Genomic DNA, 57,671 nt, shown 5'->3' with positions numbered 1-57,671 from the left:
GACCGGGCCGCTGACCGGACCCGGGCAACCGGCGCATCGGATGTCACCCGCCCACCGGTTGGGAAACCGGTGGGCGGGGTGTCTTGCGGCTACTGCGCGTACGTCTCCAGCTCCGCCACCTGAGGTGTCGCGCTCGCGCTGGTGATCTCGAGCGTGAGCTTCTTCAGCGAGGTCGCGGGGAAGGAGGCGACACCCGCCCCGGTGCCGGAGGTCAGCACCGCGCCGGTGTCACCGTTGATGACTCGCCAGGCCTTGACCCGGCCCGTGGCTCCCGCCGTCTCCCGGATGTTGGCCTTGGAGACCGAGGTGGCCGTGCCCCACTTGACCGAGACCGAGCCGGTCGTGCCGCTCGGCGACCAGTAGGTGGTCATGCTGCCGTCGCGTACGTTGCCGTAGCTGGTGCCGTCCGCCTTGCTGGATCCGTCCGCGCCGGCGCCGAGGCTCAGGTTGGTGCCCGAGGGCTGCGTGGGCGTCGGCGTGGGATCCGTGGGTGTGGGCGTGGGGTCGGTGGGTGTCGGGGTCGGCGTGGGTGTCTGCGTCGAGCAGCTGCCGTCCGACACCTTCATGCCCTTGTTGGCGCCCGCCGTCTCGCCCACGACACCCGGCACGCAGGACGCGGCGTCGAGCTTGTAGGAGTACGGGATCGAGACCGTGGTGTTCGACGTCGGGTTCGGTCCGGCCGGCTTGTAGTCGCTCGCGGCGCCCGACCAGGTCACGTTGTCGAAGGTGTTGCCGCTGACCTGCCAGTACCCGGCGGCGGTCGTGTAGAACGTGCCGAGGACGTCCTTCGAGTTCTTGAAGTAGTTGTTGTCGACCTTGGCCTTGGCGCCCGCGCGGGAGTTGATGCCCGACTCGTTGAGGCTCACGTAGTAGTTGTTGTACATGTGCGCCGTGCCGCCGCGGAGCAGGGGTGCGCGGGAGTCGATGTTCTCGTACAGGTTGTGGTGGAACGTGACGTAGCCGTTGGAGAGTTCGGTCTCGCTGGAGCCGATGAGGCCGCCACGGCCCGAGTTGCGCAGTGTGCTGTACGAGAGGGTGACGTACTGGGTGTTGTCCTTCATGTCGAAGAGGCCGTCGTAGCCCTCCGACTCGCCGCCCGATGCGAGCAGGTTCGTGTGGTCCACCCAGACGTTGCGGACGTCGCTCTCCATGCCGATGGCGTCGCCGCCGTTGGAGGTGGGCGAGCCGGACTTCTTGACGTTCTGGACCGTCACGTTCTGGATGATGATGTTGCTCGACTCGCGGATGTGGATGCCGAGTTGGTCGAAGACCGCGCCGTTTCCGACGCCCACGAGCGTGACGTTGCTGATCTGCTTGAGCTCGATGACACCGTCGGCCGTGTTGCAGCTGTCGCCCGACACCTTGCTGGTGTTGCCGTGGTTGATCGTGCCCTCGACCTCGATGGTGATCGGGGTGCTGTCGCTCGCGCGGTTGCACAGCGCGGCGTGGATCTGGGTCCCGGTGGTGGCCCGCACGGTCGCTCCGCCCGCGCCTCCGGTGGTCCCGCCGTTCTGCGTGGCGTAGCCGGTGGCGGAGCCGGTCACGGCGGCCGAGGCCTCGGTCGTCGACAGCGTCATCGCGGCGGCTCCCGCGAGGGCGAGCGCGCCGATTCCGGCGGTGAGGCGGAGCGCGACGGGTCTGGGTAACTTCATCGTCGTGGTTCCCTTCCGGTGCAGTGCGGTGCAGTGCGATGCGGTGCGATGCGGTGCGTTGCGTTGCAAAACAGCGCAGTGCGGTGCACTGATTCAGGTGCTCTGGGCATGCCGGTGCAACCGGTGTGGCGACCGGCACTGAGAGGGGGAAAGCGCTTTCTGCGCGGGACAATAGAGTGCCGCCGGATCCGGTGGCAAGGCCCCGCGCACCGCTTGTGACTCAACTTCCCCCGACCCGCCTCCACTTGGCGGGCGGGCACGGTCACCCGCTGCCCGCGACCTCCACCCGCACCCCGCGTGCCTCGAACGCCCTGACCTGCTCCGCCGGGGCCGACGCGTCGGTCACCAGGGTCCAGCCCTCCTTCAGCGCCGCCCACGCGTGGAACGGGGCGCGGCCCAACTTGCTGCCGTGGGCGAGAACGTAGACGTGGTCGGCCCGGCGGGCCATGAGCTCCTTGAGGCGGGTCTGGCGCAGATCCGCCTCGCAGATCCCGCGGTCGACGGTGACGCCGTCGGCGCCGAGGAAGACGCGATCAAACGACATCCGTTCCAGGGCGGCCTCAGTGAGCGGGCCCACGAATCCCTGGCTGAGCGGGCGCAGCGTGCCGCCGAGGCATTCGACGTGCACGCCCTCCGCGTCGGCGAGCGCGTGCAGCGCGGTCAGGCCCGTCGTCGCGATGGTCAACTCCTTGATGGCGCGCAGCTCATGGGCGAGCGCGCCGACCGTCGTACCGGCGTCGAGGAGCAGCGTCTCGCCGGGCTCCACCGTGCGCGCCGCCCACTGCGCGATGGCGCGCTTCTCGTCGTACGCCTCCCCGGTGCGCTGCCGCAGCGAGGCCTCGGGGTGCGCGGACAGGGCCATCGCGCCGCCGTACGTACGGGCGAGGCGGCCCTCCGCGGTGAGGCGGGCGAGGTCGCGACGGATGGTGGAGGGGGTGACCTCGAAGAGCTGGGAGAGTTCCTCGACGTTGGCGAGTCCCGTGGTGGTGGCCAGGTCGACGATGCGGTCCCGGCGGGCACGGGAGCCCTGCGCCTGGGAGGTGGGCGGCTGGGAGCTCGGTGACGACATCTGGTCGGTCCTCTACGGTGCGGCGGCGGTCAACGGCGGTGCAGGGGAAGGCGGTTCGAGCCGCAGCGAAGGGCGCTTCGGACCGCCGGGGCGGAAGGCGGTTCGGTCCGCCGGGGCGTCCGGGCCCGTCTTCTACGACGCTGTGGCCATCTCGGCCGCCTGGCGAAGGGCCTCGACCATGCTACCGGCCTCGGCCTTGCCGGTTCCCGCGATGTCGAACGCGGTGCCGTGGTCGACGGAGGTGCGGATCACGGGCAGGCCCACGGTCAGGTTCACGCCGGCCTCGATGCCGAGGACCTTCACGGGGCCGTGTCCCTGGTCGTGGTACATCGCCACGATGAGGTCGTAATCGCCGCGCGAGGCGAGGAAGAAGGCGGTGTCGGCGGGGAGCGGGCCGCGCGCGTCCACGCCCGCGGCCTTCAGCTTCTCCAGGGCCGGTTCGATCTTCTCGGCCTCCTCGCCGTAGCCGAACAGGCCGTTCTCGCCCGCGTGCGGGTTGATGCCGCAGACGCCGATGACGGGATTCGGGGTCCCGGCGCGGACCATCGCCTCGTGGCCGCGGCGCACGGTGCGCTCGACGAGGCCCGGCTCGATGCGGTTGACCGCGTCGATGAGGCCGATGTGTGTGGTCACGTGGATGACCTTGACCTTCTCCGTGGACAGCATCATCGACACCTCTTCGGTGCCGGTGAGGTGTGCCAGGAGTTCGGTGTGTCCGGGGTAGATGTGTCCGGCGGCATGCAGGGCCTCCTTGTTGAGGGGGGCCGTGCAGATGCCCTGGACGTCTCCCGCGAGCGCGAGTTCGGCGGCGCGCTTCACGAACTCGTACGCCGCGTTGCCCGCCACCTCGGAGAGCGTGCCCCAGGGCAGATCGGCGGGGAGCAGGGCGAGGTCGACGACGTTCACGCGGCCGGGCGTGAAGACGGCGTCGCGGGGGTGGTCGACCGCGGCCACCTCGCACTCCAGGTTCAGGATGCGGGCCGCCTCGCGCAGCCGCGCCGCGTCGCCGATGACGACGGGGCGGCAGCGGCCGAGGACCGCCTCGTCGAGCAGCGCGGCGACGACGACCTCGGGGCCGACGCCGGCGCCGTCGCCCATCGTGACGGCGATGAGCGGGAGCTGGGGCAGGTCGGGGCTCATGGGTGACTCCTGGGGAGAAGGTGGGTGGGGTGCGCGGCGGCGGGTTCAGCCCGCTGCCGGGGTGGCTGCCAGGTGCGGGCGCAGGGCCGTCGCGATGCGGAGGAGCGAGTCCTCGGCGCCGTAGCTGCCGGGGCGGGTCACGACGCTGCGGCCGTCGGGGGTGCGGGAGTGGACGGCGCCGTGGTGGATTTCGTCGACCGGCTCCAACTCCCGTACGCCCAGGGCGTCCAGCGTGGCCCGTGCGGTCTCGCCGCCGGTGAGGACGAGGTCGGGGCGGCCGGGCCAGGCGGTGGCGAGCGCGGCGAGGGCGGCGCTGAGCGCGCGTCCGCCGCCGGGATGGATACCCGCCGAGCCGTCGATGGACAGGACGGTGTCCACCGGCGCGGCGTCTGCCCGCACCTCCACCGCACCGGCCATCAACTCCGCTGGTTCGATGGGCAGATGGCGTATGCCTCGTGCCGTGAGGTGCTCGATCTGCCGCACCACCCCCGGTTCCGCCGTCCCCGCCACCACGAGCAGCGGGGCGGCGGCACGCGCGGGCGACGGTACGGGGGCGGGCACGGTGGGCCGCGCGAGCGCCCGGCCGAGCGCGCCCGCCAAGCCTCCGCTGCCGAGCAGCCGGAGGCCGGGACCCACGCGCAGGGTTGCCGCCACGACGGCGTCGAGGTCGGCGTCGGTCTCGGCGTCCGGGGCGGGATGGGCACCGGAGGCCACCACGCTCTTCAGCTCGGCTTCGAGGCGCGGGAGTCCGGAGCGAACGACCTCCAACGGGATCGTCCGCACCGGCAGCCCCGAGAACGCCTCCGCCACCGACCTCGGAGGCGTTGCGCGTTCCGCGCGCCAGCCGCTCGTTTCGTGCAGCGGCACCCCGTCCACGTGCACGACGCCGCCCGCCACGGTGCGCCGGGCGGCGGGCAGTGCGGGCGCGATGACGAGAGCCTCGGCGCCCTCGGCGTACGCCACCGCCTCAGCGGAGACGTTGCCGCGCAGCTGGGAGTCGATCTTCTTGTAGAGCAGTCCATACGCACCGGACCTCCCGGAGCCCGGAGCGCCGGGGCCTTCGGATCCCAGGACCGAGCGCACGGCATCTGCCGCATCGGCAGGCGGCAGATGCCGCGTGTTCAGGTCCACGACGAGGTCGTGCGCACCGGCCGCCGCACCGCCGGTCGGCGCGGTGAGGCACAGGCGCACCGGGCCGCCCAGCGCACGGGCGACCTCGGCCGCGCCGGACAGGTCGTCCGCGAGCGCGAGCACTGCGAGGAGCGGGGGCGACGAAGCCACAGAATCGAACCTCCTTGGGAACGCCCGGTGTTGGGCGGCCCGCCCGGATCATGGCACAGGTTGCGCGATCTGCGCGAGACCTCTTGCGCAGATCACGCAGCCGTGCGAGCGTTCCGATGTCCGCGCCGCCGCCCCTGCGGGCAACCGCGCCACCGCCGCCCCCGTGGGCATCGGACCGCCGCCCCTGTGGGCAATCGGGCCGCCCCAGAGGGGCGGTACGGGTGGGCACAGGGGCGGCCCCCGGCGCGGGCAGCACCCCGCTCCGACCCCCACCCCGGCACCGCCCACCCGCACCGCACCGCGCCACACGCTCCCCCGGAAGGACCCCCACCGTGACCCCCGGCATCCAACTCCCGCACACCCCCGCCCCGTTGTCCCGCCTCGTCCTCGGCACCATGACCTTCGGCGACACCGCGGACCGCGCGACGGCCGCCGCGATGCTGGACGCCGCCCTCGACGCGGGCATCACGGGCGTGGACACCGCCAACGGCTACGCGGGCGGCGAGAGCGAGCGCATCCTCGCCGAACTGCTGCCGGGACGCCGCGACAAGGTGGTGCTCGCGACGAAGGCCGGCATCCCGCACCCCGACCAGGGCGAGCACGCGCCGCTGTCCGCCGAGGGCCTGCGCGCCGCGCTCGACGGCAGCCTCCGGCGCCTCGGCACGGATCACGTGGACCTCTTCTACCTGCACCAGCCGGACCGTGCGACGCCGCTCACCGAAACCCTCGCGACCGTCGCCGAGTTCGTGAAGGACGGCAAGGTGCGCGCGCTCGGTGTCTCCAACTACGCAGCCTGGCAGATCGCCGAGCTGAACCGCGTGGCCGACGAGGTGAGCGCCCCGCGCCCGGTCGTCGCGCAGCAGCTGCACAACCTGCTCGCGCGCCGCATCGAGGAGGAGTACGTCGAGTTCGCCGCGGAGACCGGGCTGCACACCATGGTCTACAACCCGCTCGGCGGCGGCCTGCTCACCGGTCGGCACACCTTCGAACAGGCCCCGGAGGGCGGCCGGTTCGGCGACTCGAAGGTCGCGGCGATGTACCGGGAGCGGTACTGGAACGAGGACCTGTTCCGCGCGGTCGGCGACCTGACCCGGATCGCGTCCGACGCGGGCCTCCCGCTCACCGACCTCTCCCTGCGCTGGCTGCTCTCCCGCCCCTCCACCGATGCCCTGCTGCTCGGCGGCTCCAAGGTCGACCACCTCAAGGCCAATATCGCGGCGGCGGCTCAAGGCCCGCTTTCGGAGGACGTGTTGACCGCCTGCGACGAGGTCGGCGCCCGGCTGCGCGGCCCGATGCCCGCGTACAACCGCTGACCCGCGCCCCCTTCTCACCTCCCCCCCCCGCCCTTTCCCTTCGTACCTCTCTTACTGGAGACACCCATGGCCCCCGGTCGCACCTCCGCCGAGTTCACCGCCGCCCTGCGAGGCCGCGAACAGCTCATCGGCTACTGGTCGTTGCTCGACTCCCCCGTCGCCGCCGAGCGACTCGCCCGCATCGGCTACGACTACCTGGCCTTCGACGCCCAGCACGGCCTCTTCGGCTACCAGGGCATGCTGAACAACCTCCTCGCCACCGACACCAAGGGCTCCACTGCCGTCGGCATGGTGCGCGTCGAGGCCAACGACCTCACGTACATCGGCAAGGCCCTCGACGCGGGCGCGACCGCCGTCATCGTGCCGCTGATCGACACCGCGCAGGACGCCGCCGACGCCGTGGCCGCCGTGCGCTATCCGCCGCTCGGCCGCCGCAGCTACGGACCGATGCGCGCCCAGCTCCGCGTCGGCCCGAACCCGGCCGACACCCACGACGCCACCGCCGTCCTCGCGATGATCGAGACGGCGGACGGGCTCGCCAACGTAGAAGAGATCTGCTCGACTCCCGGACTCGACGGCATCTACGTCGGCCCCTCCGACCTGCGCCTCGCCATCGGCGGCGCGACGTCCTCCGACCCGTCCGTGCAGGACGAGTTCGAGCAGGCCCTGATCCGCGTACGGAAGGCGGCGGAGGACGCGGGCATCGCCGCCGGCATCCACAACGCCGACGGCGCGAGCGCGGCCCGCCGCCTCGCGGAGGGCTTCACGTTCGCCACGGTGGCCGCCGACGTCGTGCACCTCCAGCAGATCGCCACGTCCCACCTGGACGCGGCCCGCGGCGGCGCGCACTGATGCCGACGACGCTCATCACCACACCCACCTTCGCCCGGCACTCGCCCCGCCCCTGGGACATCCTGGAGTCGGCGGGCGCGGGTCCGCTGCGCCCGCGCGAGGACGCGGCGCTGCCGAACGCCGAGCTGCTGAAGTACGCCGCCGAGGTGGACGCCCTGATCGTCGGCATGGACCCGATCACCGCCGAAGTCATGGACGTTGCCCCACAGTTGAAGGTGATCGCCAAGCACGGCGTGGGGGTCGACACCATCGACCTGGACGCCGCCCGCGAGCGCGGCATCCCCGTGGTGTGCGCGCCCGGCAGCAACTCCCGTGCCGTCGCCGAGTACACCTTCGGCCTGCTGCTGTCCGCGGCACGCTCGCTCACCGCCTCCCACGTCGCGGTGTCACAGGGCGGCTGGCCGAAGCTGTTCGGCCCCGAGCTGCACGGCAGGACGCTGGGCATCGTCGGCTTCGGCCGGATCGGTCGGCTGCTCGCCGGATACGCGCGGGCCTTCGGCATGTCGGTCCTGGCCCACGACCCGTACGTACCGGACGACACCATCCGCTCACTCGACGTCGAACCGGCGGGCCTGGACGCCCTGTTGGCGCGCGCCGACGCCATCAGCCTGCACACCCCGCCGGACCCGTCCGGCGCCCCGCTCCTCGACCGGTCCCGACTGGAGTCCATGAAGCGCGGCGCCCTCCTGGTCAACGCCGCGCGCGGCGGCCTGATCGACGAGACGGCACTCGCCGAACTGCTGGGCACCGACCACCTCGGCGCGGCCGCCCTCGACGCGTTCACCACGGAACCGCTGCCCGCCGACCACCCCTTGCGCGCGGCGCCCCGCACCCTCCTGACCTCGCACATGGCGGCCTGCACCCCCGAGGCGAACCAGACGATGGGCGCGATGGTCGCGGAGGACGTGGTGCGCGTCCTCGCCGGCGAGCCGGCGCACCACCAGGCCACCTGAAGCACCCGATCTACCGAGCCCAGCGAGACACCAAGCCCCACCCACGCCACCTCCCACACCCCCACACCTCCCTGTCCGGATTCCGGCGAAGACGCCGGAAGACCCCCGAGGACCTGACACATGTCCACCACCACGACCGGCGCCGTCCCCCCGGCGCCCGCGCAGGCCGACCCGTACGCCCTGCGCGCCGAAGACGCCCGCCCGGCCCCCGAGACCTTCCGCGGCAGGCTGCGACGGCTCGGTCCCGGGCTCATCCTCTCCGCGGCCGTCGTCGGCTCCGGTGAGCTGATCACCACCACCTCGCTCGGCGCCAAGGCCGGCTTCGCGCTGCTCTGGCTCGTGATCATCTCCACCGCGGTCAAGGTGTGGGTGCAGATGGAGCTGGCCCGCTGGACCATCCTCACCGGCCGCCCCGCGCTCGACGGATTCCGTGACATCGGCCCCCGGATCGGCCGCCTGAGCTGGATCAACTGGCTCTGGATCGGCATGGACTTCGCCAAGATGTTCCAGCGCGGCGGCATCATCGGCGGCACGGCCGCGGCCTGTTCGATCCTGCTGCCGATCCACGGCGGCTCGCTCAGCGTCACGTCGCTCACCATCTGGGCGGTCATCGTCACGGCCGCCGCCGTTCTCATCCTCCAGACCGGCAAGTACCACGTCGTCGAGCGGGTCGAGGTCATCGGCATCACGCTCAAGACGGTCATCACCGTCGGCCTCGCCCTGGCCCTCCCCCTCACCGCGTTCGGCTACGGCTCGGCCGACCTCGCCGAGGGCCTGAGCTTCCAGATCCCGGCGGGCACGGTGGGCATCGCCCTCGCCATGTTCGGCATCACCGGTGTCGGCGCCGACGAGATGACGACGTACACGTACTGGTGTCTCGAGAAGGGCTACGCCCGCTGGACGGGCCCCGACGACGGCACGGAGGAGCGGGCGCGACGGGCCGAGGGATGGCTCAAGGTCATGCGCCTCGACGTGGGTGTCTCCTGGCTCATCTGCACCCTGTGCACCCTGTCCTTCTACACGATCGGCGCCTCCGTACTGCACCCGCAGGGCCTGGTCCCCGAGGGCAACGACATGATCACCACGCTCTCGCACATGTACACCGACGTGCTCGGACCGTGGGCGCAGTACCTCTTCCTGGCCGGCGCGATCGCCGTGCTCTTCTCCGTGACGGTCGCGTCGTCGGCGAGCGTGCCACGCCTGTGGGCCAACACCCTCGGCCTGCTCGGTGTCATCGACTGGCACGACCTGCGCTCCCGCACACGCACCATCCGGGTCCTGACATGGTGTCTGCCCCCGGTGTGGATGTGCTTCTTCCTGTGGGTGCAGTCCCCCGTCCTGATGGTCCAGATCGGTGGCATCGGCGGTGGCATCTTCCTGCTCGCCGTCGTGATCGCGGTGTGGCGCCTGCGCTACACCGGCGTCCCGCCCCGCTTCCGCGCCAACCCCTGGCTGACCACCGCCCTCGTGATCAGCAGCGCGGCGATCGCCTGCCTCGGGGTGTACGGGGTCCTGGACACGCTGGGCCTGACACCCGGCGCCTGAACCCCGCCCCGCTTCCGATGAGCCCCTCCCCCGAGAGGTCGACGATGCCCTCACCACCTCACCCGCACCCCTCCCGCCGCACCCTGCTGCGTACCCTCGCGGCCGGTAGCACCGGCCTGGCCCTCGGACCGCTCACCGCCTGCGCGGGCCCGACGGGCGCGCCGGGGCCGCGGACACTCTCGCTCGGCCTGAACCGCTCCCTGGTCAGCCTGGACAACAAGCTCAACCAGTTCGACGCCGCCGTCACCGTGCAGCGCGGTGTGCGGCAGGCGCTCACCACGATCCGCCCGGACCTGTCGGTCGCCCAGGTCCTCGCCGACCGCTTCGAGATGACGTCACCGACGACCTGGACGGTGCGGCTACGCGACGGCATCCACTACTCCGACAAACGCCCCGTACGCGTCGAGGACGTGGCGACCGCACTGCGCCTGTACGGGAAGGTCGACGGCTCGTTCGTCCGCGGCCTCTTCCCTGAACTCCCCACGGTGGAAAGGGTCGACGAGCGTACTTTCCTCCTCCACACACGCCGCCCGGTGCCCGTGCTCGACCGCCTGATGGCGAACATCCTCATCACCCCGTCCGCGGACAACCGCGCCGAGGAGCTGCGGTCCGGCGTGGGCACGGGACCGTACCGGGTGGTCGCCGCGAACAGCGGCACCGGTGAGTACACGCTCGCCCGCAACCCGAACTACTGGGGCACCCCGCCGCACGTCGACCGGGTGCAAGTCCGTTTCGTGCCCGAGGAGTCCAGCCGGGTCGTCGGGATCCGCAGCGGCGAACTCGACGTCGTCGACACCCTCACCCCGGACTCCGCCGACCAGCTCGACGGGCTTCCCGGGGTGCGCCTGGACCGCGTCCCCGGTGTGCGGATCTGCCAGCTGTTCTACAACTTCCGCAAGCCCAGGACGCATCCGCTGTCCGACGCCCGCGTCCGCAAGGCCCTCACCCACGCCGTCGACGGGGACGCGCTCATCAAGGACGTGCTCACCAGGTCCGCGGTGGAGGCCCAGGGTGTGCTGCCGCTGGCCCTCGAAGGGGCCGTGCGCACCGGGTCGTACCGCCACGATCCGGCAGCCGCCCGCGAGCAGTTGCGGGCTCTCGGCGCCGACGGGATGCGGCTCACCATCATCTGGGAGAGCGGCGAGTTCGCGGGCGACGCCTCCGTGATGGAGGCGCTGGTGGAGATGTTGCGGGACGCGGGCGTCCGCGCGCAGCTCAAGCAGTTCCAGCCGGGCGGCGACATCCTCGCCTGGCGGCAGGGCCGCGGCGGCGACTGGGACGTCATCGGCAACGGCTTCCCCGGCACCACGGGCCAGGCCCTCACCAGCCTCCAGGCCATGTACGCGGGCACCGCCGAGGACGACAAGACGGGTGACGCCTTCATGGGCTACGTGAAGCCGCACATCGAACGCCGACTGTCGGACGCCGCCGAGGAGACGGACGCGAAGACGCGCACCCGCAAGCTGAACGCGGCGCAGCGGGCGGTCTGGGACACCTGGCCGTGCCTGTGGTCCTTCGTGCCGAAGACGGTGCAGGCGCGCCGCGACCGGGTCACCGACCTCGAACTGGCGCCGCTCAACTGCTACGACCTGTCGACCGTACGGCTGGAGGGCTGACCCATGGCCACGGCCACGTACCTCGCTCGGCGTCTCGGCCAGAGCGTCCTGACCGTCTTCCTCACGCTTACCGTCGTGTTCCTGCTGATCCGGATGGCGCCGGGCGACCCGGCGTCCGCATACGCGGGGCCGACCGCCTCGACATCCGAACTCGCCCGTATCCGCGCCCAGTTCGGCCTCGACAGACCGCTGTTCGAGCAGTACGGCATCTACCTACGAGACCTGGTCAGCGGAAACTTCGGCACCAGCTACTCGTTCCACGCCCCCGCCTTCGACGTGGTCATGGACCGCCTGCCGTACACCCTCACGCTCGCGGTGTCGGCGATCGCCGTGACCGTCGTCGTGGCGGTACCGCTCGGCGTGTGGATGGCCCATCACGCGGACAGCGCACGCGAGTTGGGCGCCAACATCTTCACGATCGCCGGCCAGTCCATGCCCGACTTCTGGACCGGCGTCATGCTCCTCACCGTCTTCGCGGTCCTGTTCCCCGTCCTGCCGGCCTCGGGCTTCACCTCCTGGGGCGGCCTCGTCCTGCCGACGATCACGGTCGCGGTCCTCCAACTCGCCCTGGTCTCCCGGCTCGTACGCCGCGAAATGTCTGCCGCGCTCGCCTCCTCGTACGTGACCGTGGCCCGCTCGCGCGGGGTCAGCGAGCGCGCCCTGACCTGGCGCTACGCCCTCGCCAACTCGGCGGTGCCGCTGATCACCGCCGTCGGCACCCGGTTCGCGGCGCTGCTCAACGGTGTCGTGGTCGTCGAGGTCGTCTTCGGCTGGCCGGGCGTCGGCTCGCTCGTCGTCCGCGCCCTCGACACCCGCGACTACCCGCTGATCCAGGCAACGGTCCTGGTCACGGCCGCACTCGCGCTGCTGGTCCAACTCGTCGTCGACCTCTGCTACCCGCTGCTCGATCCGCGGGTACGACTCGGAAAGGCGGCCTGAGCCATGTCCGCCACGCTCTCCCCCGCACCCAGCGCCGTCACCACCCGCGACCTCAGGCGGGCCACGGCGACCCGCCAGCGGCGCAGCGCCCGCTTCAAACTCTGGGTGGGCGCGGTGTGCGCGGCCCTGGTCGTGCTGCCCGTCGCACTCGCCCGCGTACTCCCCTTGCCGGACGCCAACGCGCAGAACCTGGCGGCCCGCAGGCTCCCGCCGCTCACCGAGGGCCACCTGTTCGGCACGGACCAGCTGGGCCGCGACCTGCTCGCCCGGATCCTGCTGGGCGGCCAGGTGTCACTGACGGTCGGTGTGCTGGCCGTGATCGTGTCCGGCCTGATCGGCATCGCAGCGGGTTCGGCCGCGGGCTACTTCGGCGGCTGGGTCGACACGGTCGTCTCCCGCCTCCTGGAAGCCCAACTCGCCCTGCCCCTCCTGATGATGCTTCTGTTGGTCGTCGCCCTGTTCGGCCCGTCGATCCCCGTCATCACGGCGGTGATCGCGGTGGCGCAGTGGCCGGAGGTGGCACGCCTGACCCGGTCCCTCGTCCTCGTGGAACGCGAGAAACCGTACGTGGCCGCCGCCCGCCTCCTCGGCCTGCGCGGCTGGTCGGTCCTCGGCCGCCACGTGATCCCGAACATCGTGCGCCCCGCGGCCCTGGTGATCCTGCTGCTCCTGGCCCAGGCCGTCCTCCTGGAGAGCTCGCTCAGCTTCCTCGGCGCCGGCCCCCAACGCCCGTTCGCGACATGGGGCCGCATCATCTCCGACGGCCAGGCCTACCTCACCACGTCGTGGTGGCTGGTGACACTGCCCGGTCTGGTCATCGCGCTGCTGGTGGTCGGCGTCAACCTCGTCGGCGACGGCCTGCGCGACCGCGTCCCGGCACTCAAGTCGACGAAGGGGGCCCAGACATGACATCCACTCAGCAACCGCTCCTGGATGTGACGAACCTCCAGATCGAACTGGTCACGAGCCGCGGCATCGTACGCGCCGTGGACGGCGTGAGCTTCACGGTCCACGAGGGCGAGACGGTCACGCTCATCGGCGAGTCCGGCTCCGGCAAGTCGACGACAGCGATGGGCGTGCTGCGCCTCCTCCCCGAGGGCCTCGCCGTCCTCTCCGGCAGCGCGCGGATCGCCGGAGAGGACGTGATCGCCGACCCCACCGCCGCCCGCCGCGCCCGCGGCCGTACGGTGTCGCTCATCCCGCAGGACCCGATGACCGCGCTCAGCCCGGTGCACACCATCGGCCGCCAACTCGGCGACGCCCTCCGCCTGCGCCACCCCGGCATCAGCCGCGCAGAGATACGCGACCGGGGCACGGCCCTGATGGAACGGGTCCGCATCACCCACCCCGCACGCCGTTGGAAGGCCTACCCGCAGGAATTCTCCGGCGGCATGCTGCAACGCGTCCTGATCGCCATCGCCCTCGCCGCCGAACCCCGCCTCCTGGTGGCGGACGAACCGACATCGGCCCTCGACGCCACGGTCCAGGCCGAGGTCCTCGACCTCCTCATGGCCCTCCAGGAGACGGATGGCATCGGCTTGTTGATGATCACCCACGACCTGGGCGTGGCCCGCCTGATCTCGGACCGCATCCACGTCATGCGCGACGGCCGCTTCGTCGAGTCCGGCGAGGCAGAACAAATCGTCGACTCCCCGACGGAGGACTACACCCGCTCCCTACTGGCGGCGGTCCCACGGCTCGGCGCATTTATAAGCCCCTGCGGCGATTGAGCAGCGGGGTCCGGGGCAGAGCCCCGAGTCCGCAACCCCGGCAAGGAGCCAGCCCATGACCACTCCCGTTCCTCTCCTCCACGTAGAGGACCTCGTCGTCACCTACCCCACCCCCGGCGGAGCCACAACCGCGGTCGACCGAGTCAACTTCACGATCCCGCGCGGCAGCGCCCTCGCCCTGGTAGGCGAATCCGGCAGCGGCAAATCCACCATCGCCCACGCGGTGGTCCGCCTCCTGAAACCCACCTCAGGCCGCATCATCTTCGACGGCACCGACCTCGCCACCCTCCCCGAACGCCGCCTCCGCCCCCTGCGCCGCCGCTTCCAGATGATCTTCCAGGACCCGTACGGCTCGCTGGACCCCCACCTCACCGCCCAGGACATCGTGGCGGAACCCCTCCGCCTCTCCGGCCCCCTCTCCGGCACCCGCGACAGAGCGGCCCGCACACGCCGCGCGGCCGAACTCCTGGACCGCGTGGGCCTGCCCACCTCAGCCCGCGACCGCCGCCCCTCCGAATTCTCCGGCGGCCAGCGCCAACGCATCGGCATCGCCCGCGCCCTCGCCTCCTCGCCCGACCTGCTGGTGTGCGACGAGGCGACCTCCGCGCTCGACGTCTCCGTCCAGGCCCGCGTCCTGGAGCTGCTGCGCGAACTCCAGGCCGAGACCGGCATCACGTACCTCGTCATCGCCCACAACCTGGGCCTCGTACGGGAGATCAGCACCGACGTGGTGGTGCTGCGCTCGGGCCGGGTCGTCGAACAGGGCCGCACCGCCGACGTGTTGGCCTCGCCCACGGAGCCGTACACCCGCGACCTGCGCCGCGCCGCCCTCGACCCGGCGGCGATCCGCGGCCGCAAGCCCCGCGAGCTGCTGCACGCGCGCGGCCGGGCCCACACCCCGGCGTGACACACCACCCCACTGGAGACACACCATGCCGCCCATGACACCCACGACGCCGACCACCGGGACACCCACCCTGCCCGGCCACACCCGCACCGACCGCGCCCTGCCCACGCCCACCGTGCAGAGCCACGCCGCCAACCTGACCGTGCTGCCGGACGGCGAGCTCGGCTGTGTGTGGTTCGGCGGCACGCAGGAAGGCATGGCCGACATCTGCGTCTGGTTCTCCCGGCTCCCGGCGGGGGGCGCCGAGTGGTCCGAGCCGCAGCGTCTCTCCGACGACCCCGACCGCTCGGAGCAGAACCCGATCCTGACCGTCCTGCCGAACGGCGAGTGGTGGCTGCTGCACACCGCCCAGCAGGGCGGCCGCCAGGACACCGCGCAGGTGCGCCTGCGCACCAGCCGTGACCGAGGCGGGAGTTGGGAGGCACCGCGCACACTCTTCAGCGCGGAGTCCGGCGGAATATTCGTACGGCAGCCTCCCGTGGTGCTGCCGACCGGCCGGATCCTGCTCCCGGTGTTCCGCTGCACGACCCCCGAGGGGGTGGCGTGGACCGGCGAGCACGACACCAGCGCGGTGGTGGTGTCCGACGACGGCGGCACGACGTGGCGCGAGCACACCGTCCCGGCGTCGACCGGCCTGGTGCACATGAACGTCCACGCCCTGCCGGACGGCTCCCTGCTCGCCCTCTACCGCAGCCGGCGCGCCGACCACGTCCACCGCTCGGTCTCGTACGACGAGGGCCTGACCTGGACGGAACCCGAGCCACTCGACCTGCCCAACAACAACTCCTCCGTCCAGTACGTGCCACTGGCGGACGGCCGCCTCGCGCTCGTCTACAACCACAGCAGCGCGGCCGACGCCACCGACCGTCGTGTCTCCCTGTACGACGAGATCGACGAGTCGGGCGCCCTGACCGAAGCCAAGGCACCAGAGGCACCGGCCGCCGGTTCCGCCTTCTGGGGCGCCCCCCGCGCCCCGCTGAGCCTCGCCCTCTCCTCCGACGCCGGCCGCACCTGGCAGCGCGCCGCGGACCTGGTCACGGGCGACGGCCACTGCATGACCAACAACTCCCGCGACGGCCTGAACCGCGAGCTGTCCTACCCGTCCGTGGCCCAGTCCGCCGACGGCGCGCTGCACATCGCGTACACCCACCACCGCAAGGGGATCCGCCACATCCAGCTCACACCGCACGCCTGACCGCCGGGGGCACCGCCCCTGCCACTGCACCCACACCCCGCCGGTGTGATCGGCATCACCCTGTACTCCGCGTTGACGTCAGGTCATCATATGACCTGCGTTCGACGGCCCCACGGGCCTCGACCCACGGCCCTCGGCCCACGGCGAGAGACAGGGACAGACATCCATGCACGACCAGGATCACCCGGCCCCGACCGCCCCCACGACCCGCGTCGGCGTCGTCGGACTCGGGGCCATGGGGCTCGGCATGGCGCGCAGCCTGCGCGCCGCCGGGTTCCACGTGGCGGTCCACGACCTGCGCGCCGACGTGGCCGCCGACTTCGCCCGCGAGGGCGGCGCCGCGTACGACACGGCCGGTGACCTGGCGGCCGACGTCGACGTCCTCGTCGGTGTCGTGGTCAACTCGGCGCAGGTCGAGTCGGTCCTCTTCGGCGACGGCGGCGCGGCCCACCGACTGCGCCCCGGCTCCGTCTACGTCATGTGCTCCACCGTCGACCCGACCTTCTCCGCCCAACTGGAGGCCAGGCTCGGCGAGTTGGGCGTCCACTTCCTCGACGCCCCCATCTCCGGCGGCGCCGCCCGCGCCGCGACCGGCGAGCTGACGATGATGACCTCCGGCTCCCCGGAGGCGTACGCGCTCGCCGATCCCGTGCTCGACGCGATGAGCGCCACGGTCTACCGGCTCGGTGACACCGCGGGCCTCGGCTCCAAGGTCAAGATCGTGAATCAGCTGCTCGCGGGCGTGCACATCGCCGCCGCCGCGGAGGCCATGGCCCTCGGCATCAAGGCGGGCGTGCCGGCCGAGTCGCTGTACGAGGTGATCACCCACAGCGCGGGCAACTCGTGGATGTTCGAGAACCGCATGGCCCACGTGCTGGCCGGTGACTACACACCGCTCTCCGCCGTCGACATCTTCGTCAAGGACCTCGGCCTCGTCCTCGACTCCGCGCGGCCGGAGAAGTTCCCGCTGCCGCTGTCCGCGACCGCCCACCAGATGTTCCTTCAGGCCTCCGCGTCCGGCCTCGGCGGCGAGGACGACAGCGCGGTCATCAAGATCTTCCCGGGCATCGAACTGCCAGAACCGGGCATCGAACTGCCCCACACCCAGGACCAGGAGGCCTGACGTGCCCATCCGCCTCGGCTGCATCGCCGACGATTTCACCGGCGCCACCGACCTCGCCAACAACCTCGTGCGCGCGGGCATGCGCGTCGTCCAGCTGATCGACGTACCGGCGGCGGCCACCGAGCCCCCGGCGGACGCCGACGCCGTCGTCATCGCGCTCAAGTCGCGGACCGTCCCGGCGGCCGAGGCCGTCGACTCGTCGCTGCGCGCCCTGGAGTGGCTGCGCTCCGCGGGCGCCGAGCAGATCTACTTCAAGTACTGCTCCACCTTCGACTCGACGCCGGCCGGCAACATCGGCCCGGTCACCGAGGCCCTGATGGACGCGCTCGGCACCGACTTCACCGTCGCGACGCCCGCCTTCCCCGACAACGGTCGCACCATCTTCAAGGGACACCTCTTCGTCGGTGACGTGCTGCTCAGCGAGAGCGGCATGCGCCACCACCCGCTCACCCCGATGACCGACTCCAACCTGGTGTCCGTGCTTGCCGCGCAGACCGAGCGCCCGGTCGGACTCATCGACCACAAGGCCGTCGCGGCGGGCCCCGAGGCCATCACGGCGCGCATCGAGGAACTGCGCAAGGACGGCATCGGCGCCGCGATCGTCGACGCCGTGTCGAACGACGACCTCGTACGCCTGGGGGCGGCGGTCGCCGGCCTGCCGCTGGTCACCGCCGGTTCGGGCCTCGCCATCGGGCTGCCCGCCAACTGGGGCATCGAGCCGTCCCCGGAGGCCGCCGAACTCCCCGCCGCCTCCGGCCACTCGGCCGTCATCGCGGGGTCGGTGTCCGCCGCCACGAACGGTCAGGTGCGCGCGTTCCTGAACACCGGGCGGCCGGCCTTCAGCGTGGATCCGCTGCGGATCGCGGCGGGCGAGGACGTGGCTGCCGAGGCGCTCGCCTTCGCCGACACCCACCTGTCGTCCGAAGGGCCGATCCTCATCTACTCGACCGAGTCCCCCGACGCCGTACGCGATGTGCAGGGGCGGCTCGGGGCCGCCGAGGCCGGGGAGTTGGTGGAGCGGACGCTCGCGCGCGTCGCCCAGGGGCTCGTCGAACGCGGTGTCCGGCAGCTCGTCGTCGCGGGCGGCGAGACCTCCGGCGCCGTCGTCCAGGCCCTCGGCCTGACCGCCCTGCGCATCGGCCCGCAGATCGATCCCGGTGTGCCGTGGTGTGCGGCACACCTCGCCGACGGTGACACCCTCCACATCACCCTCAAGTCGGGCAACTTCGGCGGCCCGGACTTCTTCACCGCATCCTTCTCCCGCCTGAACGAGGTCACGGCATGACCCCCGACACCGCACGCGCCGAGATCGTCCGCGTCGGCACCAGCCTCTTCTCCCGCGGCTACGTCCACGCCAGCGCCGGCAACATCAGCGCCAAGCTCGACGACGGCGAAGGCGAGGGCGCGGGCCACCTCATCACCCCGACCGACGCGGCCCTCGGCTTCCTCTCCCCCGACCGGCTCGCCCACGTCGACGCCGACGGCAGGCAGATCGCAGGCGACCGCGCCAGCAAGACCCTCACCCTGCACCGCCGGATCTACGAGGCCGACCCCACGGCCCGCTTCGTGATCCACACCCACTCGACCCACCTGGTCGCGCTCACCCTCGCCGGTGTGTGGCACCAGGACGATGTGCTGCCGCCCATCACCCCGTACTACGTGATGAAGGTGGGACACGTCCCACACATCCCGTACCACCGGCCCGGCGACCCGCGCGTCGCCGATCTGGTGACCGAGCGGATCAACTCCCGTGCCGCGCACGGCACTCCGATCCGCGCGGTCCTGCTCGACCGCCTCGGCCCCGTCGTCTGGGGCCCGGACGCCGCCTCCGCGCTCGCCGTCCTCGAAGAACTCGAGGAGACGGCCCGCCTCTGGCTGACGACCGACCGCAAGCCCGCACCGCTCCCCGACGAGGCCATCGCCGAGCTGAGAGACACGTTCGGCGCGGCCTGGTAACACCCGCTCGCCCCTCCCCTCCCCCACCTGAGCCGCACAAGGAAGTGCCCCTCATGTCCACGACCGTCCCCACGGCCGACACACCTGAACTCGCGCGTGAGAACGCCGTGTTCCGCAAGGTGATCCGCCGCATCGTCCCCTTCCTGATCCTCTGCTACGTGGTCTCCTACCTGGACCGCGTGAACGTGGGCTTCGCCAAGCTGCAGATGTCCTCGGACCTCGGCTTCAGCGAGGCGGCCTACGGTCTCGGAGCCGGCCTGTTCTTCATCGGCTACTTCTTCTTCGAGGTCCCCTCGAACCTGCTGATGCAGAAGGTCGGCGCCCGCACCTGGATCGCCCGCATCATGATCAGCTGGGGTCTGGTGTCCGCGGCGTTCGCCTTCGTCAACAGCGAGGCGACGTTCTACGTACTCCGCTTCCTGCTCGGCGCCGCCGAGGCCGGCTTCTACCCCGGCGTGATCCTCTACTGCACGTACTGGTTCCCGTCCCAGCGCCGGGCCCGTGTCATCGCGATGTTCATGTCGGCGATCCCCGTCGCGGGCATCTTCGGCAACCCGCTCTCCGGCTGGATCATGGACGTCTTCGACGACAAGGCCGGCTGGAGCGGCTGGCAGTGGCTGTTCGTCGTCGAGGCGATCCCCGCCCTCGTGATCGGCGTGGTCTGCCTGTTCTGGCTCGACAACAGCGTGCGTGACGCCAAGTGGCTGAGCGACGACGAGAAGTCGGTCATCGAGCGGGCCCTCGCCGCCGACGCCACCCACCATACCGTGCACGGCCGCGCCCTCGACGCCTTCCGCAACGGCAAGGTGTGGCTGATGTGCCTCATCTACTTCTGCTTCGTGATGGGTCAGTACGCGCTGACGTTCTGGATGCCGACGTTCGTGGAGTCGACCGGCGTCGAGGGCGGCCTCGCGATCGGCGCCCTGAGCGCGGTTCCGTACCTGGCCGCGCTGATCGCCATGAACCTCTTCGGGTTCTCCGCCGACAAGCGCCGCGAGCGCCGCTGGCACCTGGTGATCCCGTCCCTGATGGGCGCCGTCGGCTTCTCGATGGCGGCGAGCTTCACGGGTTCGACCCCGCTGGCCCTCATCTCCCTGTCGATCGCGGCGGCCGGCGTCCTGACCTGCGCCCCGCTGTTCTGGTCGCTGCCGACCGCGTTCCTCGGTGGCACGGCGGCCGCGGCGGGCCTCGCGGCGATCAACTCGGTCGGCAACCTCGCCGGCTTCGTCAGCCCGTACATGATCGGCGCGCTGAAGGACGCGACCGGTTCCACGGCGATCCCGATGTACGTTCTGGCGCTGTCGCTCGTCATCGGTGCGGCGGCCGTCCTGACGACGAAGAAGAGCGTCGTCAACCGCTGACGCACCCACCTCTCTCGATAGGAGTCACCATGCCGAGGTTCGCGGCGAACCTTTCCATGCTGTATCCCGAGTACGACTTCCTGGACCGCTTCGCCGCGGCCTCGGCGGACGGCTTCGAGGCCGTCGAGTACCTCTTCCCGTACGCGTACGGGACCGGGGAGCTCCGCGCCCGCCTCGACGAACACGGCCTGAGCCAGGTCCTGTTCAACGCCCCGCCCGGCGACTGGGACTGCGGCGAACGCGGCATCGCGGCGCTGCCCGGCCGCGAGTCGGAGGTTCGCGAGGGCATCGACAAGGCCCTGCACTACGCGGCCGCGCTCGGCAGCCCGCGCGTGCACATGATGGCGGGCCTCGTGCCCGAAGGTGTCTCGCGCGCCGAGTGCCGGGACACGTACCTGAGCAACCTGGCGTACGCGGCCGAACAGGCGGCGCCGGCGGGGGTCGACATCCTGATCGAGCCGATCAACACCCGTGACATGCCGGGCTACTTCCTGAACCACCAGGCGGACGCCCACGCGGTCGTACGGGAGATCGGCGCGGCCAACCTCAAGGTCCAACTCGACCTGTACCACTGCCAGATCGTCGAGGGCGACCTCACCGCCACCCTCCGCCGCGACCTGCCGACGGGCCGCGTGGGCCATCTGCAGATCGCGGGCGTCCCCGACCGCCACGAGCCCGATGCGGGCGAGCTGAACCTCCGTCACCTCATGTCCTGTGTGGACGAGTTGGGCTTCGACGGCTGGATCGGCTGCGAGTACGTCCCCAAGGCCGGCACGAGCGAGGGGCTCGGCTGGCTGAAGAACATCCAAGGAGAGCAGCACGCATGAGGATCGTCATCACGGGCGGTTTCGGCTTCCTGGGTCGCCAGGTCGCCGAGGCCCTGCTGGAGCGGCGCACGTTCGACGGCCTGCCCATCGACCGCCTCACCCTCGCGGACAAGTTCGTCCCGGACGAGTCGCCGCTCAAGGCGGACCCGCTGGTGGACGTGGTGCGGGGCGACCTCACGGACCGGCTCGCGGAGTTGTTCGCTGAGCCTGTCGACGTGGTCATCCACCTCGCGGCGGCGGTGTCGGCGGAGTGCGAGGCGGACTTCGACCTCGGCATGACCGCCAACCTGGACACGACCCGCGCCCTCCTCCAGGCGGCCCGCGCCCAGTCGGAGGCGGGCGGCCCGACCGTACGCCTCGTCCTGGCCAGCAGCGTGGCGGTCTACGGCTCGGACGCGGCGCTCCCCCTCCCACCCGTGGTCAGTGAGTCGACGCTGCCGACGCCGCAGTCCAGCTATGGCGTGCAGAAGCGGATCTGCGAGCAGCTGGTCGCCGAGTACACGCGCCGCGGATACGTGGACGGCCGCGTGACGCGCCTGATGACAGTGTCGGTACGCCCCGGCAAGCCGAACGCGGCGGCCTCCGGCTTCCTGTCCGGCGTGGTCCGCGAACCCCTCGCGGGCCTCCCGGCGACGTGCCCGGTGAGCCCGGACACCCAGGTGGCGCTGGCCTCCCCGCGCCGCACGGTGGAGGGCATCCTGCGCGTGGCGCAAGCCGAACGCGGCGCACAGGAAGGCCAGTTGACCGGCAACATCCCGGTGAACCTCCCCGCCCTCACGGTCACGGTCTCCGACATCCTCCACACGCTCCGCGAGGTGGCAGGCGACACGGTCGCCGACCTGGTGACGGTGTCACCGGACTCCTCCATCGAGTCGATCGTCGGCTCCTGGCCGGCCTCCTTCGACAACACCCGCGCGGCAGCGCTGGGCCTCTCCCCCGACCCGGACTTCGCCTCGGTGATCCGCCAGTACGTCGCCGACCACCCGGACGCGGTCACGGCCGAGGTGTCCGCGGCCACGTCGATAGACTGACGCCATGTTCAACAAGGTGGACGGGCCCGTGCGGCTCGCCGATCGCGTCGCCGCGATGCTCACCGAGGAGATCGAATCGGGGCGGCTCACGGCGGGCGACAAGCTGCCGACCGAGGTGGAGCTCGTCAAGCAGCTCGGCGTCAGCCGCACGGTGATCCGCGAGGCGGTCTCACGCCTTCGCAACGCGGGACTGGTGGAACCCCGCCAGGGCAGGGGCGTCTTCGTGCTGCCCCGCCGCACCCGTCCCCTGGACCTGGAGGGCGACACCGAGTCACCGGGCACGCTGGCGAAGGTCCTCCAGATCGTCGAGGTCCGCCGCGCGATGGAGGCCGAGGCCGCCCATCTCGCGGCGACCCGCGCGAAGCCCGCCGACATCGTGCGGATGCGCGCGGCGCTGGCCGCGATCGACACGGCGGTCGCAGCGGGCGGCGACGGCACGGACGAGGACCTCGCCTTCCACCGCTCCATCGCCGAATCGACGGGCAACCCGATCCTGGTCTCGACGGTCCACTACCTCGGCGAGGTCTCCCGCGGCGGCATCCGCGTCACCCGCGCCAACGAGGCCCGCCGCGACGACTTCTTCGAGGCGGTCCGCCACGAACACCAGGCGATCCTCACGGCCATCGAATCCGCCGACCCCAAGGCCGCCCGCGCGGCGGCCCGCCGCCACATGAAACACGCCGCCACCCGCCTCCAGAAGGCGGACCCGGAATTCTGGGACGAGGCGGAGGCCCTGGACGTGGACGTCGACCTCGACCTGGACGCGGGGGCCTGAGCCGAGCACGTAGGCGCCGTTCCGCCGGTTTCGCGTAGGGCCGGTCAGGCCCCCTCGTCCCACGCTCCGCCCAGCGCCAGCAGCTCCGTGCTGTGTTCCACCTGGGAGATCCACTCCGGGGGCCAGGCCGCGATCCCGTGGTGGGCACCCGCGAAGGCACCCGTGAGCGCGGCGATCGAGTCGGAGTCGCCGGATGTGCACGCGGCGCGGCGGACCGCCGTGACCGGGTCGTCGGGGAAGAGCAGGAAGCACAGCAGGCCGGTGGCCAGGGCCTCTTCGGCGATCCAGCCCGCGCCCGTGGCCAGGCACGGATCGGCCTCCGGGTCGACACCGCCGGGCGCGGTGGCAGCGGCCAGGCGTTCGAGGACGCTGATGCATTCCTGCCAGCCCCCGTCGACGTAGGCCGCCCCCTGGGGTGCGAGGTCACCGAGCCACTGGCCCCAGCCGGGCGGCGGTGTGAGGACCGAGGCGCGGGCGTACGAGAGCAGCAGCTCGGGCAGGAGGGCGGGCGCCGTGCCGTGGGCGAGGAGCCGGATCGCGTACGCGGTCAGGTCGCTGGCGGCGAGGGCGGTGGGGTGGCCGTGGGTGAGGGCGCTCTGCAACTGGGCGAGCAGAGCGCGGTGGTGGGGCGCCGGGCCGGGGACCAGTGCGACGGGTGCGACGCGCATGTTGGCGCCGCAGCCCTTGGAGCCGGCGATCGTCGCCTGTGCCCACGGGGTGCCCTTGCGCAGGGCGCGGCACGCCGTCATACAGGTGTTGCCGGGCGCGATGCCCGGGTGGTCGAGCCAGGCGGCGAAGCGCTCGATGAGCGCGCTGGTCACCGGCTCGGGCCGACTCAGCCCACCGGCCTCCTGAACGTCACGCAGGGCACGCGCCACCGCGAGCGTCATCTCGGTGTCATCCGTGACGAGCGCGACGCCGTCGTGCCGCACGGGAAACCGCATCCCGCGCCACGGCCCGTACTCGGCCTCGATGCGCTCGACGGCGAGGAACTCGGTGGGCTGCCCCATGGCGTCACCGAGGGCGGAACCGATGAGGGCGCCGGTGGCGGGGCGTTTGTTGGTGAGGCGCATGGTGGTGCTTGGTCTCTTTCGTTGTGTTTTCGTCGCTTGGATCAGCCGAAGACGCCCATGGAGATGTCGGACACGGGGATCATGACGCTGGGCCGAAAGCCTCGGTTGATCGACAACCACTGTGCCGTGGGCTCCTGGCCGAGTAGCTGCTCCACCGTGCCCGTGCCGGTGCGCGGCCAGTCGCTGGGAACGTACTGGTCGCTCGTCGCGACCTCGAGGACCCCACGGTGCCGGGCATTCTTGTAGTCAACGACGCGAGGGCGGTCGCCGTCCGGGAGCGGGCAGCGCACCTCGGACCGGCGCAGCACCTTCAGGAAGTCGGCCGCGGTGAGGCGGCCGGCCTTGAGGAGCATGAACTTGTTCTCAAGGTCGTTCTCCGGGTACCGGAATCCCATGCCGGCCGGTGAGGGCTGCCACTGGGGGTTGGCCTCGAACTCGGTGAGGGAGCCGTCGGGGAGGATCTGCCACCTCCCGACAAGTCCCTCAACCGGGATCTTGCTCTTGTCGTAGAGCGGGAACGCCTGGTCGACCACGAACCACGTCCGCTCGCCGGCGTCCGGCTTGGCAAGTTCGGCGGTCTTCCGCATCTCGTCGGTGACGTCCACGGTGAAGCCCTGGCCGCGGCGGAAGACCGGGAAGTGGTGCGAGAAGAGAGTACGTCGGTTCACGGGCACGCCGCCCGGCGTGGCGAGCTGCTGCCGCAGGACGTCCTTACTCTCGGCCTCCCCTTCGCTGCCGGGAATGACGCGTCCCGGGTACGGCCACGCGCCGAGACCGGCCTCTTGGGCGTGCACGAGGTATTCGGTGGGGGAGAGACCGCGGGAGTAGGCGTCTCTTCTGCGCAAGATCCAATAGGTCTTCGAGTTGGAGGCCGGATCTCCCTGCTCCCTGATGGACATGACCCCTGCGGCACCTTCCGCGTCCGAGGCCCACAGGCAGCCGATAACACCCAATGGGTTGCCCAGGAGTACGTACTTCACGGGGCCGGAGCACAGCGTCTCATAGTCCGGCGGGCTGTACACGAGGGTGGGATGCAGGTCCTCGGACAATGGGCCGCCGGCCACCCTGTGCCCGTTTCCTGGATCCGGATTCCTGTTCACTTCAAAATCTCCCCATAGATATGGTGCTGCCCGCCCTTCTCCACGACCGACGTGACGTGGAACTCCTTCCCACGGCCGAGAAGCAGCTCTCGTTCGCCCGCGTTCTGCGAGATTCCGTCGACCCAGATTCCCTCTGTACCTTCGGGGGCACGGAGGTGAAGGATCGCGGGCTTGTTACCAAAAGCCGCGGGGCCCAGCGAAGCGGACATGTAGCCCTTTTCGTCGATAACTTTACCTGTCAGCTCCTCGACGTTGTCCACCTTGAACTCCTCGAGCCAATGGTCAACGCCCGTACCACGGTGGACGACCAGATCTTCGGGCAGAGCGGACCTGGACATCGCCGAGTCCATGTCGTTGATCCAGCTGCTGACCTGCTCGGTCCCCATGGCCTTCCCTCGGAGGAACTGGTTGATGGGCACATAGCTGTTGCCCGAGTAATCGACCAGGGCGTCCCGCTCATGGGCGGGCAACGAGTCGACGAACCCTCCCCAATTCGACTTGCCGTATGCGATTCCCTGGGCCTCGTCGAAGTCACGTGCCCCATCGAGGACTCGATCGGGTCTCCCGTGGGATGCGTCACCGGCGGTGGTTCCGTCGGGGGAACCCGTGTGGGGTGTGTCCGGTGCCGTTGTGTCGGGGCCCGCCGTGTCCGTTTCGCCCCAGTTGGGGCGTTCGCTAGCGTCGGCGGCTTGATGGTCCGCGGGTGACCCGAGGTCGTCCGCCGGGCCGGCGGAGGGCGGCGGCTCCTTGGTCCAGCCGTCCGGCAGGCCCGACGGGTTGGAGGCGGTGGGGGTGGGAGTGGCTTCGGATGGGGCGGCTTCCCACGGGTCGGTCGTGTGCTTGGCGCCCGACTCACCGGCCGATTCGGCGAAGTCCTCCGCCGCATGCCGCCCCGCGCCCCGAGCCGCCGCCTCCGTGGCCTCCTCGGCTCCGTCGCGCGCCACCGCGGTCAAGCCACGCCGCGCCGCCGACGCCCCTGTCGCCGCGCCGCCCGTGGCGACGTCGGTCGCGGCATCGAAGAGGAACGTACCCGTCGCCTCCACCGGGTCCTTGGACCAGCCGGAGCCGGCCAGGCCCTTCACCAGGTCGACGGGGTGGTTGGTGCTCTTGACCAGCCCCGCGGTCAGCCCGCTCACGTTGGAGAGGTACTGCATCGGGTGCGTCAGGTTGTACGGCGTGATCGGCTGCACCGTGTTGATCAACCGTACGGTGTCCGAGCCGCCCTTGATGAAGCCGCCCAGCAGGTGCTCGGTGCTGACGATGCCGGACTTCGTGTAGTCCCCGACCGCAGACAGGAGTTGGGTCCCCACTCCCGGTGCGTCGGGGGCGCCCTTGGACGCCTCGACGACCTTGGCCTTCGCGGTGGCGGCCGCCGAAGTGCGCTGGCTCCGCGCCTCGTTGAGGATCTCGCGGGCCTCCTGCCGCCCCGACTCCCCTGGGTCGTGGAAGGCTCCGGGGTCCTTGGGCGCGGGCCCCTGTTCGGCGCCGAACGACCCGGCCACCTTGTAGTCCCACACCGCCTGCTGCTCGCGCTCGTACGCGGCCCGCGCGTGCTCGGAGCGCTGCTCGGCGGCGCGCCAGGTCCGGACGGCCACGGCCGCCTGCCCCCGCGCCCACTCGACGGTGTCGGCGTACGCGTGCAGTGCGGTCGCGGCGTCGTGGCAGGCGTCGGCCGCGGTCAGCCACCGCTTGGGGTGCGCGTCGAACTTCTCGCGGAACGCGTCGCCCGCCGCGCCGCTCCACTCCCCGGTGGCGATCTTCCGCAGCGCCTGCCCGGTCGACTCGAAGGCCTTCGCGAACTCGGCCAGGTGGTCGGCGGCCTCGCGCAGATCGCCGGGCGAACCGTGGACGAGCTCGCCCGGCTCGACCGTCTCGTCGAGTTCGCGCTCGGACACGTCCATGCCCAGCTTGTCGCCGGCCCATTCGAGGCCGTCCTTCGTGCCCTCGACGACCGTGTCCTTCACGGCCCCGACCTTGTCGGAGACCCAGTCGGTGACGCCCATCAGCCGTCACCGCCGCGGCCCGCACCGTAGGCGGATTCGAGCAGGTCGATGCTCGCGCCCCTGACGCCGCTGGTGGCGGAGTCCTTCATGGCGCTCGACCACTGCCGACGCATGTCGTCGGTGGCCGAATGGAGCGCGTCCGGCGACGCGTCGGGCCGGACGGTCTCCTGGATGCCGTCCCCGATCTCGCCCCACGACATCTTGCTCGCCTGCTCGCCGGTGACCGTCGGGGCCCCGTACTGCGCCATGACGGCGTCCTTGACGATGCCCTCCCCGTACTCCTCCATGTCGTGGTACGTGCCGGCGGACAGATCCAGCTTGTCGGCGACGTCATTGCCCTCTTGTACGAGTTCGCGCACGCCCCAGGCCCACCGCTCGCCGAAGGTCGTCAGCGCGGCGGCCAGGCCCGCGTCCCCGACCTGCAGCTTGCTCAGCGAGATGTCCTCGAAGCCGCGCCCCACGGCGCCGTCCCCGACCGCGTGCAGCCCGCCGAGCGACTGCAGCTCGTCGATGACCTGGTTGATGCCCTTGGCCGCCTGCTTGAGCAGGTCGGGGTCGACCCCGTAACCGCCGCCGCTCATGCCATCGCCCCCTGCGCGAGGGTGTCGACGGCGATCGCGTCCGGGACGATGCCGGACGTGGGCGGCAGCAGCATCGGATACGCGCCGACCACGTCGACCGCGATGCCCGCCGGCTCCCTCACCTCGCGTACGAAGTCGGGCAGGACGTCGTCCAGAAGCCGGAAGCCGAGCACGGTCACGAAGCTGATCCGGCCGTGCTGCGCGGCGAGATCCGCGTCGTCGTGCGCGCCCTTGGCGTGCACGAACCGCTCCAACTCGCCCTGCGAGGTGAAGGCGTACAGCCACCGTGTGCCTTGCACCGAGCCGTTCCACAGCGAGCGCGGCCCAGCCATCGGCACGATGACCGCCGCCTCACGGAACGCCGCGAGCAGCGCGTCCCGATCCCCACGCTCCGCGTAGAAGTCCCGTATCTCGGCCGCCAATTCGGCCCGCCCGACGTCACCCGCGGCCATCTGGGCATGGCTGGGCCCCGGTTGCGCGTGCATCATGCGTTGCTTCCTCCCCGTGCGCGGCGCGATGATCATGCAATCACAAACGTGCGTGCACGCCACAACGACGGTTCGAAAAGCAAAAAGTCCTGGTCGAGATTGCTCTCGACCAGGACTCTCAGCGGAGCCGTAGCTCACTGAACGTGTCCGAGGGGGGACTTGAACCCCCACGCCCGATAAAGGGCACTAGCACCTCAAGCTAGCGCGTCTGCCATTCCGCCACCCGGACAAGGTGTACGCCGCTCGGGGGCTGGCCCCGTGGCGACGAAGAGAACCTTATCAAGGTTGCGGAGTGGCTTTCACCAGCACCTATGCGGTGCTGCGGGCTCCGCGGTGCTGCCCGACGTTCCTACGGCGCCGTCATCCGCTCCTCCACCTCCGGATGCTTCTTCAGCCACGCCGTGACCGCCTCCGCCTGGTGGCCCTGGCCGTGCTTGTTGATCTCGATCTCCAGGGTGCCGAGCTCGTCCTCGGTCATCTTGAAGTTCTTGAACCACTTCGTGAGCTGCGGGTACTGCTTGATGAACGCCTTGCTGGTGACCGTGCGGATGGTGTCGCCCTTGCCGAAGAGGCCCTTGGGGTCCTTCAGCTTGGTCAGGTCGTACTTGCTGTACGCCCAGTGCGGCGTCCACAGAAGCACCGCGATCGGCTCCTTCTTGGCGTACGCGCGCTTCAGCTCGGCCAGCATCGCCGGCGTCGAGCCGTTGACGACCTTGTACTCCTTGTCGAGGCCGTAGCCCGGCACGACATCCTTCGTGAGGATGTCCATCGTGCCGGTGCCGCCCTCGATACCGACGATCTTGCCGTTGAACTCCTTGGCCCTGCCCTTGAGGTCCTCGAGCGACTTGATGCCCTTCACGTACGACGGAACGGCGATCTCGAGCGAGGTGGGCCCGTACCAGGAGCCGAGGGTCGCGACCTTGTTCTTGTACTTGTCCCAGTAGCTCTTCTGCGTATACGGCAGCCAGGCGTCGAAGTTGACGTCGAGGTCACCGGTGGAGAGACCCGTGTAGACCGGGCCGACGTCCATCTGCTTCAGGTTGAGCTTGTAGCCGCGGTTCTCCAGAACGTGCTTCCAGAGGAAGGTGACCGCGATGTCCTCGTCCCACGGGAACCAGGCGACGTTCACCGGGCGCTTGGCCTCGGCCGGGGTCGACTGCTTCTTCACCGGGGCGAGCTTGTCGACGAAGCCGGGGTCCTGCTGCTTCAGCCACGCCTTGACGGCGTCCTGCTGCTTGCCCTTGCCCGACTTGTTGATTTCGGCCTCGAGGCTGGTGAGCTGCTTGTCGGTCAGCTTGAACGACTTGAGCCACTTGTCGACCTCGGGGAAGTCCTTGCCGAAGCCCTTGCGCCCGATGGAGTGGATGCCGTCACCCCTGCCCCAAGTGCCCTTCGGGTCCTTGAGCTTGGTGAGCTTGTAGTCGTTGTACGCCCAGTGCGGCGACCACAGCGGCACCACGATCGGCTTCTTCTTGGCGTACGCGCGCTTCAACTCGGCCAGCATCGCCGGCGTCGAGCTGTCGACGACCTTGTACTCCTTGTCGAGGCCGTACTCCTTGAGAACCTTGCTCTTGAGCAGCGCCGACTCACCGGCGCTGGCCTCGATGCCGGTGATCTTGCCACCGAACTTGTCCGCCTGGCCCTTCAAGTCCTCCATGGACTTGATGTCCTTCATGTACGAAGGCACCGCCAGCTCCAGAGAGGTCGGGCCGTACCAGGAACCCAGGTCCTCGAGCTCCTTGCCGTACTTCTTCCAGTACTCGGCGTGCGTGACCGGCAGCCACGAGTCGGTCTGGAAGTCGACCGAGCCCTCGGCGAGCGAGGTGTAGAGCGGGCCGGCGTCGAGCTGCTTCATCTCCACCTTGAAGCCGCGCTGCTCCAGGACCTCCTTCCACAGGAACCCGGAGGCGACGGCGTCGTCCCACGGCACGTAGCCGAGGGTGATCTTCTTGCCCTGGCCGACGTCGGTGGACGCGGCGGTCGGGGAGGTGGCGGCGTTGTTCTGGCCGAACATGCCCATGCCGCCGGCGACCAGCGCGAGGACGACGACACCGACCACGGCGACTGCCGGACGGGGGCGGTACGACCAGATCTTCAGGCCCTGCGTGGCCCGCAGCTTGTTGAGCGCGCGGCGGCCGAGCGGGGACACCTGCTGGCCGAGCGAGCTGGTCATGCGGTCCAGGTAGATCGCCAGGATGACGATGGAGATGCCGGACTCGGCGCCCAGGCCGACGTTCAGCTGGCCGATGGCCTCGTTGACCGCGCCACCGAGACCGCCGGTGCCGACCATGCCCGCGATCGCGGCCATCGACAGGCCCAGCATGATGACCTGGTTGACGCCCGCCATGATCGTCGGGAGAGCCAGTGGAAGCTGGACGCGGAACAAGGTGTTGCGTGGTGTCGTGCCGAACGCGTCGGCGGCCTCGACCAGCTCCTTGTCGACCTGCCGGATGCCCAGCTCGGTCATGCGCACGCCCGGCGGCACCGCGAAGATCAGCGTCGCGACGATACCGGCCGGAGCGCCCGAGCCGAAGAACAGGATCGCCGGGATCAGATAGACCATCGCCGGCAGCGTCTGCATCAGGTCGAGGACCGGACGGAACAGGTTGCTGACCCGGCTGGAACGCGCCGCCCAGATGCCCAGCGGCACACCGATGATGAGCGCGATGAGTGTTGACACGAGGACGAGCGACAGGGTCTCCATCGCCTTGTCCCACAGCTCCAGGTTCTGGATGAACCAGAACCCGATGAATGTCAGTACACCGCCGAGTGTGCCGCGCAGCCAGAAGGCGATGACGGCGAAGATGCCCGCGAGCAGGAGCGGCTCGGGGGCCTGGAGGAGTTCGGTCAGGCCGTTGTAGACACCGTTGAAGATGCTCTCGAAGAAGCCGAACAGCCAGTCCAGGTGGACGAGCATCCACTGGACGACGTCATTGACCCAGTCACCAAAGGGAATCCTAGGCACCGGCGATCACCTTCTCCGCCGGCTCGTCCTCGATGAGGTCGGCGGCCGCTGCGCCTGATTCCACGGTCTTCGTCGGCTCGCCGAGCACGGCAAGCAGCCGCTCGCGCGGGACCACACCGACAAGGTCACCCGCGTCGTTCACGACGGCCACGGGTATCCCGCTCGTCGAGCACGGTGTGAAGAGCTCGGCGATCGGTGTGTCCTCGTGGACCCTCGCCGGGGCGTCGGCCATCGCGTAGCCCTCCGCCGGCTCGGCCATGATCGCCCGCGCGCTCAGCACACGGGAGCGGTCGACGTCCTGCGTGAAGGAGGCCACGTAATCGTTGGCCGGCGTGACGAGAATGTCCTCGGCCGAACCGATCTGGACGATACGACCGTCACGCATCACCGCGATGTTGTCGCCCAGGCGCATGGCCTCGTTGAGGTCGTGCGTGATGAAGACGATCGTCTTCTTCAGCGTCTTCTGCAGCTCAAGCAGCTGGTCCTGCATGTCGCGCCGGATCAGCGGGTCGAGCGCACTGAAGGACTCGTCCATCAGCAGCAGGTCGGCGTCGGTCGCGAGCGCGCGGGCCAGACCCACACGCTGCTGCATACCGCCGGACAGCTCGTCGGGGAAGGACTTCTCCCACCCCTCAAGACCGGCCAGACGCAGCGCCTCGACCGCCCGCTCCTCACGCTCCGCACGCGGAACGCCCTGCACCTCCAGGCCGTAGCCCGCGTTCTCCATCACGGAACGGTGCGGGAACAGCGCGAAGTGCTGGAACACCATGCTGATCTTGTGCGAGCGGACCTCGCGCAGCTCCTTGGGAGCCAGCGCCGGCAGGTCCTCACCGTCGAACCTCACATGCCCCGACGTCGGCTCCAGGAGACCGTTGAGCATCCGCAGCAGTGTCGACTTGCCCGATCCGGACAGGCCCATGACCACGAAGATCTCACCGGACTCGACCGTGAACGACGCGTCGATCACGGCGGCGGTGGTTCCTTCGGCGCGCAGCTCTTCACGGTCTGCACCGCTGCTGAGCTTCTGCACAGCCTCATCGGGTCGTCTGCCGAACACTTTGTACAGGTGCTCGGCCACCAGTCTCGGGGGCACACGGACCTCTATTCTTCTTTGACCTGTGAAAGGTTGAAAAGCCATACACATGGCTCCAGAGCCCGCCTGCCCCCGCCGGACCAGCGCAAACACAAAAAAGTGCCGGTCGAGAAGAATCTCGACCGGCACTCCGTGAGTGTCCGAGGGGGGACTTGAACCCCCACGCCCGATAAAGGGCACTAGCACCTCAAGCTAGCGCGTCTGCCATTCCGCCACCCGGACAAGGTGAGCGTCGCGTGACGGGGCGTTCCCCGCGGCGACACCTCAACAATACCAAGGTTTCGGAGTGGCTTTCACCTGCGTATTGGTGCACTCCCGAACACGGAGGGTTACTTCTTGATGCCGATGCCCTTCGGGTTCAGGTGGGCGATGTGACCGCTCTCCGTACCGGCCGACGGGTCGATCACGCAGTCGATGAGCGCGGGGCCGCCGGAGGCGATCGCCTCGGTGAGGGCGGCCGTGACCTCGGCGGGCGTGGTGGCCCGGTAGCCCTTGCCGCCGAAGGACTCGATCATCTGGTCGTGCCGGGCCGCGCTCATCAGCGTCGTGGGCGCGGGGGCGTCGCCGATCACCTCGTCGCCCCGGTAGACACCGCCGTTGTTCATGATCACGGTGACGACCGGCAGGTTGTAGCGGCAGATCGTCTCCAGCTCCATGCCGCTGAAGCCGAAGGCGCTGTCGCCCTCGATGGCGACGACGGGCGCCCCGCCGCTCTCGACCGCGGCCGCGATCGCGTAGCCCATGCCGATACCCATGACGCCCCAGGTTCCGGAGTCGAGGCGGCGGCGCGGGTGGTGCATGTCGATGACGTTGCGGGCGATGTCGAGGGTGTTGGCGCCCTCGTTCACGATGTACGTCTCCGGGTGCTGGTGGACGACGTCGCGGACCGCCTTGAGCGCGCCCATGAACTGCATGGGGTGCGGGTCGGCCTCCAGGCGCTTGGCCATCTTGGCGACGTTCTGCTCCGAGCGGGCCGCGAGCTCCTCGCGCCAGGCGGTCGGCGCCGCGATCTGGCCGGGCTTGGTGCGGTCGGCGAGCTGGTCGAGGACGGACTCGATGTCGCCGACCAGGGGCGCCGCGATGGGCTGGTTGGAGTCCATCTCCCTCGCCTCGATGTCGACCTGGATGAACTTCGCGTCCGGGTTCCAGCCGCGCTCACCGTGGTTGAGCAGCCAGTTCAGGCGGGCGCCGACCAGCATGACGACGTCGGCCTTCTTCAGGGCGAGGGAGCGGGCCGTCGCCGCCGACTGCGGGTGGTCGTCGCGCAGCAGGCCCTTCGCCATCGACATCGGTACGTACGGGATGCCCGTCGACTCGACGAGGTGCCGGATCTTGTCGTCCGCCTGCGCGTAGGCGGCGCCCTTGCCGAGGACGATCAGGGGGCGCTCCGCGTTCTCCAGGAGGTCGATCGCGCGGTCCACGGCCTCGGGGGCGGGCAGCTGGCGCGGCGCCGGGTCGACCAGGCGGGAGAGGGTCCGCTCCCCCTCCCCCTTGTCCATGACCGCGCCGAGGACCGCCGCCGGGATGTCGAGGTAGACGCCGCCGGGGCGGCCGGAGACCGCGGTGCGCAGGGCGCGGGCGATGCCGCGGCCGATGTCCTCGACGCGGCTGACACGGTAGGCGGCCTTCACGAAGGGCTGGGCCGCGGCGAGCTGGTCCATCTCCTCGTAGTCGCCCTGCTTGAGGTCGACGAGGTGGCGCTCGCTGGAGCCGGAGATCTGCACCATCGGGAAGCAGTTGGTGGTGGCGTTGGCGAGGGCGACCAGGCCGTTGAGGAATCCGGGGGCCGAGACGGTCAGACAGATGCCGGGCTTTTGGGTGAGGTAGCCGGCGATCGCGGCGGCGTGACCGGCGTTGGACTCGTGGCGGAAGCCGATGTAGCGGATGCCCTCGGCCTGCGCGAGGCGGGCCAGGTCCGTCACCGGGATGCCCACCAGGCCGTAGATGGTGTCGACGTCGTTCTTCTTCAGGGCGTCGACGACGAGGTGGTAGCCGTCGGTGAGCTCGGCCGGCGCGTCGGCTCCTGCCGCGGCCTCGGCGGTCTGTTCAGCGGTCGAGTCAGCGGTCATGATCCGGGTTCCTCCTTGGACGGGTCCCTGCCGGTGCGCCTCATGCGCGTACGGCCGGTGCGGCTCCTGTTCTCACCTTCGACAGGCTGCGGCGCCCCGTCCAAGACCCATCGGCTTCCAGGCGATAAATGGCGTCTATCGAGAGTCAAGCGTGCGTCAAATCCCCTGCTGGGTGCGGCCGTTCGGACTTCATAAGCAGCTGCTATCGGGTGTTCGTGAGTGCGTATTGGACGTGCGCGGCCGCTGACCGCACGCTCGCTGAGGATGGGAGGTGGAAGGCATGGCCACGTCGGCCCTGACCGTCACGGGGCTCGCCGATCTCCTCGACCGGCAGGCTCGTGCGCGGCCCCACGCTCCCGCGCTCCTCGCCACCGGCCGGTACGGTGACGAGCGGGTTCCCCTGTCGTACGAGGCGTTGGACGCGCTCGCGGAGCAGGAGGCTGGGCGGTTCGCTGCCGCGGGTCTGGGGGCGGGTGATGTGCTCGGGATCGTCGCGGGGAACACCGTCGAGTTCGTAGGCGCGCTGCTCGGGGCGGCTCGCGCGGGGGTGGTCGTCGCTCCCTTGGATCCGGGGTTGTCGGATGCCGAACTGCGTTTGCGAGTCGGCGATTTGGGGGCGAGCGCCGTGCTCGGCGGCGACGGGGTCATCGGCGTTGATGCCGGCGCCCGGCGTCGTGCAGGGAAGGAGGACGCGCTCGTCCTGTTCACCGCCGGAGCCACGGGTCGCGCCCGCATGGTGCCGCTCACGCACGCCAATGTCGCGGCGTCCGTCAACAACATCTGTGCCACCTACGCATTGGGGCCCGACGACGCGACCGTCGCGGTCATGCCGTTCTTCCACGGGCACGGGCTCTTCGCCTCGCTCCTGTCCACGCTGGCCAGCGGAGGGTGTGTGCTGCTGCCGGCAGTCGGGCGGTTCTCGGCCGAGACGTTCTGGGCGGATCTGCGGGCGGCGGGGGCGAGTTGGTTCACGGCGGTGCCGACGATCCACGAGGCGCTGCTCGATCGCTCGTCGGAGGCCGCCGACGTTGGCGCGCCCCCGCCGCTGCGGTTCGTTCGCAGTTGTGGCGCGCCGCTCAACGCCGCGTCCCAGCGGGCCCTTGAGCGGATGTTCGGCGCGCCGCTGCTGTCCGCGTACGGGATGACCGAGGCCGCGCACCAGATCGCCAGCGAGCCACTGCCGGAGCGCGGGCCGCTCAAGCACGGCACGGTGGGGCGGGCGACCGGGGTGCGGCTGCGGATCGTCGACCAGGACGGGAGGGTGTGTCCGGCCGGGGTGCGGGGTGAGGTGTGGGTGTCCGGCCCGACCGTGACGGGTGAGGGATGGTTGCGCACGGGGGATCTGGGGTCGCTCGACGAGGACGGGTACCTGTCGTTGACCGGGCGGATCAAGAGCCTCATCGTGCGGGGTGGGCGGAAGATCTCGCCCGAGTACGTGGAGGATGTGCTGGCCGGGTGTCCGTCGGTGGCGGAGGCGGCGGTGTTCGCGGTGGGTGCGGAGCGGATCGGGGCCGCGGTGGTGGTGCGTGGGGAAGAGTGTGTGGGCGCGGAGGACGTGTTGCGGTACTCGCGGGAGCGGTTGGCCGCGGCGGCGGTGCCGGACCGGATCGTTTTCGTGTCCGCCCTGCCGCGGACGGCGCAGGGTGGGTTGGATCGGTTGGCCGTGCGGGAGCGGTACGGGTGAGTGGACGTCTCTGGGCGCTGCCCGGGGCCCCGCGGGCCTGGTCCCTAAGCGGGGCTCAATTTGCCGGGACCCTCTGGTCGAAGACCTGGTCCAGGTTCAGCGCCGTCGCCGCGCTCACGAACGCCCGTGCCGCCACCGAACCCGGGGTTCCCGCGTGGATGGCCACCGAGACCTGGGCGCCCGCCTCCGGGTCGATCAGTGGCAGCGCTCGCGTGCGGCCGTCCACCGGCATTGCGCGCAGCCACGTGTGGGGAACGACGCTGGCCCAATCGCCGCCGCCCACATGTGCGTACAAGGAGGCGATGGAGTCGGTCTCGACCTGGGGAGTGACTTCCAGGCCCTTGTTCGCGAAGACCTTGTCGATGATCTGGCGGATGCGCATGTCGGGGGTCAGCAGTGCCAGCGGGAGTTGCGCCGCGTCCGCCCAAGTGAGGCTGTTCGTACGGGATTTGAACTGGTCGTCCGAGACCAGGAGCATGTAGCGCTCCTGGTAGAGGGGGACCACTTGCAGGCCCTCCTGGTCGTCCGGGTCGAAGTGGGCGATGGCCACGTCGAGTTCGAAGTCGCGGAGTTGGCGGTGGAGTTCCTTCGTGGAGAGGCGCGAGCGGACCTGGACCTTCGCCAAGGGGTGTGCCGAGCAGAAGGCGCCCACCGGGAGGGCCAGCGTGGTGGATGCCGTGGGGTCGGTGCCGAGGCGGAGTGTGCCCGTGATGCCGGACTGGACGGCCGCGACCTCCGCCTTGAACGCGTCCTGCTCCGCGAGGATGCGTTTCGCCCACACCACCAGGCGCTCGCCCTCCGGGGTGAGGCCCTGGTAGTTGTGGCCGCGGTTGATCAGCGTGACGTTCAGTTCGCGTTCCAGCTTGGCTATCGCCGCGGAGAGCGCGGGCTGGGAGACGTAGCAGGACTCGGCGGCGCGGGCGAAGTGCCGCTCGCGCGCCACCGCCACGAAGTACTCCAACTGCCGGAACAGCATGTACGTCTCCTCTGCCACGTGATCTTCATCCGTAGCGTGCTACGGCAGCACGGTGCGTGCCAATAGGTCGGTCGCCGCGTGGATCGCACGCAGCGTGGGTGCCTCGGCCCCGGTGATGTCGGCCATTTCCACCACCGCTGTCACGATGGCGTCCAACTCCAGTTGCTTGCCTGCTTCCAGGTCCTGGAGCATGGATGTCTTGTGGGCTCCTACGCCCTCTGCGCCGCGCAGGCGTTTCTCGATGGAGATCTCGGGTGTTGAGCCGACGCGGGCGGCGATGTCGAGGATCTCCTCCATGACGCGGGCGACCATGGTGCGCGTCAGCGGGTGGCGGCACATGTCGGTCATGGTGGCCCGGGTCAGCGCGCTGATCGGGTTGAAGGCCGCGTTGCCCATGAGCTTGATCCAGATGTCGTCGCGCAGGTTCTGCTCGACGGGGCACTTGAGGCCGCCCGCGACCATGGCCTCGCTCAGCTCCGTGCACCGCCGCGACACATCGCCACTCGGCTCCCCGATGGAGAAGCGGGTGCCTTCCAAGTGCCGTATGACGCCCGGGGATTCGATGACCGTGGCCGGGTAGACCACGCAGCCGATCGCGCGCTCGGGCGGCAGCACCTTGCTCGTCGCACCGCCCGGGTCGACCGCCTCGATGCGCCGGCCCTCGTAGGGGCCGGTCAGCTTGTGGAAGTACCACCACGGGACGCCGTTCTGCCCGGCCACCAGCGCGGTGTGCTCGCCGAGCAGCGGCGCGACGAGCGACCCGCACGACGGGTACGAGTGGGCCTTGAGGCCGAGGAACACATAGTCCACGGGCCCGATCTCGTTCGGGTCGTCGGTGGCGTGCGGGTGGGCGGTGAAGTCGCCGCGCGGGCTGAGCACGCGGACGCCTTCGGCCTGGATGGCGCGCAGATGGTCCCTGCGGGCGACGAGGTGCACGTCCGCGCCGCCGCGGTGCAGGGCCGCGCCGACGTATGCGCCGATGGCTCCGGCGCCGACAACTGCGATCTTCATCGTGGTGCCTCCTGGGTTCGAGGGTGTGGAGGTACGTGCACATGTGCCGTCGGCTGCCGCACCCACGCGCCGCACAGCACGGGGGTGCCCGATGACATCACGTACGGAGATGCAGGAATGGGCGCGGCCGCCGCGCGTGCCCTGTCGCGCGGCGGCCGCTGGGAAGGTGGCCCGGGGAGGGCCTCAGCGCATGAGCTTCACGGCCGCGACGACGAGCGGGTCGAAGCCGTCCGCTCCGTCGTCCACGAGTGCGTAGAGCCGCTGCCGCATCCTCGGGTCCCAGAACTTCGTGACGTGTCCGGCGATCGCCTCGGCCGCCGCCGCGTCCGACAGATGGCCCTGGTTCGCGGCGATGTCGTTCGCCATCCGACGCTCGGCCGGGACGGTGCCCGCCATGTCAGTCCACCACCGTGACGAGTTCGTCCGCCGCCTCGCGGGCGGCCCGGGCCTTCGGCGCGAGGCCGACCTGCACGGCCGTGACCTTGTACTCCGGGCAGTTGGTCGCCCAGTCGGAGTTCTCGGTCGTCACCACGTTCGCGCCCGTCACCGGGTGGTGGAACGTGGTGTAGACGACACCAGGTGGCATCCGGTCGGAGATCTGCGCGTGCAGCGTCGTCGCACCGACGCGGCTGGACATCGTGACGAGGTCGCCGTCGGTGATGCCGCGCTCCTCCGCGTCGTGCGGGTGCACCTCCAGGATGTCCTCGGGGTGCCAGGCGACGTTGCCGGTGCGGCGGGTCTGCGCGCCGACGTTGTACTGACTGAGGATGCGACCCGTGGTGAGGACCAGCGGGAAGCGCCGCGTGCTGCGTTCGTTGGTCGGCACGTAGGAGGTGACCGCGAACTTGCCCTTGCCGCGGGTGAAGGAGTCCACGTGCATGGTCGGTGTGCCCTCGGGGGCCTGCTCGTTGCACGGCCACTGGATGCTGCCGAGCTTGTCGATGAGGTCGAAGGAGACACCCGCGAACGTCGGGGTGACCGACGCGATCTCGTCCATGATCTGCGACGGGTGGTCGTAGTCCATGGCGTAGCCCATGGCGGTGGCGATCTCGCACACGATCTGCCACTCGTGCTTCCCGGACTTCGGCGGCATCACCGACCGCACCCGGTTGACGCGCCGCTCGGCGTTGGTGAACGTGCCGTCCTTCTCCAGGAAGGAGGCGCCGGGCAGGAAGACATGGGCGAACTTCGCCGTCTCGTTGAGGAACAGGTCCTGGACCACGACGAGTTCCATGGCTGCGAGGGCCGCCGTGACGTGCTGGAGGTTCGGGTCCGACTGGGCGATGTCCTCGCCGTGCACGAACAGGCCGCGGAAGTCGCCTTCGATCGCCGCGTCGAACATGTTGGGGATGCGCAGGCCGGGATCCGGGAGCAGGTCCCGGCCCCACAGGTTCTCGAAGACACCACGCACCGCGTCGTCGGAGATGTGCCGGTAGCCGGGCAGTTCGTGCGGGAAGGAGCCCATGTCGCAGGAGCCCTGTACGTTGTTCTGCCCGCGCAGCGGGTTGACGCCGACGCCGTCGCGGCCGATGTTGCCGCAGGCCATCGCCAGGTTGGCCATTCCCATGACCATCGTCGAGCCCTGGCTGTGCTCGGTGACACCGAGGCCGTAGTAGATGGCGCCGTTGCCGGCGGAGGCGTAGAGGCGGGCCGCCGCGCGCAGGTCGGCGGCCGGGACGCCGCTGATCTCCTCCGTCGCCTCGGGGCTGTTCTCCGGGCGGGCCACGAACGCGGCCCACTCCTCGTACCCCTCGCAGCGTTCCGCGACGAAGTTCTCGTCGACGAGGCCCTCCGTGACGACGACGTGCGCCATCGCGTTGACGACGGCGACGTTCGTGCTGGGTCGGAGCTGGAGGTGGTGCTGCGCCTCGATGTGCGGGGAGCGCACCAGGTCGATGCGGCGCGGGTCGACGACGATCAGCTTGGCGCCCTCGCGCAGGCGGCGCTTCATCCGGGAGGCGAACACCGGGTGTCCGTCGGTGGGGTTGGCGCCGATGACCATGATGACGTCGGCCTCGGCGACGGACCGGAAGTCCTGGGTGCCGGCCGATTCGCCGAACGTCTGCTTGAGCCCGTAGCCGGTCGGCGAGTGGCAGACGCGGGCGCAGGTGTCGATGTTGTTGTTGCCGAAGGCGGCGCGGACCATCTTCTGGACGACATACACCTCTTCGTTGGTGCAGCGGGAAGAGGAGATGGCGCCGATGGAGCCGGAGCCGTACCGGCCCTGGATCTCCTGGAAGCGGCGGGCCACCGTGCCGATCGCCTCGTCCCACTCGACCTCGCGCCACGGGTCGGTGATGCGCTCGCGGACCATGGGCTTGAGCTTGCGGTCGGGGTGGGTGGCGTAGCCGAAGGCGAAGCGGCCCTTGACGCAGGAGTGGCCCTCGTTGGCGCCGCCGTCCTTGTGGGGGACCATGCGGACGAGTTCGTCGCCGCGCAGCTCGGCCTTGAACGAGCAGCCGACACCGCAGTACGCGCATGTGGTGACGACGGACCGCGTCGGCATGCCGAGGTCAACTACCGACTTCTCCTGGAGAGTTGACGTCGGGCAGGCCTGGACGCAGGAGCCGCAGGACACGCACTCGGAGTCCATGAACAACTCGCCCGCGCCCGCAGACACCTTCGACTCGAAGCCGCGCCCCTCGATGGTCAGCGCGAACGTGCCCTGTGTCTCGTCGCAGGCGCGCACACACCGCGAGCAGGCGATGCACTTGGACGGGTCGAAGTCGAAGTACGGGTTGGAGGTGTCCTTCTCGGCGTCGAGGTGATTGGCACCCTCGTAGCCGTAGCGGACCTGGCGCAGGCCCACCACGCCTGCCATGTCCTGGAGTTCGCAGTCCCCGTTGGCGGGGCAGGTGAGGCAGTCGAGGGGGTGGTCGGAGATGTAGAGCTCCATGACGCCCTGGCGGAGCTTCTCCACCTTCGGGGTCTGCGTCTTCACCGACATGCCGTCCGTGCACGGTGTCGTACAGGACGCGGGGGTGCCGCGCCGGCCGTCGATCTCGACGACGCACAGCCGGCAGGAGCCGAAGGCCTCCAGGCTGTCGGTGGCGCACAATTTCGGTACCTCGATGCCGGCCTCGGCGGCCGCCCGCATGACGGACGTGCCCTCGGGGACCATCACCTGTTGTCCGTCGATCTCCACCGAGACCGTGGCCGCTCCGGGGCGTTCCGGAGTGCCGAAGTCGGGTTCCTTCAGAAGCGTCATGCCTGGCCCTCCGTTCGAGCGTTGCCCCGCTGTACGGGGTGGATCTCCAGGAGCCGACGGTCGCCGCGGGCGACGAAGTCGTCGGCGAAGTGCGCGAGGGCGCTGCGTACGGGCATCGGCGTAAGACCGCCCATGGCACACAGTGAACCATCGGTCATCAGCTCGCACAGGTCCTCGAGCAGCGCGAGATTCTCGTCCTGCTGCTCACCGGCCACGATCCGGTCGATGACCTCGACGCCGCGCACCGAACCGACCCTGCAGGGCGTGCACTTGCCGCAGGACTCCTCGGCGCAGAACTCCATCGCGAAGCGGGCCTGCGCCGCCATGTCGACGGTGTCGTCGAAGACGACCACGCCGCCGTGCCCGAGCATCGCCCCGGCCTCCGCGAGCGCCTCGTAGTCCATCGGCACGTCGAACTGCGCCTCCGGCAGATACGCGCCGAGCGGCCCGCCCACCTGCACGGCGCGCGCGGGCCGGCCGCTCAGTGTGCCGCCGCCGTAGTCCTCGATGAGCTCGCGCAGGGTGATGCCGAAGGCGGTCTCGACGATGCCGCCGCGCTTGATGTTGCCGGCGAGCTGGAAGACCTGGGTGCCGCGGGAGCGGCCGACGCCGAGGTCCTGGTAGGCCTTGGCGCCGTCGGCGAGGACGACGGGGACGGTGGTGAGGGTGAGGACGTTGTTCACCACGGTCGGCCTGCCGAACAGGCCCTCGATCGCGGGGATCGGGGGTTTCGCGCGGACCATGCCGCGCTTGCCCTCCAGGCTCTCCAGCATGGAGGTCTCCTCGCCGCAGATGTACGCGCCGGCGCCGACCCGGATGTGCAGGTCGAAGTCGAGCGAGGAGCCGAGGATGCCCGCGCCGAGCCAGCCGCGCCCGCGCGCGATGTCGATCGCGGTGTTCATGGTGGCGATGGCGTCGGGGTATTCGGAGCGGATGTATATGTAGCCCTCGCGCGCGCCGACGGCGTGGGCGGCGATCGTCATGCCCTCGATGAGCAGGAAGGGGTCGCCCTCCATGACCATGCGGTCGGCGAAGGTGCCGCTGTCGCCCTCGTCGGCGTTGCAGCAGATGAACTTGATGTCGTCGGCGCAGTCGAGCACCGTCTTCCACTTGATGCCCGCCGGGAAGCCTGCGCCGCCGCGACCGCGAAGCCCGGAGTCGGTGACCTCGGTGATGACGTCGGCGGGCTCCATCTCCAGGGCCGCGCGCAGTCCTTGCAGTCCGCCGTTTGCCTCGTAGTCCTCGGGCGAGAGCGGGTCGGTGATGCCGACGCGGGCGAAGGTGACGCGGTTCTGCCGTGCCAGCCAAGGGAGTTGGTCGACCGGGCCGAGTCGCAGCGGGTGCTCTGCACCGTCGAGCATTCCGGCGGCGAGGAGGTCGGGGACGTCTTCGGGGGTGACCGGGCCGTATCCGATGCGGCCCTCGGGGGTCGCGACCTCGACGAGGGGTTCGAGCCAGAGCAGTCCGCGCGAGCCGTTGCGGATGACATCGACGCCGAACCCGCCCTCGATAGCGGCGAGTTGGAATTGATGCGCCACCTCGTCGGCGCCGACGGAGCGGGCCGCCGCGTCGCGCGGGACGTACACAGGATTCATGTTCTCCGAAGTCACTTTTCACACCGTCCCGTTGAGGATCGCGCCGAGCCGGGCCGGGGTCACACGCCCGTGCAGCCGGCCGTTCGCCTCCACCGAGGGGCCGAGCGCGCAGTTGCCGAGACAGAAGACCTGCTCGACGGTGACACCGCCGTCGGCGCTCGTTTCGCCGAGCGTCAAGCCCGACTCCCGTACGTGGCCCAGCAGGCGGTCGGCGCCCAGGGCCTGGCAGGCTTCGGCGCGGCAGATGCGGACGGTGGAGCGACCCGCCGGCTCGCGGCGGAAGTCGTGGTAGAAGGTCACCACTCCGTGGATGTCGGCCCGCGAGAGGTTGAACTCGTCGGCGAGGACGGGGATCGCCTCCTGCGGTACGCACCCCAACTCGGCCTGCACGGCGTGGAGTACGGGCAGCAGTGCGCCGCGCTCGCCACGGTGCGCGGCCGCCGCCCTTCTGACCACGCCCTCGACCGACACGTCCGTCCCGCTGGTCGTCATGATCGATCCGCCTTCCGTCATGCGGGTCTCCGGCGCGGGTGCAGGAGACCCCAGCACTACCCCATACAGACTTCTGTATACAGAAGCCCGGTGTAAAGAAGCGGGACGAGATCGAGCGGAGTCGATCGGCCGACTTCCGTACACCGGGCGGTCGTTCACGAGGCCGCGAGCGCGGGCTCCTGGTCCGATTGGTCCGTCACGGCGGCCAGTCCGGTCAGCCACGGCAGCACCACATCGCGCACCAGCCGGTCGCCCTCCCCGTCCGCCCCGAGCAGGGCCGAGGCGGGTACGCGCACCGGGTCGGCGCAGACCGTCGAGGTCGAACTGCCGCTCGGTCCGGGACCTGCCACCCGGGCCGGCACGTACAGATCGGGAGCGTGCGCGGGGACCAGCCACAAGCTCTGCCGGTCCGGGCCGGCCCCGGGCGCCCGGCTCGACCAGAGGTAGCTGTCGGCCTCGCCCGCGGCGACGACATGCCGCTTGCGTCCGCGCAGGGTGACGACCTCGCCCGCCCGTCGCGCCACGGACTCCGGCCCGTCCTCGTCGAGGGCGAGTGAGCACAGGTGTCGTCCGGCGGCGATCTCGGCACGTACCCAGGTGCCGCCGTACACCTCCAGGACGGCGACCGCCGCATAGTGCGAGCGAAGCACTGCCGCGGCGGCCGGGCAGACGCGGGCGACATGCCCCACGACGTCGGCGGCCTCCGTCAACCCCCGTCCGCCGCCGCCGAGTTCGGGAGCGACGGTGAGACCGAGCAGCCCGGCGCGGCCGAGCGCGGTGACGCCGGAGCGGGGGAACTTGCCTTGCATGCGGGCCGGTTCGCCGCCAAGGGCGACGGCACCGGTCAGGACGTGTGCGAGTGCGGTGCGGTACGACACGGGGCGACCCCCTCGTCAGCTGAACGACTCAGCAATTGCATACAGTATTCCGGTTCCCCCTCCGCGCCACCAGAGGCGCGGAGGGCCGAATTTCGACCGGGCAGGGCTACGCGGCGATCTCCCGCAACAGCCCCGTCGTCACGTCGAAGACGAACCCGCGGACGTCGTCGGTGTGCGGCAGGAACGGCGACGTGCGCACCTTCCGCAGGGACTGCCGCACATCCTGGTCGACGTCGGTGAAGCCCTCCACCGCCCATGTCGGCCGCTGCCCGACCTCGCGTTCCAGCTCGTGCCGGAACTCCTCGGTCAGCGACTGCAGTCCGCAGCCGGTGTGGTGGATCAGCACCACGCTGCGGGTGCCGAGCGCCCGCTGACTGATGGCCAGCGAGCGGATGGTGTCGTCGGTGACCACACCGCCCGCGTTGCGGACGGTGTGGCAGTCGCCGAGCCCCAGGCCGAGCGCCGCGTGCAGGTCGATCCTGGCGTCCATGCAGGCGACCACGGCCACTTCCAGAACCGGACGGGCGTCCATACCGGGATCGGTGAACGCCGCGGCATACCGTTCGTTCGCCTCGACGAGGCGGTCGACCACGGTGCCGTCCATCTCAGATGACGCCCTGTTCGGCGAGTTGCGCCAACTCAGCCGGATCCAGGCCGAGTTCGTCGGCGTAGATGTCACTGTTGTGCTCGCCCAGGAGCGGGGAGCCGGAGATGGTGGTCGGTGAGTCGGAGAGCTTGAGCGGGTTGCCGACCGTCATGTACGAGCCGCGCCCGGGGTGCTCGACCTCGACGACCATCTCGTTGGAGACCAGCGACTCGTCCTCGATGATCTCCTTGGTGGAGAGGATCGGGCCGCAGGGAATGTTGTGGGCGTTGAGCCGGTCGAGGACCTCCCACTTGGGAAGCGTCGACGACCACTCCTCGATCAGCTGGAACATCTTGTTGAGCTTCGGGAGACGTGCCTCCGGGGTCGACCACTCCGGGTCGTCCGCCATCTCCGGCCGACCTATCAGCTCGGCTATCGGCTTCCAGCCCACCGGCTGAACGATCACGTACACGTAGTCGTTGGGTCCGCCGGGCGCGCACTTGACGGCCCAACCGGGCTGTCCGCCGCCGGAGGCGTTGCCGGAACGCGGCACCTCGTCGCCGAAGTCCTCGTTCGGGTACTCGGCCAACGGGCCGTGGGTGAGGCGCTGTTGGTCGCGCAGCTTCACGCGGCACAGGTTGAGCACGGCGTGCTGCATGGCGACGTTGACGCGCTGTCCGCGCCCGGTGTTCTCGCGCTGGAACAGGGCCGCCAGGATGCCGGCGACCGTGTGGATCCCCGTACCCGAGTCACCGATCTGCGCACCCGTGGCCGTCGGCGGTCCGTCCTCGAAGCCCGTGGTGGCCATCGAACCGCCCATGGCCTGGGCGACGACCTCGTAGGCCTTGAAGTTGGTGTACGGGCCCTTGCCGAAGCCCTTGATGGAGGCGTAGATAATGCGGGGGTTGATCTCCTGGATGCGGTCCCAGGTGAAGCCCATCCGGTCCACCGCGCCCGGGCCGAAGTTCTCCACCATGACGTCCGAGCGGCGGATCAGCTCCGTGAGGATCTCCTTGCCGCGGTCGCTCTTGGTGTTGAGGGTGATGCTCCGCTTGTTGGAGTTGAGCATCGTGAAGTAGAGGGAGTCGACGTCCGGGACGTCACGCAGCTGCTTGCGCGTGATGTCACCGGTCGGCGCCTCCAGTTTGACGACGTCCGCACCCAGCCACGCGAGCAACTGCGTTGCTGACGGGCCCGACTGAACGTGCGTCATATCGAGGACTCGCACGCCCTCAAGAGCCTTGGTCATGATCGACACCCCACCTCTCGCTTGCGCGTCAGGAGCTAGAAGACCGGCACATACCAATGTTCATACAGTATCCGTCGACTGTATGCAATCCTCTGCGACAGCATTCCCCCGCCGCCGGTCGCCCGGTCCGCTACCTGGCGCGCTGGTGGTACGACGTGCGCGTGTGCTCGGTGTGCGCGCGCATGACCTGCGCCGCCCGGCTCTCGTCCCTGGCAGCGAGCGCGGCGATCAGCTCGCGGTGCTCCGCCCAGGACTGGTGGCCGCGCTGCCGCGCCACCGGTGTGTAGTACCAACGCACCCGGCGGTCGACCTGCGCGGCCAGCTCCGCGAGGACCTCGTTCGCCGCCAACTCCATGACGGCGCCGTGCAGTTGCGCGTTGAGCGCGACCGCCGCCTCCACGTCGTCCGCCGCGACCGCCCGCTCCCCCGCCTCGCACAGCTCCTCCAGCGCGGCGACGGCGACGGCATCGGCCTTGCCCGCGGCGAGCCGGACGGCCTCGGTCTCCAGGAGCTGGCGGACCTTCAGGAGCTGGTCCGCCTCGTCCTCGGTCGGCTCGTGCACGAACGCGCCCTGCGCGGGCCGCAGATCGACCCATCCCTCGGTGCTGAGCCGCTGCAACGCCTCCCGTACGGGCTGCCTCGACACCCCCAGCTGCGCGGCGAGTTCCGTCTCGACGAGGTGCGCGCCGGGCGGCAGGGTGCGGGTGATGATGAGTTCGAGGAGTGCGCCGTAGACCCGCTCACGCAGCGGTCCCGGCCGGTCCAGTCTGGGTACCGCACCCTGCGGCAGTCCTGCGGTCGGCAACATCGGGGCCCCTTCCGTCCTGCGTCCACGGTGTCTCAACCCACGCTTCTCGCATGGGGATTGTCGTAGTTCTTGCCGAGGGCTGTCCCAGCCTGTACACAATATCCCGTCGACACATCGTGTGCGCGGGGCGGGCGAGAACTCGCCCCGCGGCACGGCGGCGGGGTTCACGTGCGACGGGGAGCGCCCCCTGCGTCGCGCGGGACCCCGCCGCAGCTGCGTCAGGGCATCAGGTGGTAGTCCGGGAAGTTGCCCGGCAGCCGCTCCCCCGACGGCCCTTCGGTGACCGCGCGGACCAGGAGTTCGCCGCCCACGAACGCGCCGCGCCACGACGCCCCGAACCCGCCGAACAGCTCGTCACGGTCCCCGCGCGAACGCGGCTTGCCGTGGCCGACCTTGAACGCCCGGATCTGCGGCGTGAGCCGCTCGTACGTCGCCTCGTCGTCGGTGGACAGGGTGGCTACCAGGGCGCCGTTGGAGGCGTTCATCGCCGCGAGGAGTTCCGCTTCCGTGTCGACGAGCACGATGGTGTCGACCGGGCCGAACGGCTCGGCGTGGTGCAGCGGCGAGGACGGCGGCGGGCCGAGGAGCGTCACCGGGTGCACGTACGCGCTGGTGTCCTGGCCCGGCAGGAACAGCGCCGGGTCGGCCGTGGAGCGGTGCAGCGGGACGGCGCCGCGGTCGATCGCCTCGGCGACCTGGTCGTGCAGCTCCTTGGCCTTCGCCGCGTTGATGAGCGGCCCGAAGTCGAGTGCCGGGTACGGGTCTTCGGGGTGTTCGACGGCCAGCGGGTGGCCGACGCGCAGGGTGCGTACGGCGGGCAGGTACGCGGCGAGGAACGCGTCGAAGGCCTCGCGCTGCACGACGAACCGCGGGTAGGCGGTGCAGCGTTGCTTCCCGTAGTCGAAGAGCTTGGGGATGGCGGCCGTCAGCTTGTCCCAGTCGGTGAAGTTCCAGATGCCCCAGGTGTTGAGGCCCTCCTGTTCCAGGATGTGCCGCTTGCCGAGGTCGGCGACGTCCGTGGCGACCGCCGCGCCCGTGTCCCGGCCGCCGACGAAGGACACGCAGCCGATCTCCGGCGCCCGCACGAGCGCCTCGGAGAGCTGCCCGCCGCTGCCGCTGACCAGGGTGACCGGGATGCCCTCGCGGGCGGCCAGCGCGCAGGCCAGAGTGAGACACGAGACGCCGCCGTCGGTCGGCGTCTTGGCGATGACGGCGTTGCCGGCCAGGGCCTGGACCAGCATGGCGTGCACGAGCACGCTCATCGGGTAGTTCCAGCTGGCGATGTTCGACACGGGTCCGGCCAGCGGGGTGCGCTCGCCGAGGATCTCGTCGATTCCGTCGACGTACCAGCGCACGCCGTCGATGGCGCGGTCCACGTCGGCCTGCGCGAGGCGCCACGGCTTGCCGATCTCCCAGACGAGAAGCAGGGCCAGGAGTTCGCGGTGCTCGGTGAGGGCGTCGAGGGTCGCGGCGACGCGGGCGCGCCGCTCGGGAAGGGGGATGTGCCGCCAGGCGCGGTGCTGGTCGAGGGAAGCACGTACGGCCTGGTGGGCGGTGTCGGCGTCGAGGCGGGGCGGGCCCGCGATGGGGCTGCCGTCGACGGGGCTGGTGGCGGGCAGGGCGCGGCCGTCGGCCTGCCAGGCGCCGTTCCACAGGTTCAGGACGCGGTCGTCTTGGAAGGCCTCGGGGGCGACGGCGAGGCAGCGCTGCCAGGCGTCGGACCAGGAGGTGTTCGCCTTGAGGGTGGTTGCCATTGTTCGGTCTCCGCTCACGGTGCACAGTCGGGGCGGTGTACTTCATGGCTGGTGGTGCTGTGGACGGGAGGTGCCCAACGGACACCTCCCGTATGCCAAGAGCCTTGTACGGATGGCCAGTTGATGCCTATGAGAAGCGTCACTGCCCGTCGGCGAGGCGGTCCAGGACGAGCTGCGCCGTCTCTGTAGGTGTCGAGCCGACGCGGACGCCGACCGCTTCGAGCGCCTCCTTCTTGGCCGCTGCCGTACCCGAGGAGCCGGAGACGATGGCGCCGGCGTGCCCCATCGTCTTGCCCTCGGGGGCGGTGAATCCGGCGATGTAGCCGACGACCGGTTTGGTGACGTGCTCGCGGATGTGGACTGCGGCCCGTTCCTCCGCGTCGCCGCCGATCTCCCCGATGAGCACGATGAGTTCGGTCTCGGGGTCGGCCTCGAACGCTTCGAGGCAGTCGATGTGCGTGGTGCCGATGACGGGGTCGCCGCCGATGCCCACACACGTCGAGAAGCCGATGTCGCGCAGCTCGTACATGAGTTGGTAGGTGAGGGTGCCGGATTTGGAGACGAGGCCGATGCGGCCCGGCTTGGTGATGTCGGCCGGGATGATGCCCGCGTTCGAGGCGCCGGGCGAGATGAGGCCCGGGCAGTTGGGCCCGATGATGCGGGTGCCCTTCCGCTTCGCGTACGCCTGGAAGGCGACGGCGTCGTGCACCGGGATGCCCTCCGTGATGACGACGGCGAGCGGGATGCCCGCGTCGGCCGCCTCGATGACGGCGCCCTTGGCGAAGGCCGGCGGCACGAAGACGACGGTGACGTCGGCTCCGGTGGCGGCCATGCCCTCGGCGACGCTGCCGAAGACGGGGACGTCGCGGCCGTCGAGGTCGACGCTGCGCCCTGCCTTGCGGGGGTTGACGCCGCCGACGACGTTGGTGCCCGCCTGGAGCATGCGGCGGGTGTGCTTCATGCCCTCGGCGCCGGTCATGCCCTGGACGAGGACCTTGCTCTCCTGGGTCAGGTAGATGGCCATGTCCCGGCTCCTTAAAGGGGGTTGGAGGTGAGGGCGAGTTCGGCGGCCTGGCGTGCGGCGCCGTCCATGGTGGTGGCCTGTGCCACCAGGGGGTGGGCGCGCTCTTCGAGGATGGTCCGGCCGCGTGCCGCGTTGTTCCCGTCGAGGCGGACGACGAGCGGTTTGGTCAACTGGACGCTTTCCAGGGCCTGGACGATGCCGTCGGCGACCGCGTCGCAGGCGGTGATGCCGCCGAAGACGTTGACGAAGACGGACTTTACGGCCGGGTCGGAGAGGATGACGTCGAGCCCGTCGGCCATGATCTGCGCGGAGGCGCCGCCGCCGATGTCGAGGAAGTTGGCGGGCCTGGCACCGCAGCCCGCGACCACGTCGAGGGTGGACATGACGAGCCCGGCGCCGTTGCCGATGATGCCGACCTCGCCGTCGAGCTTCACATAGTTGAGCCCCTTGGCCGCCGCCCTGGCCTCCAGCGGTTCCTCGTGCGCGGCTTCCTGCTCACCCCAACGTGCGTTGCGGAAGCGGGCGTTGTCGTCGAGGGTCACCTTGCCGTCGAGCGCGAGGATCTGCCCCTGCGCGGTGCGCACGAGCGGGTTCACCTCGACGAGCACCGCGTCCTCGCGGGTGAGGACCTCCCACAGGCGGACGAGGACGTCGACGGTCTGCGGCGGCAGCCCTGCCGCCTCCGCGATGCGCGCCGCGACGGCCGAGGTGACGCCGACGGCCGGGTCGATCGGGATCCGGGCCACGGCCTCGGGCCGGGTGGCGGCGACCTCCTCGATCTCCATGCCGCCCTCGGCGGAGGCGATGGCGAGGAAGGCGCCGGCCGCGCGGTCGAGGACGTAGGAGACGTAGAACTCGGTCTCGATGTCGACTGGTTGGGCCAGCATCACCTTGCGCACGGTGTGGCCCTTGATGTCCATGCCGAGGATCTGGCGCGCCGTCAGTTCGGCGGCGGCCGGGTCGGCGGCGAGCTTGACACCGCCTGCCTTGCCGCGCCCGCCCGTCTTGACCTGCGCCTTGACGACGACGCGGCCGCCGAGGCGGCGGGCGAACTCCCGCGCCTCCTTGGCGGATTCGGTGACTTCGGCCCGCGGGACGGGGATGCCGTGCTCCGCGAACAGGTCCCTCGCTTGGTGTTCGTACAGGTCCATTTGCGGCTCCTGTCTCGGTTCCTGCTTCAGCCGCTGATTCGGCTAAGGAAAGGAAAAGTGCTGCACGCCCCCTGGACACCATCCACGCAATGCGGGATACCAGTTTTCATACAGTATTCGGCGACTGTATGCAATGTACGAGCCGACGGTGGACCGACCGTGGAACCGACCGTGGACCAGTAGCGAGGTGAGTCGTTCGTGACCAAGGCACTCGAGGGTGTGCGCGTCCTGGACATGACCCATGTCCAGTCAGGCCCATCCGCCACGCAGATGCTGGCGTGGCTGGGTGCGGACGTCGTCAAACTGGAGGCGCCGACCGGTGACATCACACGCAAGCAGCTGCGTGACATCCCGGACGTCGACTCCCTCTACTTCACGATGCTCAACTGCAACAAGCGGAGCATCACCCTCAACACCAAGACAGAGCGCGGCAAGGAGCTGCTGACCGAACTGATCCGCCGCTCCGACGTGCTGGTGGAGAACTTCGGCCCCGGAGCCGTCGACCGGATGGGCTTCACCTGGGACCGCATCCAGGAGATCAACCCCCGCATCATCTACGCCTCCATCAAGGGCTTCGGCGAGGGCCCGTACACCAACTTCAAGGCCTACGAGGTCGTCGCCCAGGCCATGGGCGGCTCCATGTCGACCACGGGCTTCGAGGACGGACCACCCCTCGCGACGGGTGCGCAGATCGGCGACTCGGGCACGGGCATCCACACGGTCGCCGGCATCCTGGCCGCCCTGTTCCAGCGCGAGAACACCGGGCGCGGGCAGCGCGTCAACGTCGCCATGCAGCACGCCGTGCTCAACCTGTGCCGCGTCAAGCTGCGCGACCAACAGCGCCTCACCCACGGCCCGTTGGCGGAGTACCCCAACGAGGACTTCGGCGACGAGGTCCCGCGCTCCGGCAACGCCTCGGGCGGCGGACAGCCCGGCTGGGCCGTCAAGTGCGCACCCGGCGGACCCAACGACTACGTCTACGTCATCGTCCAGCCGGTCGGCTGGAAGCCGATCACCGAGCTGATCGGACGGCCCGAACTGGCCGAGGACGCCGACTGGGCCACGCCCGAGGCGCGCCTCCCGAAGCTCAACAAGATGTTCCAGCTCATCGAGGAGTGGTCGTCCACCCTCCCCAAGTGGGAGGTCCTCGACCGGCTCAACGCCCACAACATCCCCTGCGGCCCGATCCTCTCCACCAAGGAGATCATCGAGGACGAGTCGCTGGTCTCCAACGAGATGGTCGTCGAGGTTCCGCACTCGCAGCGCGGCTCCTTCAAGACCGTCGGTTCCCCTCTCAAGCTCTCCGACTCCCCCGTCGACGTCACCGCCTCCCCGCTGCTCGGCGAGCACAACGCGGAGGTATTCATCGGTGAACTCGGCCTCGGGGACGAAGAGTTGCGTCTGCTCAAGTCGAACGGAGTGATCTGATTGATGGCCGAGGAACGTGAGCTCAAGGTACGGGCGCTGCTCGATGCCGTGCGGGCCGAGGGACGTACAGCGCTCACCGCGCCCGAGGGGAAGGTGATCGCCGACGCGTACGGGATCGCCGTCCCCGGCGAGGAGCTCGCGACCGATGCCGACCAGGCGGTGGCGGCCGCGGCCCGCTTCGGTGGACCCGTGGTGCTGAAGATCGTGTCGCCCGACATCCTGCACAAGACCGACGCCGGCGGCGTCATCGTGGGCGTGGAGGGCGAGGCCGCCGTACGGGAGGCGTACCAGCGGATCGTCGACAACGCGTACGCGTACGCGGCCGATGCCCACATCACCGGCATCCAGGTGCAGGAACTGCTGCCCACCGGGCCCGACACCCAGGAGGTCATCGTCGGGTCCGTCACCGACCCGACCTTCGGCAAGGTCGTCGCCTTCGGGCTCGGCGGCGTCCTGGTCGAGGTGCTCAAGGACGTCACCTTCCGGCTCGCGCCGGTGACGGAGGACGAGTCCCTCGACATGCTCGACTCCATCAAGGCGGCGGAGGTGCTGCGCGGGGTGCGCGGCGCCAAGGGCGTCGACCGGGAGGCGCTGGCCGAGCAGATCCGCCGGGTGTCCCAACTGGTCACGGAGTTCCCGGAGATAGCCGAGGTCGACCTCAACCCGGTGATCGCGACGCCGAAGGGCGCGCTCGCCGCCGACATCCGCGTCATCCTCGCCGAGGGCGAGACGAAGCAGCGGCGCACCTACACCCGCGAGGAGATCCTGACCTCGATGCGGCGGCTGATGGAGCCGTGCTCCGTCACCGTGATCGGTGCCTCGAACGAGCAGGGCAAGATCGGCAATTCGGTGATGCGCAACCTCATCGACGGCGGCTTCTCCGGCGAGATCCACCCGGTGAACCCGAAGTCCGACGACATCCTGGGCCGCAAGGCGTACAAGAGTGTCACGGACGTGCCCGGCGACGTGGACGTGGCGATCTTCGCGATCCCCGCGAAGTTCGTGGCATCGGCCCTGGAGGAGGTGGGCCGCAAGGGCATTCCCAACGCGGTCCTCATCCCCTCCGGGTTCGCCGAGACCGGCGAGCACGAGCTCCAGGACGAGATCGTCGCGATCGCCGAGCGCTACGGCACCCGCCTCCTCGGCCCGAACATCTACGGCTACTACTCGACGTGGCAGGACCTGTGCGCCACGTTCTGCACGCCGTACGACGTGAAGGGCGGCGTCGCCCTGACCAGCCAGTCCGGTGGCATCGGCATGGCCATCCTGGGCTTCGCCCGCACCACGAAGACGGGTGTCTCGGCGATCGTCGGGCTCGGCAACAAGTCGGACCTCGACGAGGACGACCTGCTCACGTGGTTCGGCGAGGACCCCCACACCGACTGCATCGCGATGCACTTGGAGGACCTCAAGGACGGTCGCGCCTTCGTGGCGGCCGCGCGCGAGACCGTGCCGAAGAAGCCGGTCGTGGTCCTGAAGGCGGGGCGTACGGCGGCGGGCGCCAAGGCGGCCGGTTCGCACACGGGCGCGCTCGCGGGCGACGACGCCGTGTACGACGACATCCTCAAGCAGGCCGGTGTCATCCGGGCGCCCGGCCTCAACGACATGCTGGAGTACGCGCGGGCGCTGCCGGTGCTGCCGACCCCCAAGGGCGACAACGTCGTGATCATCACGGGGGCCGGTGGCTCGGGTGTGCTGCTCTCGGACGCCGTGATGGACAACGGGCTCGAACTGATGGAGATCCCGGCCGACTTGGACGCCGCGTTCCGGAAGTTCATCCCGCCGTTCGGCGCCGCGGGCAACCCCGTCGACATCACGGGCGGCGAGCCCCCGTCGACGTACGAGGCGACGATCCGGCTCGGCCTTGAGGATCCGCGGATCCACTCGCTGGTGCTCGGCTACTGGCACACCATCGTCACCCCGCCCATGGTGTTCGCGGAGGTGACGGCGCGCGTCGTCCAGGAGTTCAGGGAGCGCGGCATCGAGAAGCCCGTGGTGGCCTCGCTGGCCGGCGACGTCGAGGTCGAGGAGGCGTGCCAGTACCTCTTCGACCGGGGTGTCGTCGCGTATCCGTACACGACCGAGAAGCCCGTCGCGGTGCTCGGCGCCAAGTACAAGTGGGCCCGCGCGGCGGGGAAGTTGGGGGGCGGTCGATGACGTAGGCGACCGACGGATCCGGTCGGCGGTGTGCGCCGACCGGACCCAGGCCCCGTGCGCACACGAAAGAAATTTGGACAGGGGGCGCTGCCCAGATCTTTCGACGCAAGGGAAACGATCGACATGACAACAACCGATCTGCCGAGTTCCGTCCCCTACAGGGAGGTGACGGACGCCAACGGCCGGATGTACCGCGTTGGCGAGAGCGACATCGACATCATGGGTCGCGGGCGCAAGTGGATGGTCATCCTGCCCTGGGTGGGCATGATGGGCATCTCGTCCGCGGAGTACGCGTTCGCGTCCGCCGAGGACACACTGCACACCGCGCACCATTGGAACAGCGGACACATCTTCTGGATGATGACCGTCTGGGTGTTCTTCCAGGCGGCCGTGGCCATGCCCGCGGGCAGGCTCCGGGAGAGCGGCAAACTGCCGGCCCGCTGGGCCATGATGCTCGGCGCCGTGGGCACCTTCCTCGGCTATCTGTCGCTGGCCTTCGCACCGCACGTCATCGTCGCCTACATCGGCTTCAGTGTCTTCAGCGGTATGGGCGCCGGCATGGTGTACGCGACCTGCGTCAACATGGTCGGCAAGTGGTACCCGGAGCGCAGGGGCGGCAAGACGGGCTTCGTCAACGGCGGTTTCGCCTACGGCTCGGTCCCGTTCGTGTTCCTGTTCACCGGGTTCATGGACCTGACCAACTTCCGCTGGGTGCTGGTCTCGGTGGGTGTGCTGCTCGCCGCGATGGTCGCCGTCGCGGGCTCCTTCTTCAAGGACCCGCCGAAGAACTGGTGGCCGGCGAACATCGACCCGCTCAACCCTCCGGAGGACCCGCGGGCCCGCCGGTCGCTGGAGAAGAACCCGCCGGCCGTCAAGCAGTACACCCCCATGGAGGCATGGAAGACCGGCCGGGTCGCGCTGATGTGGTTCTGCCTGGCCTGTACGTCGGGTGTGAACATCTTCGGTATCGCCTTCCAGGTCGACATCGGCAAGGAAGCGGGCTTCGCGGGCGGAATCGTGGCCACCGCGATGTCACTCAAGGCGGTCGTCAACGGCACCGGTCGCGGTGTCATCGGCTGGCTCTCCGACCGGTACGGCCGCAAGCAGTGTCTGCTGGCGGTCTGCGTCATCCTGGGCCTCGCCCAGTTCGGCATCATCTGGTCGGCCTCCGAGCAGATGCTCGCGATGTTCCTGGTCTTCTCCGCGATCTCGGGATTCGGCGGTGGCGCGATCTTCCCGATGTTCGCGGCCCTGACCGCGGACTACTTCGGCGAGAACAACAACGCCACCAACTACGGCATGGTCTACAGCTCAAAGCTCGTCTCAGGGCTCGGCGCGGGCATGGGGTCCGTCGTCGTCGGCGCCTGGGGACACTCCGGGGCCTTCATCCTGGCCGGCTGCATCTCGTTCTTCGCCGGCTTCGTGGCCATCTTCCTGTCCCCGCCCGGTAGGCCCAAGAAGCGTGGGGTCCACCCCAACCCACAACCCCTTGGTGAGGAGATGGCTTGATATGACGGCGGAACCTGTCTCCGCTAGTAACACGGCACCGGCTTCGGGGAGCCGGTACCGAGAAATCACCGACGAGCACGGCCGGATCTATCGCGTCGGCGAGACCGACCGGGACATCCTCGGCCACTCCCGCAAGTTCATGGTGTACCTGCCGTGGGCCGCGATGATGGCCATCAGTGTCTTCGAGTACGCCTACGGCTCCGCCGAGGACACGTTGTCCTCCGCGCACGGCTGGACGCAGTCCAACACCTTCTGGATCCTGAGTGTCTGGGTGTTCTTCCAGGCAGGTGTGGCGTTCCCGGCCGGCTGGCTGCGGGAGAAGGGCATCATGCCGGCCCGTCGGGCCATGTACATCGGCGCCTTCATGTGCCTGTTCGGATTCCTGGCCCTGTCGCATCTGCACAATGTGTGGCTGGCCATCATCGGATTCGGCGTGATCGGCGGGCTCGGCTCCGGGTTCGTGTACGCGACCTGCATCAACATGGTCGGCAAGTGGTACCCCGAACGCAAAGGCGGCAGGACAGGTTTCGTCAACGGAGGCTTCGCCTACGGCTCGCTTCCGTTCATCTTCATCTTCAACTACGCCTTCGACACGTCGAACTACCACCGGGTGCTCGACATGATCGGCGTCTACGTGCTGATCGTGGTGCTGGTGTGTGCGTTCTTCTTCCGGGACCCGCCGAAGAACTGGTGGCCCTCGGACATCGACCCGCTGGCGAAGTCGGGCAACAGCAAGAGCCGGGCGGCACTGGAGAAGAACCCGCCGGCCGTCAAGCAGTACACCCCCATGGAGGCCATCAAGACGGGCCAGCTGCCGCTGATGTGGCTGAGCCTGGTCCTGACGGCAGGTGTGTCGATCTTCGGCATCTCCTTCCAGGTCGACTTCGCCAAGGAGGTCGGCTTCGGTCCGCTGGTCGCCGCGTCCTCGATGGGTGTCATGGCGGTCATCAACGGTGTCGGCCGCGCGGTGGTCGGCTGGATGTCGGACCTGTGGGGCCGCAAGGCGAGCCTGATCCTCGTGATCGTCGTCCTCGGCCTGGCCCAGTTCGGCATCATCTGGGCGGGCGACGTCCGCAGCGAGTGGCTGTTCCTGGTCTTCGCGTTCCTGTCCGGCTTCGGTGGCGGCGCGTTCTACCCGATGTTCGCGGCGCTGACCCCGGACTACTTCGGGGAGAACTACAACGCCACCAACTACGGCCTGGTGTACAGCGGGAAGCTCATCAGCGGCCTGTTCGGCGGCGGACTCGGCTCGATGGTGGTCGGCGCCTGGGGCTACAACGGCGCGTACGCCCTGGCCGGCGGGATATCCATGCTGTCGGCGCTCGTGGCGCTGCTGCTGCGGCAGCCGGGGCGGAACGAGAAGGCGGTGTCCTTGACATGATCACGTAAGGCACTGATCCGCGCTGGTCACGTAAAGCGCATCGGTACGAGTTGAGTGGGGGGCGGGCCGGTGGGCGGGGCCCCCACCAATGGGGGGGGGGGGCGGGGGGGGGGGGGGGTGGGCCGGGGGGGGGGGGGGGGGGT

47 protein-coding genes, 2 tRNA genes and 1 pseudogene (1 of these 50 running past the window's edge) are annotated in these 57,671 nt (G+C 70.0%); 23 read left to right on the top strand and 27 right to left on the bottom strand.

What is annotated here, in order from left to right; genetic code table 11:
• On the top strand, nt 1–2 hold a 2-nt sliver of the coding sequence (locus tag ACYSUO_RS05335) for a lamin tail domain-containing protein (protein WP_461774817.1). It extends 490 nt beyond the left edge of the window; only 2 of the gene's 492 nt are visible here; the start codon falls outside the window, past its left edge; only part of the stop codon is in view: it crosses the left edge, with 2 bases visible at nt 1–2.
• Between the two features lie 87 nt (nt 3–89).
• Here ACYSUO_RS05335 and ACYSUO_RS05330 read toward each other — a convergent pair whose 3' ends face one another.
• The 4 genes from ACYSUO_RS05330 to ACYSUO_RS05315 form a co-directional block, all read right to left on the bottom strand.
• A complete protein-coding gene (locus ACYSUO_RS05330) occupies nt 90–1,652 on the bottom strand; it encodes a pectate lyase family protein (RefSeq protein WP_461774816.1) in 1,563 nt (520 codons plus the stop codon).
• A gap of 262 nt (nt 1,653–1,914) precedes the next feature.
• Nucleotides 1,915–2,721: a DeoR/GlpR family DNA-binding transcription regulator gene (locus ACYSUO_RS05325; protein ID WP_461774815.1), complete on the bottom strand. Its 807-nt coding sequence runs from the start codon at nt 2,719–2,721 to the stop codon at nt 1,915–1,917.
• A gap of 132 nt (nt 2,722–2,853) precedes the next feature.
• Nucleotides 2,854–3,861 (bottom strand): 4-hydroxythreonine-4-phosphate dehydrogenase PdxA, encoded by a 1,008-nt coding sequence (pdxA, locus tag ACYSUO_RS05320; protein ID WP_461774814.1) that lies wholly within the window; start codon nt 3,859–3,861, stop codon nt 2,854–2,856.
• 45 nt (nt 3,862–3,906) lie between these two features.
• A complete protein-coding gene (locus ACYSUO_RS05315; protein WP_461774813.1) occupies nt 3,907–5,142 on the bottom strand; it encodes a four-carbon acid sugar kinase family protein in 1,236 nt (411 codons plus the stop codon).
• Nucleotides 5,143–5,474: 332 nt separating this feature from the next.
• Between ACYSUO_RS05315 and ACYSUO_RS05310 the strand changes: the two genes are divergently transcribed.
• From ACYSUO_RS05310 to ACYSUO_RS05230, 17 genes and pseudogenes are all read left to right on the top strand, one after another.
• Nucleotides 5,475–6,455 (top strand): aldo/keto reductase, encoded by a 981-nt coding sequence (locus ACYSUO_RS05310; protein ID WP_461774812.1) that lies wholly within the window; start codon nt 5,475–5,477, stop codon nt 6,453–6,455.
• A gap of 66 nt (nt 6,456–6,521) precedes the next feature.
• Nucleotides 6,522–7,307 carry an HpcH/HpaI aldolase family protein gene (locus ACYSUO_RS05305; RefSeq protein WP_461774811.1) on the top strand — a complete coding sequence of 262 codons (786 nt, stop codon included), beginning with the start codon at nt 6,522–6,524 and terminating at the stop codon, nt 7,305–7,307.
• Nucleotides 7,307–8,260: a phosphoglycerate dehydrogenase gene (locus ACYSUO_RS05300; RefSeq protein ID WP_461774810.1), complete on the top strand. Its 954-nt coding sequence runs from the start codon at nt 7,307–7,309 to the stop codon at nt 8,258–8,260. The genes ACYSUO_RS05305 and ACYSUO_RS05300 overlap by 1 nt, the downstream gene beginning before the upstream one ends.
• 120 nt (nt 8,261–8,380) lie before the next feature.
• Nucleotides 8,381–9,805, top strand: a complete 1,425-nt coding sequence (locus ACYSUO_RS05295; protein WP_461774809.1) for an Nramp family divalent metal transporter — start codon at nt 8,381–8,383, stop codon at nt 9,803–9,805.
• A gap of 44 nt (nt 9,806–9,849) precedes the next feature.
• Nucleotides 9,850–11,421: an ABC transporter substrate-binding protein gene (locus tag ACYSUO_RS05290; RefSeq protein ID WP_461774808.1), complete on the top strand. Its 1,572-nt coding sequence runs from the start codon at nt 9,850–9,852 to the stop codon at nt 11,419–11,421.
• Between the two features lie 3 nt (nt 11,422–11,424).
• Nucleotides 11,425–12,360 carry an ABC transporter permease gene (locus ACYSUO_RS05285; protein WP_461774807.1) on the top strand — a complete coding sequence of 312 codons (936 nt, stop codon included), beginning with the start codon at nt 11,425–11,427 and terminating at the stop codon, nt 12,358–12,360.
• Between the two features lie 3 nt (nt 12,361–12,363).
• Nucleotides 12,364–13,269, top strand: coding sequence for an ABC transporter permease (locus tag ACYSUO_RS05280; RefSeq protein WP_461774806.1), 906 nt, complete (start codon nt 12,364–12,366; stop codon nt 13,267–13,269).
• Nucleotides 13,266–14,090 carry an ABC transporter ATP-binding protein gene (locus tag ACYSUO_RS05275; RefSeq protein WP_461774805.1) on the top strand — a complete coding sequence of 275 codons (825 nt, stop codon included), beginning with the start codon at nt 13,266–13,268 and terminating at the stop codon, nt 14,088–14,090. Before ACYSUO_RS05280 ends, ACYSUO_RS05275 begins: the two co-directional genes overlap by 4 nt.
• Before the next feature lie 55 nt (nt 14,091–14,145).
• Nucleotides 14,146–14,997 (top strand): ABC transporter ATP-binding protein, encoded by an 852-nt coding sequence (locus ACYSUO_RS05270; protein WP_461774804.1) that lies wholly within the window; start codon nt 14,146–14,148, stop codon nt 14,995–14,997.
• 34 nt (nt 14,998–15,031) lie between these two features.
• Nucleotides 15,032–16,192 carry a sialidase family protein gene (locus ACYSUO_RS05265; RefSeq protein WP_461774803.1) on the top strand — a complete coding sequence of 387 codons (1,161 nt, stop codon included), beginning with the start codon at nt 15,032–15,034 and terminating at the stop codon, nt 16,190–16,192.
• 163 nt (nt 16,193–16,355) lie between these two features.
• Nucleotides 16,356–17,315: pseudogene (ltnD, locus tag ACYSUO_RS05260) on the top strand (L-threonate dehydrogenase); the annotation flags it as partial.
• Between the two features lies 1 nt (nt 17,316).
• Nucleotides 17,317–18,600 (top strand): 3-oxo-tetronate kinase, encoded by a 1,284-nt coding sequence (gene otnK, locus ACYSUO_RS05255; RefSeq protein ID WP_461774802.1) that lies wholly within the window; start codon nt 17,317–17,319, stop codon nt 18,598–18,600.
• On the top strand, nt 18,597–19,271 hold the full coding sequence (locus ACYSUO_RS05250) for a class II aldolase/adducin family protein (RefSeq protein WP_461774801.1): 675 nt from the start codon (nt 18,597–18,599) through the stop codon (nt 19,269–19,271). Before otnK ends, ACYSUO_RS05250 begins: the two co-directional genes overlap by 4 nt.
• Before the next feature lie 53 nt (nt 19,272–19,324).
• Nucleotides 19,325–20,632 carry an MFS transporter gene (locus ACYSUO_RS05245; protein ID WP_461774800.1) on the top strand — a complete coding sequence of 436 codons (1,308 nt, stop codon included), beginning with the start codon at nt 19,325–19,327 and terminating at the stop codon, nt 20,630–20,632.
• Between the two features lie 29 nt (nt 20,633–20,661).
• The gene (gene otnI / locus ACYSUO_RS05240) at nt 20,662–21,459 is read left to right on the top strand and encodes a 2-oxo-tetronate isomerase (protein ID WP_461774799.1); all 798 of its coding nucleotides are present in this window, start codon (nt 20,662–20,664) and stop codon (nt 21,457–21,459) included.
• Nucleotides 21,456–22,490, top strand: coding sequence for a D-erythronate dehydrogenase (gene denD / locus ACYSUO_RS05235; RefSeq protein ID WP_461774798.1), 1,035 nt, complete (start codon nt 21,456–21,458; stop codon nt 22,488–22,490). The genes otnI and denD overlap by 4 nt, the downstream gene beginning before the upstream one ends.
• Nucleotides 22,491–22,494: 4 nt before the next feature.
• Entirely contained in the window at nt 22,495–23,265 is a 771-nt protein-coding gene (locus tag ACYSUO_RS05230) for a FadR/GntR family transcriptional regulator (protein WP_461774797.1), read from the top strand.
• Nucleotides 23,266–23,309: 44 nt separating this feature from the next.
• Here the strand turns inward: ACYSUO_RS05230 and ACYSUO_RS05225 are convergent, their stop codons facing one another.
• From ACYSUO_RS05225 to oxc, 10 genes are all read right to left on the bottom strand, one after another.
• A complete protein-coding gene (locus ACYSUO_RS05225; RefSeq protein WP_461774796.1) occupies nt 23,310–24,338 on the bottom strand; it encodes an ADP-ribosylglycohydrolase family protein in 1,029 nt (342 codons plus the stop codon).
• Nucleotides 24,339–24,379: 41 nt separating this feature from the next.
• Nucleotides 24,380–25,237, bottom strand: a complete 858-nt coding sequence (locus tag ACYSUO_RS05220) for a hypothetical protein (RefSeq protein WP_461774795.1) — start codon at nt 25,235–25,237, stop codon at nt 24,380–24,382.
• A gap of 197 nt (nt 25,238–25,434) precedes the next feature.
• Nucleotides 25,435–27,441: a putative T7SS-secreted protein gene (locus ACYSUO_RS05215; RefSeq protein ID WP_461774794.1), complete on the bottom strand. Its 2,007-nt coding sequence runs from the start codon at nt 27,439–27,441 to the stop codon at nt 25,435–25,437.
• Nucleotides 27,441–28,022: a hypothetical protein gene (locus tag ACYSUO_RS05210; protein WP_461774793.1), complete on the bottom strand. Its 582-nt coding sequence runs from the start codon at nt 28,020–28,022 to the stop codon at nt 27,441–27,443. Before ACYSUO_RS05210 ends, ACYSUO_RS05215 begins: the two co-directional genes overlap by 1 nt.
• Entirely contained in the window at nt 28,019–28,510 is a 492-nt protein-coding gene (locus tag ACYSUO_RS05205; protein WP_461774792.1) for a hypothetical protein, read from the bottom strand. The genes ACYSUO_RS05210 and ACYSUO_RS05205 overlap by 4 nt, the downstream gene beginning before the upstream one ends.
• Before the next feature lie 144 nt (nt 28,511–28,654).
• Nucleotides 28,655–28,739: transfer RNA gene (locus tag ACYSUO_RS05200), tRNA-Leu, on the bottom strand.
• 120 nt (nt 28,740–28,859) lie between these two features.
• Nucleotides 28,860–31,475 carry an ABC transporter permease/substrate binding protein gene (locus ACYSUO_RS05195; protein ID WP_461774791.1) on the bottom strand — a complete coding sequence of 872 codons (2,616 nt, stop codon included), beginning with the start codon at nt 31,473–31,475 and terminating at the stop codon, nt 28,860–28,862.
• Entirely contained in the window at nt 31,468–32,568 is a 1,101-nt protein-coding gene (locus ACYSUO_RS05190) for a quaternary amine ABC transporter ATP-binding protein (RefSeq protein WP_461774790.1), read from the bottom strand. Before ACYSUO_RS05190 ends, ACYSUO_RS05195 begins: the two co-directional genes overlap by 8 nt.
• A 137-nt stretch (nt 32,569–32,705) precedes the next feature.
• A tRNA-Leu gene (locus tag ACYSUO_RS05185) sits at nt 32,706–32,790 on the bottom strand.
• Between the two features lie 107 nt (nt 32,791–32,897).
• Nucleotides 32,898–34,637 carry an oxalyl-CoA decarboxylase gene (gene oxc / locus ACYSUO_RS05180; RefSeq protein WP_461774789.1) on the bottom strand — a complete coding sequence of 580 codons (1,740 nt, stop codon included), beginning with the start codon at nt 34,635–34,637 and terminating at the stop codon, nt 32,898–32,900.
• 280 nt (nt 34,638–34,917) lie between these two features.
• Here oxc and ACYSUO_RS05175 point away from each other — a divergent pair, with 280 nt between their 5' ends.
• Nucleotides 34,918–36,321 carry an AMP-binding protein gene (locus ACYSUO_RS05175; protein WP_461774788.1) on the top strand — a complete coding sequence of 468 codons (1,404 nt, stop codon included), beginning with the start codon at nt 34,918–34,920 and terminating at the stop codon, nt 36,319–36,321.
• A 55-nt stretch (nt 36,322–36,376) separates the two neighbouring features.
• Here the strand turns inward: ACYSUO_RS05175 and ACYSUO_RS05170 are convergent, their stop codons facing one another.
• From ACYSUO_RS05170 to sucC, 13 genes are all read right to left on the bottom strand, one after another.
• The gene (locus ACYSUO_RS05170) at nt 36,377–37,297 is read right to left on the bottom strand and encodes a LysR family transcriptional regulator (RefSeq protein ID WP_461775165.1); all 921 of its coding nucleotides are present in this window, start codon (nt 37,295–37,297) and stop codon (nt 36,377–36,379) included.
• Nucleotides 37,298–37,336: 39 nt separating this feature from the next.
• Entirely contained in the window at nt 37,337–38,308 is a 972-nt protein-coding gene (locus tag ACYSUO_RS05165; RefSeq protein ID WP_461774787.1) for a 2-dehydropantoate 2-reductase, read from the bottom strand.
• A 183-nt stretch (nt 38,309–38,491) separates the two neighbouring features.
• Nucleotides 38,492–38,704 (bottom strand): formate dehydrogenase subunit delta, encoded by a 213-nt coding sequence (locus ACYSUO_RS05160; RefSeq protein ID WP_266715524.1) that lies wholly within the window; start codon nt 38,702–38,704, stop codon nt 38,492–38,494.
• 1 nt (nt 38,705) lies between these two features.
• Nucleotides 38,706–41,516 (bottom strand): formate dehydrogenase subunit alpha, encoded by a 2,811-nt coding sequence (fdhF, locus tag ACYSUO_RS05155; RefSeq protein ID WP_461774786.1) that lies wholly within the window; start codon nt 41,514–41,516, stop codon nt 38,706–38,708.
• Nucleotides 41,513–43,111 (bottom strand): formate dehydrogenase beta subunit, encoded by a 1,599-nt coding sequence (locus ACYSUO_RS05150; protein ID WP_461774785.1) that lies wholly within the window; start codon nt 43,109–43,111, stop codon nt 41,513–41,515. Before ACYSUO_RS05150 ends, fdhF begins: the two co-directional genes overlap by 4 nt.
• Before the next feature lie 18 nt (nt 43,112–43,129).
• Nucleotides 43,130–43,624 carry an NAD(P)H-dependent oxidoreductase subunit E gene (locus ACYSUO_RS05145; RefSeq protein WP_461774784.1) on the bottom strand — a complete coding sequence of 165 codons (495 nt, stop codon included), beginning with the start codon at nt 43,622–43,624 and terminating at the stop codon, nt 43,130–43,132.
• Between the two features lie 134 nt (nt 43,625–43,758).
• Nucleotides 43,759–44,481, bottom strand: coding sequence for an acyl-CoA dehydrogenase family protein (locus ACYSUO_RS05140; protein ID WP_461774783.1), 723 nt, complete (start codon nt 44,479–44,481; stop codon nt 43,759–43,761).
• A 106-nt stretch (nt 44,482–44,587) separates the two neighbouring features.
• Nucleotides 44,588–45,085: a beta-class carbonic anhydrase gene (locus ACYSUO_RS05135; RefSeq protein WP_461774782.1), complete on the bottom strand. Its 498-nt coding sequence runs from the start codon at nt 45,083–45,085 to the stop codon at nt 44,588–44,590.
• A 1-nt stretch (nt 45,086) separates the two neighbouring features.
• On the bottom strand, nt 45,087–46,316 hold the full coding sequence (frc, locus tag ACYSUO_RS05130) for a formyl-CoA transferase (RefSeq protein WP_461774781.1): 1,230 nt from the start codon (nt 46,314–46,316) through the stop codon (nt 45,087–45,089).
• 130 nt (nt 46,317–46,446) lie between these two features.
• The gene (locus ACYSUO_RS05125) at nt 46,447–47,121 is read right to left on the bottom strand and encodes a GntR family transcriptional regulator (protein ID WP_461775164.1); all 675 of its coding nucleotides are present in this window, start codon (nt 47,119–47,121) and stop codon (nt 46,447–46,449) included.
• 221 nt (nt 47,122–47,342) lie between these two features.
• Nucleotides 47,343–48,878, bottom strand: a complete 1,536-nt coding sequence (locus ACYSUO_RS05120) for an aldehyde dehydrogenase family protein (protein WP_461774780.1) — start codon at nt 48,876–48,878, stop codon at nt 47,343–47,345.
• 139 nt (nt 48,879–49,017) lie between these two features.
• Nucleotides 49,018–49,902, bottom strand: coding sequence for a succinate--CoA ligase subunit alpha (sucD, locus tag ACYSUO_RS05115; RefSeq protein ID WP_461774779.1), 885 nt, complete (start codon nt 49,900–49,902; stop codon nt 49,018–49,020).
• Nucleotides 49,903–49,913: 11 nt separating this feature from the next.
• Nucleotides 49,914–51,053: an ADP-forming succinate--CoA ligase subunit beta gene (sucC, locus tag ACYSUO_RS05110; RefSeq protein ID WP_461774778.1), complete on the bottom strand. Its 1,140-nt coding sequence runs from the start codon at nt 51,051–51,053 to the stop codon at nt 49,914–49,916.
• Nucleotides 51,054–51,251: 198 nt separating this feature from the next.
• Between sucC and frc (ACYSUO_RS05105) the strand changes: the two genes are divergently transcribed.
• The 4 genes from frc (ACYSUO_RS05105) to ACYSUO_RS05090 all read left to right on the top strand — a co-directional run bounded on the left by frc (ACYSUO_RS05105) (nt 51,252) and on the right by ACYSUO_RS05090 (nt 57,528).
• Complete coding sequence (gene frc, locus ACYSUO_RS05105) at nt 51,252–52,481, top strand: formyl-CoA transferase (RefSeq protein ID WP_461774777.1); 1,230 nt, start codon at nt 51,252–51,254, stop codon at nt 52,479–52,481.
• Nucleotides 52,482–52,484: 3 nt separating this feature from the next.
• Complete coding sequence (locus ACYSUO_RS05100) at nt 52,485–54,638, top strand: acetate--CoA ligase family protein (protein ID WP_461774776.1); 2,154 nt, start codon at nt 52,485–52,487, stop codon at nt 54,636–54,638.
• Between the two features lie 123 nt (nt 54,639–54,761).
• Complete coding sequence (locus ACYSUO_RS05095; protein WP_461774775.1) at nt 54,762–56,147, top strand: OFA family MFS transporter; 1,386 nt, start codon at nt 54,762–54,764, stop codon at nt 56,145–56,147.
• Between the two features lies 1 nt (nt 56,148).
• Complete coding sequence (locus ACYSUO_RS05090; protein WP_461774774.1) at nt 56,149–57,528, top strand: OFA family MFS transporter; 1,380 nt, start codon at nt 56,149–56,151, stop codon at nt 57,526–57,528.
• Nucleotides 57,529–57,671: the final 143 nt, after the last annotated feature.

The sequence above is a fragment of the Streptomyces sp. UC4497 genome (assembly GCF_054871485.1).
Note: the sequence above shows the minus strand (reverse complement) of the source record. Positions and strands in the feature narration are given on the sequence as shown.

Coding starts and splice junctions, on each gene's coding strand:
- ACYSUO_RS05330 (WP_461774816.1), bottom strand. CDS start 1,652: ATGAAGTTACCCAGACCCGTCGCGCTCCGCCTCACCGCCGGAATCGGC.
- ACYSUO_RS05325 (WP_461774815.1), bottom strand. CDS start 2,721: ATGTCGTCACCGAGCTCCCAGCCGCCCACCTCCCAGGCGCAGGGCTCC.
- pdxA (WP_461774814.1), bottom strand. CDS start 3,861: ATGAGCCCCGACCTGCCCCAGCTCCCGCTCATCGCCGTCACGATGGGC.
- ACYSUO_RS05305 (WP_461774811.1), top strand. CDS start 6,522: ATGGCCCCCGGTCGCACCTCCGCCGAGTTCACCGCCGCCCTGCGAGGC.
- ACYSUO_RS05300 (WP_461774810.1), top strand. CDS start 7,307: ATGCCGACGACGCTCATCACCACACCCACCTTCGCCCGGCACTCGCCC.
- ACYSUO_RS05295 (WP_461774809.1), top strand. CDS start 8,381: ATGTCCACCACCACGACCGGCGCCGTCCCCCCGGCGCCCGCGCAGGCC.
- ACYSUO_RS05290 (WP_461774808.1), top strand. CDS start 9,850: ATGCCCTCACCACCTCACCCGCACCCCTCCCGCCGCACCCTGCTGCGT.
- ACYSUO_RS05285 (WP_461774807.1), top strand. CDS start 11,425: ATGGCCACGGCCACGTACCTCGCTCGGCGTCTCGGCCAGAGCGTCCTG.
- ACYSUO_RS05280 (WP_461774806.1), top strand. CDS start 12,364: ATGTCCGCCACGCTCTCCCCCGCACCCAGCGCCGTCACCACCCGCGAC.
- ACYSUO_RS05275 (WP_461774805.1), top strand. CDS start 13,266: ATGACATCCACTCAGCAACCGCTCCTGGATGTGACGAACCTCCAGATC.
- ACYSUO_RS05270 (WP_461774804.1), top strand. CDS start 14,146: ATGACCACTCCCGTTCCTCTCCTCCACGTAGAGGACCTCGTCGTCACC.
- ACYSUO_RS05265 (WP_461774803.1), top strand. CDS start 15,032: ATGACACCCACGACGCCGACCACCGGGACACCCACCCTGCCCGGCCAC.
- ACYSUO_RS05250 (WP_461774801.1), top strand. CDS start 18,597: ATGACCCCCGACACCGCACGCGCCGAGATCGTCCGCGTCGGCACCAGC.
- ACYSUO_RS05245 (WP_461774800.1), top strand. CDS start 19,325: ATGTCCACGACCGTCCCCACGGCCGACACACCTGAACTCGCGCGTGAG.
- otnI (WP_461774799.1), top strand. CDS start 20,662: ATGCCGAGGTTCGCGGCGAACCTTTCCATGCTGTATCCCGAGTACGAC.
- denD (WP_461774798.1), top strand. CDS start 21,456: ATGAGGATCGTCATCACGGGCGGTTTCGGCTTCCTGGGTCGCCAGGTC.
- ACYSUO_RS05230 (WP_461774797.1), top strand. CDS start 22,495: ATGTTCAACAAGGTGGACGGGCCCGTGCGGCTCGCCGATCGCGTCGCC.
- ACYSUO_RS05225 (WP_461774796.1), bottom strand. CDS start 24,338: ATGCGCCTCACCAACAAACGCCCCGCCACCGGCGCCCTCATCGGTTCC.
- ACYSUO_RS05220 (WP_461774795.1), bottom strand. CDS start 25,237: ATGTCCATCAGGGAGCAGGGAGATCCGGCCTCCAACTCGAAGACCTAT.
- ACYSUO_RS05215 (WP_461774794.1), bottom strand. CDS start 27,441: ATGGGCGTCACCGACTGGGTCTCCGACAAGGTCGGGGCCGTGAAGGAC.
- ACYSUO_RS05210 (WP_461774793.1), bottom strand. CDS start 28,022: ATGAGCGGCGGCGGTTACGGGGTCGACCCCGACCTGCTCAAGCAGGCG.
- ACYSUO_RS05205 (WP_461774792.1), bottom strand. CDS start 28,510: ATGATGCACGCGCAACCGGGGCCCAGCCATGCCCAGATGGCCGCGGGT.
- oxc (WP_461774789.1), bottom strand. CDS start 34,637: ATGACCGCTGACTCGACCGCTGAACAGACCGCCGAGGCCGCGGCAGGA.
- ACYSUO_RS05175 (WP_461774788.1), top strand. CDS start 34,918: ATGGCCACGTCGGCCCTGACCGTCACGGGGCTCGCCGATCTCCTCGAC.
- ACYSUO_RS05170 (WP_461775165.1), bottom strand. CDS start 37,297: ATGCTGTTCCGGCAGTTGGAGTACTTCGTGGCGGTGGCGCGCGAGCGG.
- ACYSUO_RS05165 (WP_461774787.1), bottom strand. CDS start 38,308: ATGAAGATCGCAGTTGTCGGCGCCGGAGCCATCGGCGCATACGTCGGC.
- ACYSUO_RS05160 (WP_266715524.1), bottom strand. CDS start 38,704: ATGGCGGGCACCGTCCCGGCCGAGCGTCGGATGGCGAACGACATCGCC.
- fdhF (WP_461774786.1), bottom strand. CDS start 41,516: ATGACGCTTCTGAAGGAACCCGACTTCGGCACTCCGGAACGCCCCGGA.
- ACYSUO_RS05150 (WP_461774785.1), bottom strand. CDS start 43,111: ATGAATCCTGTGTACGTCCCGCGCGACGCGGCGGCCCGCTCCGTCGGC.
- ACYSUO_RS05145 (WP_461774784.1), bottom strand. CDS start 43,624: ATGACGGAAGGCGGATCGATCATGACGACCAGCGGGACGGACGTGTCG.
- ACYSUO_RS05135 (WP_461774782.1), bottom strand. CDS start 45,085: ATGGACGGCACCGTGGTCGACCGCCTCGTCGAGGCGAACGAACGGTAT.
- frc (WP_461774781.1), bottom strand. CDS start 46,316: ATGACCAAGGCTCTTGAGGGCGTGCGAGTCCTCGATATGACGCACGTT.
- ACYSUO_RS05120 (WP_461774780.1), bottom strand. CDS start 48,878: ATGGCAACCACCCTCAAGGCGAACACCTCCTGGTCCGACGCCTGGCAG.
- sucD (WP_461774779.1), bottom strand. CDS start 49,902: ATGGCCATCTACCTGACCCAGGAGAGCAAGGTCCTCGTCCAGGGCATG.
- sucC (WP_461774778.1), bottom strand. CDS start 51,053: ATGGACCTGTACGAACACCAAGCGAGGGACCTGTTCGCGGAGCACGGC.
- ACYSUO_RS05100 (WP_461774776.1), top strand. CDS start 52,485: ATGGCCGAGGAACGTGAGCTCAAGGTACGGGCGCTGCTCGATGCCGTG.
- ACYSUO_RS05095 (WP_461774775.1), top strand. CDS start 54,762: ATGACAACAACCGATCTGCCGAGTTCCGTCCCCTACAGGGAGGTGACG.
- ACYSUO_RS05090 (WP_461774774.1), top strand. CDS start 56,149: ATGACGGCGGAACCTGTCTCCGCTAGTAACACGGCACCGGCTTCGGGG.